48 protein-coding genes (1 of these 48 cut by a window edge) are annotated in these 56,980 nt (G+C 72.5%); 28 read left to right on the forward strand and 20 right to left on the reverse strand.

What is annotated here, in order from left to right; all coding sequences use genetic code 11:
* Positions 1-440: 440 nt before the first annotated feature.
* From AB0G32_RS30705 to AB0G32_RS30740, 8 genes are all read left to right on the forward strand, one after another.
* Complete coding sequence (locus AB0G32_RS30705) at positions 441-1,607, forward strand: mandelate racemase/muconate lactonizing enzyme family protein (protein ID WP_361170530.1); 1,167 nt, start codon at positions 441-443, stop codon at positions 1,605-1,607.
* Positions 1,604-2,608: an alcohol dehydrogenase catalytic domain-containing protein gene (locus AB0G32_RS30710; RefSeq protein ID WP_361170533.1), complete on the forward strand. Its 1,005-nt coding sequence runs from the start codon at positions 1,604-1,606 to the stop codon at positions 2,606-2,608. The genes AB0G32_RS30705 and AB0G32_RS30710 overlap by 4 nt, the downstream gene beginning before the upstream one ends.
* A gap of 127 nt (positions 2,609-2,735) precedes the next feature.
* Positions 2,736-3,704: a hypothetical protein gene (locus AB0G32_RS30715; protein WP_361170536.1), complete on the forward strand. Its 969-nt coding sequence runs from the start codon at positions 2,736-2,738 to the stop codon at positions 3,702-3,704.
* A gap of 96 nt (positions 3,705-3,800) precedes the next feature.
* The gene (gene chvE, locus AB0G32_RS30720; protein ID WP_361170539.1) at positions 3,801-4,913 is read left to right on the forward strand and encodes a multiple monosaccharide ABC transporter substrate-binding protein; all 1,113 of its coding nucleotides are present in this window, start codon (positions 3,801-3,803) and stop codon (positions 4,911-4,913) included.
* Between the two features lie 32 nt (positions 4,914-4,945).
* Positions 4,946-6,496 (forward strand): multiple monosaccharide ABC transporter ATP-binding protein, encoded by a 1,551-nt coding sequence (gene mmsA / locus AB0G32_RS30725; protein WP_361170542.1) that lies wholly within the window; start codon positions 4,946-4,948, stop codon positions 6,494-6,496.
* Complete coding sequence (gene mmsB, locus AB0G32_RS30730) at positions 6,493-7,737, forward strand: multiple monosaccharide ABC transporter permease (RefSeq protein WP_361170545.1); 1,245 nt, start codon at positions 6,493-6,495, stop codon at positions 7,735-7,737. Before mmsA ends, mmsB begins: the two co-directional genes overlap by 4 nt.
* Positions 7,738-7,799: 62 nt before the next feature.
* Entirely contained in the window at positions 7,800-8,951 is a 1,152-nt protein-coding gene (locus AB0G32_RS30735) for an aldose epimerase family protein (protein ID WP_361170548.1), read from the forward strand.
* Between the two features lie 124 nt (positions 8,952-9,075).
* Positions 9,076-10,644 carry a histidinol-phosphate transaminase gene (locus AB0G32_RS30740; RefSeq protein ID WP_361170551.1) on the forward strand — a complete coding sequence of 523 codons (1,569 nt, stop codon included), beginning with the start codon at positions 9,076-9,078 and terminating at the stop codon, positions 10,642-10,644.
* Here AB0G32_RS30740 and AB0G32_RS30745 read toward each other — a convergent pair.
* The 4 genes from AB0G32_RS30745 to AB0G32_RS30760 form a co-directional block, all read right to left on the reverse strand.
* A complete protein-coding gene (locus AB0G32_RS30745) occupies positions 10,641-12,077 on the reverse strand; it encodes a family 43 glycosylhydrolase (RefSeq protein WP_361170554.1) in 1,437 nt (478 codons plus the stop codon). The two genes, AB0G32_RS30740 and AB0G32_RS30745, sit on opposite strands and share 4 nt — an antisense overlap.
* Positions 12,059-13,027, reverse strand: coding sequence for an arabinan endo-1,5-alpha-L-arabinosidase (locus AB0G32_RS30750; RefSeq protein ID WP_361170557.1), 969 nt, complete (start codon positions 13,025-13,027; stop codon positions 12,059-12,061). Before AB0G32_RS30750 ends, AB0G32_RS30745 begins: the two co-directional genes overlap by 19 nt.
* 132 nt (positions 13,028-13,159) lie before the next feature.
* Positions 13,160-14,590 (reverse strand): DUF3500 domain-containing protein, encoded by a 1,431-nt coding sequence (locus AB0G32_RS30755; protein ID WP_361170559.1) that lies wholly within the window; start codon positions 14,588-14,590, stop codon positions 13,160-13,162.
* 84 nt (positions 14,591-14,674) lie between these two features.
* Positions 14,675-15,073 carry a GNAT family N-acetyltransferase gene (locus AB0G32_RS30760; protein WP_361170562.1) on the reverse strand — a complete coding sequence of 133 codons (399 nt, stop codon included), beginning with the start codon at positions 15,071-15,073 and terminating at the stop codon, positions 14,675-14,677.
* A gap of 41 nt (positions 15,074-15,114) precedes the next feature.
* Here AB0G32_RS30760 and AB0G32_RS30765 point away from each other — a divergent pair, with 41 nt between their 5' ends.
* Complete coding sequence (locus AB0G32_RS30765; RefSeq protein WP_361170565.1) at positions 15,115-15,933, forward strand: DUF1963 domain-containing protein; 819 nt, start codon at positions 15,115-15,117, stop codon at positions 15,931-15,933.
* Here the strand turns inward: AB0G32_RS30765 and AB0G32_RS30770 are convergent.
* Entirely contained in the window at positions 15,899-16,531 is a 633-nt protein-coding gene (locus AB0G32_RS30770; RefSeq protein ID WP_361170568.1) for a TetR/AcrR family transcriptional regulator, read from the reverse strand. The genes AB0G32_RS30765 and AB0G32_RS30770 overlap by 35 nt on opposite strands.
* Before the next feature lie 115 nt (positions 16,532-16,646).
* Here AB0G32_RS30770 and AB0G32_RS30775 point away from each other — a divergent pair, with 115 nt between their 5' ends.
* Positions 16,647-17,396 (forward strand): SDR family oxidoreductase, encoded by a 750-nt coding sequence (locus tag AB0G32_RS30775; protein ID WP_361170571.1) that lies wholly within the window; start codon positions 16,647-16,649, stop codon positions 17,394-17,396.
* Here the strand turns inward: AB0G32_RS30775 and AB0G32_RS30780 are convergent.
* Entirely contained in the window at positions 17,393-17,830 is a 438-nt protein-coding gene (locus tag AB0G32_RS30780) for an ATP-binding protein (protein ID WP_361170574.1), read from the reverse strand. The two genes, AB0G32_RS30775 and AB0G32_RS30780, sit on opposite strands and share 4 nt — an antisense overlap.
* A 120-nt stretch (positions 17,831-17,950) precedes the next feature.
* Between AB0G32_RS30780 and AB0G32_RS30785 the strand changes: the two genes are divergently transcribed.
* Both AB0G32_RS30785 and AB0G32_RS30790 read left to right on the forward strand, forming a co-directional pair.
* Complete coding sequence (locus AB0G32_RS30785) at positions 17,951-18,769, forward strand: helix-turn-helix transcriptional regulator (RefSeq protein ID WP_361170577.1); 819 nt, start codon at positions 17,951-17,953, stop codon at positions 18,767-18,769.
* Entirely contained in the window at positions 18,766-19,008 is a 243-nt protein-coding gene (locus tag AB0G32_RS30790; RefSeq protein ID WP_361170580.1) for a DUF397 domain-containing protein, read from the forward strand. Before AB0G32_RS30785 ends, AB0G32_RS30790 begins: the two co-directional genes overlap by 4 nt.
* On the opposite strand, the gene AB0G32_RS30795 is transcribed toward AB0G32_RS30790, so the two are convergent.
* Positions 18,989-20,083: a hypothetical protein gene (locus tag AB0G32_RS30795; protein WP_361170583.1), complete on the reverse strand. Its 1,095-nt coding sequence runs from the start codon at positions 20,081-20,083 to the stop codon at positions 18,989-18,991. The genes AB0G32_RS30790 and AB0G32_RS30795 overlap by 20 nt on opposite strands.
* Positions 20,084-20,237: 154 nt before the next feature.
* Here AB0G32_RS30795 and AB0G32_RS30800 point away from each other — a divergent pair, with 154 nt between their 5' ends.
* On the forward strand, positions 20,238-21,020 hold the full coding sequence (locus tag AB0G32_RS30800) for an intradiol ring-cleavage dioxygenase (protein ID WP_361170586.1): 783 nt from the start codon (positions 20,238-20,240) through the stop codon (positions 21,018-21,020).
* On the opposite strand, the gene AB0G32_RS30805 is transcribed toward AB0G32_RS30800, so the two are convergent.
* Positions 21,011-21,589 (reverse strand): helix-turn-helix domain-containing protein, encoded by a 579-nt coding sequence (locus tag AB0G32_RS30805; RefSeq protein WP_361170589.1) that lies wholly within the window; start codon positions 21,587-21,589, stop codon positions 21,011-21,013. The two genes, AB0G32_RS30800 and AB0G32_RS30805, sit on opposite strands and share 10 nt — an antisense overlap.
* A gap of 124 nt (positions 21,590-21,713) precedes the next feature.
* On the opposite strand from AB0G32_RS30805, the gene AB0G32_RS30810 reads away from it, so the two are divergent.
* Complete coding sequence (locus tag AB0G32_RS30810) at positions 21,714-22,610, forward strand: SDR family oxidoreductase (RefSeq protein WP_361170592.1); 897 nt, start codon at positions 21,714-21,716, stop codon at positions 22,608-22,610.
* Positions 22,611-22,710: 100 nt separating this feature from the next.
* The gene (map, locus tag AB0G32_RS30815; RefSeq protein WP_361170595.1) at positions 22,711-23,496 is read left to right on the forward strand and encodes a type I methionyl aminopeptidase; all 786 of its coding nucleotides are present in this window, start codon (positions 22,711-22,713) and stop codon (positions 23,494-23,496) included.
* A 25-nt stretch (positions 23,497-23,521) separates the two neighbouring features.
* Here the strand turns inward: map and AB0G32_RS30820 are convergent, their stop codons facing one another.
* A complete protein-coding gene (locus AB0G32_RS30820) occupies positions 23,522-26,143 on the reverse strand; it encodes a DUF6185 family protein (protein WP_361170598.1) in 2,622 nt (873 codons plus the stop codon).
* Positions 26,144-26,363: 220 nt separating this feature from the next.
* Complete coding sequence (locus tag AB0G32_RS30825) at positions 26,364-27,287, reverse strand: AraC family transcriptional regulator (protein ID WP_361170601.1); 924 nt, start codon at positions 27,285-27,287, stop codon at positions 26,364-26,366.
* A gap of 72 nt (positions 27,288-27,359) precedes the next feature.
* On the opposite strand from AB0G32_RS30825, the gene AB0G32_RS30830 reads away from it, so the two are divergent.
* Positions 27,360-28,202, forward strand: coding sequence for an SDR family oxidoreductase (locus tag AB0G32_RS30830; protein WP_361170604.1), 843 nt, complete (start codon positions 27,360-27,362; stop codon positions 28,200-28,202).
* Between the two features lie 25 nt (positions 28,203-28,227).
* Here the strand turns inward: AB0G32_RS30830 and AB0G32_RS30835 are convergent, their stop codons facing one another.
* Entirely contained in the window at positions 28,228-29,157 is a 930-nt protein-coding gene (locus AB0G32_RS30835; RefSeq protein WP_361170607.1) for a sulfite exporter TauE/SafE family protein, read from the reverse strand.
* 224 nt (positions 29,158-29,381) lie between these two features.
* On the opposite strand from AB0G32_RS30835, the gene AB0G32_RS30840 reads away from it, so the two are divergent.
* Positions 29,382-32,072, forward strand: a complete 2,691-nt coding sequence (locus AB0G32_RS30840; protein ID WP_361170610.1) for a beta-galactosidase — start codon at positions 29,382-29,384, stop codon at positions 32,070-32,072.
* Between the two features lie 22 nt (positions 32,073-32,094).
* Here AB0G32_RS30840 and AB0G32_RS30845 read toward each other — a convergent pair whose 3' ends face one another.
* The 4 genes from AB0G32_RS30845 to AB0G32_RS30860 all read right to left on the reverse strand — a co-directional run bounded on the left by AB0G32_RS30845 (position 32,095) and on the right by AB0G32_RS30860 (position 36,829).
* Positions 32,095-33,600: an alpha-N-arabinofuranosidase gene (locus tag AB0G32_RS30845; protein WP_361170613.1), complete on the reverse strand. Its 1,506-nt coding sequence runs from the start codon at positions 33,598-33,600 to the stop codon at positions 32,095-32,097.
* A gap of 81 nt (positions 33,601-33,681) precedes the next feature.
* Positions 33,682-34,536: a carbohydrate ABC transporter permease gene (locus tag AB0G32_RS30850; RefSeq protein WP_361170616.1), complete on the reverse strand. Its 855-nt coding sequence runs from the start codon at positions 34,534-34,536 to the stop codon at positions 33,682-33,684.
* On the reverse strand, positions 34,533-35,474 hold the full coding sequence (locus AB0G32_RS30855) for a sugar ABC transporter permease (RefSeq protein ID WP_361170619.1): 942 nt from the start codon (positions 35,472-35,474) through the stop codon (positions 34,533-34,535). Before AB0G32_RS30855 ends, AB0G32_RS30850 begins: the two co-directional genes overlap by 4 nt.
* Positions 35,471-36,829 carry an extracellular solute-binding protein gene (locus AB0G32_RS30860; protein ID WP_361170622.1) on the reverse strand — a complete coding sequence of 453 codons (1,359 nt, stop codon included), beginning with the start codon at positions 36,827-36,829 and terminating at the stop codon, positions 35,471-35,473. The genes AB0G32_RS30855 and AB0G32_RS30860 overlap by 4 nt, the downstream gene beginning before the upstream one ends.
* Before the next feature lie 230 nt (positions 36,830-37,059).
* On the opposite strand from AB0G32_RS30860, the gene AB0G32_RS30865 reads away from it, so the two are divergent.
* From AB0G32_RS30865 to AB0G32_RS30885, 5 genes are all read left to right on the forward strand, one after another.
* Positions 37,060-38,274, forward strand: coding sequence for an MAB_1171c family putative transporter (locus AB0G32_RS30865; protein WP_361170625.1), 1,215 nt, complete (start codon positions 37,060-37,062; stop codon positions 38,272-38,274).
* Between the two features lie 133 nt (positions 38,275-38,407).
* The gene (locus AB0G32_RS30870; protein WP_361170678.1) at positions 38,408-38,908 is read left to right on the forward strand and encodes a toxin; all 501 of its coding nucleotides are present in this window, start codon (positions 38,408-38,410) and stop codon (positions 38,906-38,908) included.
* Positions 38,905-40,074 carry an MAB_1171c family putative transporter gene (locus AB0G32_RS30875; RefSeq protein WP_361170628.1) on the forward strand — a complete coding sequence of 390 codons (1,170 nt, stop codon included), beginning with the start codon at positions 38,905-38,907 and terminating at the stop codon, positions 40,072-40,074. The genes AB0G32_RS30870 and AB0G32_RS30875 overlap by 4 nt, the downstream gene beginning before the upstream one ends.
* 31 nt (positions 40,075-40,105) lie before the next feature.
* Positions 40,106-41,245, forward strand: a complete 1,140-nt coding sequence (locus AB0G32_RS30880; protein ID WP_361170631.1) for an MAB_1171c family putative transporter — start codon at positions 40,106-40,108, stop codon at positions 41,243-41,245.
* A gap of 231 nt (positions 41,246-41,476) precedes the next feature.
* Positions 41,477-42,877: an FAD-dependent monooxygenase gene (locus tag AB0G32_RS30885; RefSeq protein WP_361170635.1), complete on the forward strand. Its 1,401-nt coding sequence runs from the start codon at positions 41,477-41,479 to the stop codon at positions 42,875-42,877.
* Positions 42,878-42,956: 79 nt separating this feature from the next.
* On the opposite strand, the gene AB0G32_RS30890 is transcribed toward AB0G32_RS30885, so the two are convergent.
* Both AB0G32_RS30890 and AB0G32_RS30895 read right to left on the reverse strand, forming a co-directional pair.
* Positions 42,957-43,817: an SMP-30/gluconolactonase/LRE family protein gene (locus AB0G32_RS30890; protein WP_361170638.1), complete on the reverse strand. Its 861-nt coding sequence runs from the start codon at positions 43,815-43,817 to the stop codon at positions 42,957-42,959.
* A complete protein-coding gene (locus AB0G32_RS30895) occupies positions 43,814-44,587 on the reverse strand; it encodes an IclR family transcriptional regulator (protein ID WP_361170641.1) in 774 nt (257 codons plus the stop codon). The genes AB0G32_RS30890 and AB0G32_RS30895 overlap by 4 nt, the downstream gene beginning before the upstream one ends.
* Before the next feature lie 137 nt (positions 44,588-44,724).
* Here AB0G32_RS30895 and AB0G32_RS30900 point away from each other — a divergent pair, with 137 nt between their 5' ends.
* Positions 44,725-45,294, forward strand: a complete 570-nt coding sequence (locus tag AB0G32_RS30900) for a hypothetical protein (protein ID WP_361170644.1) — start codon at positions 44,725-44,727, stop codon at positions 45,292-45,294.
* Here AB0G32_RS30900 and AB0G32_RS30905 read toward each other — a convergent pair.
* A complete protein-coding gene (locus tag AB0G32_RS30905; RefSeq protein ID WP_361170647.1) occupies positions 45,275-46,138 on the reverse strand; it encodes a hypothetical protein in 864 nt (287 codons plus the stop codon). The genes AB0G32_RS30900 and AB0G32_RS30905 overlap by 20 nt on opposite strands.
* Positions 46,139-46,179: 41 nt before the next feature.
* Positions 46,180-46,896, reverse strand: a complete 717-nt coding sequence (locus tag AB0G32_RS30910; protein WP_361170650.1) for a FadR/GntR family transcriptional regulator — start codon at positions 46,894-46,896, stop codon at positions 46,180-46,182.
* Positions 46,897-47,094: 198 nt separating this feature from the next.
* On the opposite strand from AB0G32_RS30910, the gene AB0G32_RS30915 reads away from it, so the two are divergent.
* From AB0G32_RS30915 to AB0G32_RS30925, 3 genes are read left to right on the forward strand one after another with little or no spacing between them, the layout of a single operon-like run.
* Positions 47,095-48,504 carry an SLC13 family permease gene (locus AB0G32_RS30915; protein WP_361170653.1) on the forward strand — a complete coding sequence of 470 codons (1,410 nt, stop codon included), beginning with the start codon at positions 47,095-47,097 and terminating at the stop codon, positions 48,502-48,504.
* 47 nt (positions 48,505-48,551) lie between these two features.
* Positions 48,552-49,997, forward strand: a complete 1,446-nt coding sequence (locus tag AB0G32_RS30920; protein ID WP_361170656.1) for an acyl-CoA synthetase — start codon at positions 48,552-48,554, stop codon at positions 49,995-49,997.
* Positions 49,990-51,348, forward strand: coding sequence for a carboxyl transferase domain-containing protein (locus tag AB0G32_RS30925; RefSeq protein WP_361170660.1), 1,359 nt, complete (start codon positions 49,990-49,992; stop codon positions 51,346-51,348). Before AB0G32_RS30920 ends, AB0G32_RS30925 begins: the two co-directional genes overlap by 8 nt.
* A gap of 256 nt (positions 51,349-51,604) precedes the next feature.
* Here the strand turns inward: AB0G32_RS30925 and AB0G32_RS30930 are convergent, their stop codons facing one another.
* Complete coding sequence (locus AB0G32_RS30930; protein ID WP_361170663.1) at positions 51,605-55,249, reverse strand: S8 family serine peptidase; 3,645 nt, start codon at positions 55,247-55,249, stop codon at positions 51,605-51,607.
* Positions 55,250-55,484: 235 nt separating this feature from the next.
* On the opposite strand from AB0G32_RS30930, the gene AB0G32_RS30935 reads away from it, so the two are divergent.
* Together AB0G32_RS30935 and AB0G32_RS30940 are read left to right on the forward strand one after the other, a co-directional pair.
* Positions 55,485-55,847, forward strand: a complete 363-nt coding sequence (locus AB0G32_RS30935; RefSeq protein WP_361170666.1) for a CU044_2847 family protein — start codon at positions 55,485-55,487, stop codon at positions 55,845-55,847.
* On the forward strand, positions 55,844-56,980 hold the 5' portion of the coding sequence (locus AB0G32_RS30940) for a trypsin-like peptidase domain-containing protein (RefSeq protein WP_361170669.1). 1,002 nt of this gene lie beyond the right edge of the window; only the first 1,137 of its 2,139 coding nucleotides appear in the window; it begins with the start codon at positions 55,844-55,846; its stop codon lies off the right edge, out of view. Before AB0G32_RS30935 ends, AB0G32_RS30940 begins: the two co-directional genes overlap by 4 nt.

The following is a 56,980-nucleotide window of genomic DNA, read 5'->3' on the forward strand; positions in this document are numbered from 1 at the left end:
GCGGGGGGGGGGCCGCCCCCGGCCGGCCCCCCCCCCCCGGCCGGGCCGGGCCGCCCCGGGGGGCGGGGGGCGCCGCGGCCCCGGGACTCCTCGGCCGGTGCCGCCGGGACCGGGACCGCGCCCTCGGCCGGGGCGCTTGGCGGGTCCGGGCGCTCCGCCGGCCGGCCGCAGCCCGGGCAGGTCAGGGCGCCGTTGAGGTGCCGTTGGCACGGGTCGCAGTAGTCCATGTCGGTGGAAGGTTAAGTTCCGCGCCGACCCGCTTCCTAGAGCCGCCTGTGAAGGTTGTGTGGGAACCGGCCACCGTGAAGCCCCACGAGGTTTCGAAACTCCCGAAACCGTTATGTGTCCGACCCATTGACACTCCCGCCACCCCGTCCTTACTGTCACGCCAGCATTTCGAACGAGTGACGAAATATCGAACGTAGCGAAGGGCGACTGTCGTGCGCATCACCGGAATCAGCACACACGTGGTCGGAACGCCGTGGCGCAACCTGACCTACGTCCAGGTGCACACCGACGAGGGCCTCACCGGAGTCGGCGAGACCCGGATGCTGGGGCACACCGACGCGCTGCTGGGGTACTTGAAGGAGGCCGAGGTCAATCACATTCTCGGCTCCGATCCGTTCGCTGTCGAGGACCTCGTCCGGCGCATGAAGTACGGCGACTACGGGCGGGCCGGCGAGATCGTGATGTCCGGGATCGCCGTGATCGAGATGGCCTGCTGGGACATCAAGGGCAAGGCCCTCGGGGTGCCGGTGTGGCAACTGCTCGGCGGCAAGGTCACCGACAAGGTGAAGGCTTACGCCAACGGGTGGTACACGACGGAGCGGACGCCGGAGGCGTATCACAAGGCCGCGCAGGGGGTCGTGGAGCGCGGGTACCGGGCGCTGAAGATCGACCCGTTCGGGACCGGGCACTTCGAACTGGACCACGCGCAGACGCTGTACGCCGTCTCGCTGATCGAGGCCGTGCGGGACGCCATCGGGCCCGAGGCCGAGCTGATGCTGGAGATGCACGGCCGGTTCTCGCCCGCCACGGCGGTACGGCTCGCGCGCGAGCTCGCGCCGTTCAAGCCGGCCTGGCTGGAGGAGCCGGTGCCGCCGGAGAACCTGCGGGCGCTGCGGAAGGTCGCGGAGAAGGTGGACATCCCGGTGGCCACCGGTGAGCGCATCCATGACCGGATCGAGTTCCGGGAGCTGTTCGAGGACCAGTCCGTCGACATCATCCAGCCGGACGTCGGCCACATCGGTGGTATCTGGGAGACCCGCAAGCTCGCCGCGACCGCCGAGACGCACTACACGCTGGTCGCACCGCACAACGTGGGCGGGTCCGTGCTGACCGCCGCCTCGTTGCAAGTCGGGTTCACCTCGCCCAACTTCAAGATCCTCGAACACTTCAACGACTTCGCGGACGCGGAGATCAAGAAGGTGGTGAAGGGGGCTCCACAGGTGGACCCGGCGGATGGGTGCTTCCACCTGTCCGACGCGCCGGGGCTCGGGGTCGAGCTGGACACCGACGCCGCCGCCGAGTTCCCGCAGCAGCAGGCCCGGTTCGACCTGTGGGCCGAGGGCTGGGAGCAGCGCAAGCCCAAGGGCGCGCAGCAGTGAGTACCGCCGTCGTCGTGCAGGCGCCCGGTGAGCACGGACTCGTCCCGCACGAGCCGCGCGACCCCGGCGCCGGTGAGGCACTGGTGCGCGTCCACGCGGCCGGGATCTGCGGCAGCGACCGCGAGGTGTACCAGGGGAACCGGCCGGAGGGGTACGTCCGCTATCCGCTGGTTCCCGGGCACGAGTGGTCGGGGACGGTGGAGGCCGTCGGAGCCGGGGTGCCCAGCTCGCTCGTCGGGCGGAAGGTGGTCGGCGAGGGATTTCGCAACTGCCAGGTCTGCGACCGGTGCCACGCGGGCGAGACAACGTTGTGCACCGCCGGATACGAGGAGACCGGGTTCACCCAGCCGGGGGCCATGGCGCCCACGCTGACTCTGCCGGCCCGGCTGCTGCATGTGCTGGCCGAGGACGCCGACCTGTCCGCCGCCGCGCTGCTGGAGCCCGCCGCCTGTGTCGCCGCCGCCGCGCTGAAGGCGAACGCCCGGCCGGGTGAGCGGGTGGCGGTGGTCGGGACCGGCACGCTCGGGATGTTCGCCGTGCAGTTCCTGGCCGCCGGCTCGCCCGGTGAGCTGCTGGTCGTCGGCACCCGGGACGACCGGGAGCCGCTGTCCCGGCGGTTCGGGGCGAGCGACTTCCGGACCAAGGACCAGGAACTCCCCGACGACTTCGACGTCGTGATCGAGACCGCCGGGTCCGCCGACGCGGCGCGGACGGCGGCGGCCCTGCTGCGGCGCGGCGGACGGCTGGTGCTGACCGGCATTCCGGCGGCCGGTGCGGACGGTCTTGACCCGACCGACCTGGTCGTGCGGCAACTGGAGGTGCACACCGTCTTCGGGGCGCCCCCCGAGGCGTGGGCGCACACCGTCCGGGTCTTCGGCGCCGGGCTGCTCGACCCGCTGCCACTGGTGACGCACGAGCTGCCGCTCGCCGAGTTCGGCCACGCCATCGAGCTGGTCGGATCGGGCGACCCGAAGGTCGGCAAGGTCCTGCTGCGTCCCTAGTCACCCACAGCCGTACGCCGGTACGGGGGCGACCTGACGGTCCCCGTACCGGCGTACACCCAGCCCCCAGCCTTTTCCACCCGTCGCCGCGCACCACGTCCGGCATACCGAACACGAAGGACACCCTGTGACCGACGCTTCCGCCACGGCAGCCCGCCGGCCCGGTGAGCAGGCGCTCACCGCCCTCGGCCTGGGCGCGCCCGCCCTCGACCCCGCCGACGCCTCGCCGCACACCTTCCCCGGGGGCGGTCGCTGGCGCACCGAGGTTCCCTCCTGCGAGGGGCCGGAGGCGCTGGCGGTGGTGCTGAAGGAGTCCTCGCGCCTGGACGTGCCGATCCACCGGATCAGCCAGGGCAGCGGCGTGTGGATGCTCTCCGACGCCGAGATCACCGAGATGGTCGAGGCCACCGCCGAACGCGACATCGAGCTGTGCCTGTTCACCGGCCCGCGCGGCACCTGGGACATCGGCGGCTCCACCCGGACCGACAGCGGCGGCGGGGGGCTCAGGGCCCGGGGACATGACGCCGTCGCCGGATGTGTCGAAGATGCCGTACGGGCCACCGAGTTGGGGGTGAAGTGCCTGCTGGTCGCCGACGAGGGGGTGCTGTGGACCCTGCACCGGGCGCGGGCCGCCGGGATCGTCCCCGCCGACACCACGCTGAAGGTCTCGGCGCTCGTGGGCCCCGTCAACCCGGCCTCGTTCGCCGTCTACGAGCGGCTCGGCGCCGACTCCGTCAACGTGCCCAGCGATCTGACGCTGGATCACCTCACGGAGATCCGCCGGGTGTCGGCGGCGCCGCTGGACATGTACATCGAGGCGCCCGACGACCTGGGCGGATATGTGCGGATGTACGAGGTGGCCGAGCTGATCCGGCGGGGCGCGCCGCTGTATCTGAAGTTCGGCCTGTCGAAGTCGCCGGGGATCTACCCCTACGGCCATCACCTGCGGGAACTGACTTTGGCCACCGCCAAGGAGCGGGTGCGGCGCGGGCGGCTGGCGCTGGATCTGCTGCAACGGCACGGCGCCGACGGGGAGATGGCCGCGCTCGGCACCCGGCTGCCCGGGTCGCTCAACCGGTTCGAGATCTCGTCATAACGTTCTGGAAACTCCCTTCTCAAAACAAGACACGACCGCGCACAATCCGACACACCTCGTCTCGGTTTCCCCTCGCACACATCAAGGATGATGATCATGCGTAACCGCAGAGCCGCACTCGCCGCGATGGCCTCGGCCGCCTCCCTCGCCCTGACCCTGTCCGCCTGCGGCCAGAGCAGCGAGGGCGGCAGCGAGGAGGACAAGGGCGACACCAAGGGCGCCACCATCGGCATCGCGATGCCGACCAAGTCCTCCGAGCGCTGGATCGCCGATGGCGCGAACGTGGTCAAGGAGCTGGAGTCCAAGGGCTACAAGACCAAGCTGGTCTACGGCGAGGACGACCCCGACCAGCAGGTCTCCCAGATCGAGAACCTGATCACGCAGGGCGTGAAGGCGCTGATCATCGCGGCCATCGACAACAAGTCGATGAACAACGTGGTGCAGCAGGCCAAGGACGCCGACATCCCGGTGATCTCCTACGACCGGCTGATCCTGGGCACCGAGAACGTCGACTACTACGCCTCCTTCGACAACGAGAAGGTCGGTGAGCTCCAGGGCAACTACATCCTGGAGAAGCTCGGTCTGAAGGACGGCAGCGAGAAGGGCCCGTTCAACATCGAGCTGTTCGCCGGCTCGAACGACGACAACAACACCCGCTACTTCTTCAACGGCGCGATGAAGGTGCTCAAGCCCTACGTCGACAAGAAGCAGCTGGTCATCCGCTCGGGGCAGACCGCCCTGAACCAGGTCACCACCCTGCGCTGGGACGGCGGCACCGCCCAGAAGCGGATGGACGACATCCTGACGTCGGCGTACAAGAGCGAGCGGGTGGACGCGGTCCTGTCGCCCTACGACGGCATCTCCATCGGCATCCTGTCCGCCCTGAAGTCGGACGACTACGGCTCCAAGAGCAAGCCGCTGCCGGTCGTCACCGGCCAGGACGCCGAGCTGGCCTCGGTGAAGTCGATCATCGCCGGCGAGCAGTCGATGACCGTGTACAAGGACCTGCGCCAGCTGGCGAAGGTGTCCGCGAACATGGTCGACGGTCTGCTCAACGACAAGAAGCCCGAAGTCAACGACACCAAGACGTATGACAACGGTGCCAAGGTCGTCCCGGCCTACCTGCTCGAGCCGGTCGCCGTCGACAAGGACAACTACCAGAAGGAGCTCGTCGACTCCGGCTACATCAAGGCGAGCGACCTCAAGTAACCGCCGGCCCCGAGTGATTGGAAGGCACGACCATGGCGGGACCCGTCCTGGAAATGCGCTCGATCGTCAAGACCTTTCCCGGCGTCAAGGCGCTGTCGGACGTCAATCTGACCGTCCGGCAGGGCGAGGTCCACGCCATCTGCGGGGAGAACGGCGCCGGCAAGTCGACGCTGATGAAGGTCCTCTCCGGCGTTCATCCGCACGGCACCTACGAGGGCGAGATCCTCTTCGAGGGACAGCCCTGCTCCTTCAAGGACATCCGGGCCAGTGAGCAGCACGGCATCGTGATCATCCACCAGGAGCTGGCCCTGGTGCCCTATCTCCCCATCGCGGAGAACATCTTCCTCGGCAACGAGCACGCCGCTCGCGGCTTCATCAACTGGAACGACACGCTGCGGCACGCCACCGAGCTGCTGCGCCGGGTCGGTCTGGCCGAGCACCCGGAGACCCGGGTGGCGGACATCGGCGTCGGCAAGCAGCAGCTCGTCGAGATCGCCAAGGCGCTGTCGAAGAAGGTGAAGCTGCTCATCCTCGACGAGCCGACCGCGGCGCTGAACGACGAGGACAGCGGCAAACTGCTCGACCTGATCCTGCAGTTGAAGGAACAGGGCATCACCTCGATCATCATCTCCCACAAGCTGAACGAGATCCGCCGGGTCGCCGACTCGGTGACCATCCTGCGGGACGGGCGGACCATCGAGACGCTGGATGTGAAGGCCGCGGAGACCACCGAGGACCGGATCATCTCCGGGATGGTGGGCCGCGACCTGGAGCACCGCTTCCCGGAGCGCTCGCCGCACCAGCCGGAGGCCGGCCAGGCACCGGCCCTGGAGATCCGCGGCTGGACCGTGCACCACCCCATCGACCAGCAGCGCAAGGTGGTCGACGACGTCTCGCTGACCGTGCGGCGCGGCGAGATCGTCGGCATCGCGGGCCTGATGGGCGCCGGGCGCACCGAACTGGCGATGAGCGTCTTCGGCCGCACCTACGGCCGGTACGCGGCCGGCACGGTGCTGAGGGACGGCACGGAGATCCGTACCAAGACCGTCCCGGAGGCGGTCAAGCACGGGATCGCGTACGTCACCGAGGACCGCAAGCACTACGGGCTCAACCTCATCGACACCATCGGGCGCAACATCTCGCTCAGTGCCCTGGGCAAGGTGGCCAAGCGCGGGGTGGTGGACGAGCACGGCGAGCGGCAGGTCGCCGAGGGCTTCCGCAAGTCGATGAACATCAAGGCGCCGACCGTGTTCGAGCCGGTGGGCAAGCTGTCCGGCGGCAACCAGCAGAAGGTCGTCCTCAGCAAGTGGATCTTCGCGGGTCCGGAGGTGCTGATCCTGGACGAGCCGACCCGCGGCATCGACGTCGGCGCGAAGTACGAGATCTACACGGTCATCGACCAACTGGCCGCCCAGGGCAAGGCGGTGGTCTTCATCTCCTCCGAGCTGCCGGAGCTGCTCGGCATGTGCGACCGCATCTACACCATGGCCGCGGGGCGGCTGACCGGTGAGTTCTCGCGGGCCGAGGCCTCGCAGGAATCGCTGATGCGGCAGATGACGAAGGACAAAGAGGTAACCCGATGAGCACGGATGTGACCGCCAAGTCGCCGGCCCCCGCGCCGGCCGGGAAGGGCGGGCCGGCCGGCGGCGACGGCCTGCTCCAGCTGATGCTGGACGGCATGCGCCGCAACATGCGGCAGTACGGCATGCTGTTCGCCCTCGGACTGATCGTGGTGCTGTTCGCGGTCTGGACCGGCGGCGACCTGCTGCTGCCGCGCAACGTCTCCAACCTGGTCCTCCAGAACAGCTACATCCTGATCCTCGCGATCGGCATGATGCTGGTGATCATCGCGGGCCACATCGACCTGTCGGTCGGCTCGCTGACGGCGTTCATCGGCTCGATGGCCGCCGTGTTCATGGTCAAACACGATCTGCCCTGGCCCCTCGCGCTGGTCCTGTGCCTCCTCATGGGCGCGATCGCGGGCGCGGTGCAGGGGTTCTTCATCGCGTACGGCGGCATACCGTCGTTCATCGTGACGCTGGCCGGGATGCTGATCTTCCGCGGTCTGACCGAGATCTTCCTGGAGGGGCAGACGCTCGGCCCGTTCCCGGAGGGCCTCCAGAAGGTCGCCAACGGCTTCATGCCCGAGGTCGGCCCGGACACCAACTACCACAACCTCACCCTGCTGCTGGGCATCGCGCTGATCGCGTTCGTGATCTTCCAGGAGCTGCGGGACCGCAAGCGGCAGCAGGAGTTCGACCTGGACGTGCTGCCGGCCAAGCTGTTCGGCCTGAAGCTGGTGGCGCTGGCCGCCGCGGTCCTGGTCGTCACCATGCTGCTCGCCAGTTACAAGGGCGCCCCGATCGTGCTGCTGATCCTGGGCGTGCTGCTGGTCGGCTTCGGCTATGTGATGCGCAACGCGATCATCGGCCGGCACATCTACGCCATCGGCGGCAACCTCCCGGCGGCCAAGCTGTCGGGTGTGCGGGACAAGAAGGTCACCTTCCTGGTCTTCGTGAACATGGGCATGCTCGCGGCCCTGGCGGGTCTGGTGTTCGCCGCCCGCTTCAACGCGGCCTCGCCCAAGGCGGGCCTCAACTTCGAGCTGGAGGCCATCGCCGCCTCGTTCATCGGCGGGGCGTCGATGAGCGGCGGCGTGGGCACGGTCCTCGGCGCGATCATCGGCGGTCTGGTCCTGGGCGTGCTGAACAACGGCATGAACCTCGTCGGCATCGGCACCGACTGGCAGCAGGTCATCAAGGGCCTGGTGCTGCTGGCGGCGGTCGGCTTCGACGTGTGGAACAAGCGCAAGGTCGGTTCGTAGGTCAGTTCGGGGCCCGGTCCGGCAGCGGACCGGGCCCCTTTTCCTTGTCAAGGGAGAGCCGCATGGAACTGAGCAGACGTACGGTCATCGCGGGCGCCGCGGCGGCGGGCGCCGCCGCCACGGCGGTCGGCGGCACGGCGCAGGCAGCGGGGAGAGGCAGGAAGCCGGTGAAGGAGCTCTTCGGCACGCTCGCCGACGGGACGAAGGTGTACCGCTGGTCGCTGGAGAACGGCGGCACGCGGATGCGGGTCCTCTCCTACGGCGGGGTGGTGCAGTCCCTGGAGATACCGGACCGGCGCGGCCGGTACGCGAACGTCTCCCTGGGCTTCGACAACCTCGACGACTACGTGGCCCGCTCCCCGCACTTCGGCGCGCTGATCGGCCGGTACGGCAACCGCATCGCCAAGGGCCGCTTCACCCTGGACGGCACCGCCTACCAGCTCTCCGTCAACGACGGCGAGAACTCGCTGCACGGCGGCGCGCTCGGCTTCGACTACCGGGTGTGGGACGTGGAGCCGTTCACGTCCGGCTCCGACGTCGGCCTGGTGCTGCACTACACCAGCGTCGACGGCGAGATGGGCTACCCGGGCACCCTGAAGTCCACCGTCACCTACACCCTCACCCGGGCCGGTGACTGGCGCATCGACTACGAGGCCACCACCGACAAGGCCACCGTCGTCAACCTCACCAGCCATGTCTACTGGAACCTGGCCGGCGAGGGCAGCGGCACCATCGAGGACCACGAGCTGTCGATCGCCGCGTCCCGGTTCACCCCCACCGACGCCGGTCTGATCCCCACCGGCGAACTGGCACCGACGTCCGGCACCCCCTTCGACTTCCGGCGCGCCAAGCCGATCGGCCGCGACATCCGCGCCGCGCACGAGCAGTTGGTCCTCGCCAAGGGCTTCGACCACAACTGGGTGCTGGACAAGGGCAGCACCGCTCGCCCCGAGCACATCGCCACCCTGCGCGACCCGTCCTCCGGCCGCTCCCTGAAGATCGCCACCGACCAGCCCGGCCTGCAGTTCTACTCGGGCAACTTCCTCGACGGCACCCTCACCGGCACCGGCGGCCGGCTCTACCGGCAGGGCGACGCGCTGTGCCTGGAGACCCAGCACTACCCGGACTCGCCGAACCAGCCGTCGTTCCCCTCGACGGTGCTGCGGCCCGGCGAGACCTACCGCACCTCGACGGTCCACTCGTTCGACTCCTGACGACGCCGGCCGGCCGGCTGTCGTCACCGTTTCTCCACATGCGGTGAACGGCGCCGCACGCCGGTCCGTACTCATGGGCGGCCCGCGCTCCCCCGCGCGGGCCGCCCCTGCTACGGAGGTTCCCTTGGCCGGCAACGTCACCTCGCTGTTCCGCTCCACGGCGGCGCACAGCCCGTCGATGGCGGCGCTGGCCCGGGAGAGCGACGGCGCGGGACCGGTGGACTTCTGCATCCCGTGCAACCCGTACTTCCCGACGCCGCAGATGTTCGAGGCGATGGCGAGCCGCCTGCGGGACATCATCACGTACTACCCGAGCGGCGCCGACACCATCACGGCCGAGCTGTGCGGGCTGCTGCGGCTGCCGCCGCAGTGCGTGGCGATGGGCAACGGCTCGACCGAACTGATCACCTGGATCGACCATCTGCTGGTCCGCGAGTCCCTCGCGGTGCCGGTGCCCACCTTCGGCCGCTGGACCGACCAGCCGATGGAGACCGGCAAGCGGGTCGACATGTTCCCGCTCCAGGAGTCCAGCGGCTTCGCCCTGGACCTCGCGCAGTACGCCGAGTTCATCCGGGCCCGCGGCACCCGGGTCGCCGTCATCTGCAACCCCAACAACCCCGACGGCGGCTTCCTGCACCGGCACGCGCTGGTGCAGTTCATGGACGCGATGGCCGACCTGGACCTGGTGGTGATCGACGAGTCGTTCCTGGAGTTCGCCGACGCGGAGGCGGAACCGTCCGTCGTGCAGGAGGCCATGCTCCGCCCCAACGTCATCGTGCTGCGCAGCCTCGGCAAGAACTTCGGGCTGCACGGCATCCGGTTCGGCTACCTGGTCGCCAACCCGGCGCTGGCCGGCAAGGTCCGCGCCATGCTCCCCAAGTGGAACCTCAACTCCTTCGCCGAGCACGTGGTTTTCATGCTGCGCGACCACGGCACGGAGTACGCGCAGAGCCTGCTGCAGGTCCGCCGGGACCGCCTGGAGATGGCCAGCCGGCTCTCCTCGCTGCCCGGCCTGACCGTCTACCCCTCCCAGGGCAACTTCCTCTTCGTGCGGCTGCCCGTCGGCGCCGAGGGCACCGTGGTCCGGGACCGGCTGCTCACCGAACACCGGGTGCTGGTCCGCGAGTGCGGCAACAAGATCGGTTCCTCCAGCCGCTTCCTGCGGCTCGTGGTGCGCCCCCAGACCGACGTACGCCGCCTGGTGTCCGGCCTGGAACAGGTGCTCTACGGGACCAGGAGGGGAGCCACCGGGCCCGAGCAGGCCACCGGGACCGGGTACAGCTCGGGCACGGCGGCGGTGGACCGGCTGGTGGGCGAGACGAACGGCGCGGGGACGGCGATGCCGATGCCGTCGATGCCGATGCCGATGCCGGCGGCACCGCAGCAGATACCGCAGCAGGTGCCCCAGTACATACCGCGGCAGCCCATGCCGCAGCCGATACCGCAGCAGCCCGCGCCGCAGCCCATAGCGCCCGCCGCGGCCCAGGCCGTACCGCAGCCCTTGCCGCAGCCGCCGCCGCAGCCGGCGGCGTTCCCGCCCGCCGCGGGCCCCACCCCGCCCGGCGTCCCCGCCCGCGGCGGCCTCACCGCCGCGCAGGTGCGCGGCACCAACGGCCTGGAAGCGGCCCCGGCCACCGGTTGGCCGGGGCCGCAGAACTGGCCGAACGCGGCGGGGATGGGGCAGACCGGTTAGACGGGGTTGAGCCGCCACTGCTGGCAGGTGTTGTTCAGCCAGGTCCACTGGCGGACGTCGGCCGAGTCCGCGGTGGAGCAGTCGGCCACGTCGGCGACCTTGCCGGTGGCCTGGTTGGTGACGCGGACGTAGCCGCTGTCGGTGGCGAGGAAGCGGAACCGCTGGCAGGTGTTGTCCAGCCAGCCCCACTGCCGCAGGTCGGCGCCGTCGGCCGCCGAGCAGTCGGCGGTGTCCAGTACTTTCCCGGTGGCGGCGTTGAGCAGCCGGTGGGTGTCGTCGCCGAGGTCCTGGAGCCGCCAGCGCTGGTGGGCGCCGCCGTTGCAGGTGTACTGCGCGACATTGGCCCCGTCCGCCGTGGCACCGCCGGTCACCTCCAGGCACTTGCCGCTGTTGCGGTTGGTGAGGGTGTAGGTGGCGGCGACGGCGGAGGGCTCCCCGGCGGGCCCGGTCAGGCTTGCCCCGAGGGCCGCCGGGGTTCCGAGGTTCGGAGTGCCGTCGGAGTTCCAGGTGAACTTCTGCGCCCTGGTGGTCCGCCCGTTGTCGCAGCCCTCGGAGGCCGAGTCGTTGGCGTGGTAGACGATCCAGCTCTCGGTGCCGTCCGGCGAGGTGAAGAAGCCGTTGTGGCCCGGCCCGTACACCCCGTTGCCGTCACTGCGCTGGAAGACGGGGGTCGACTTCTTCGTCCAGGACGACGCGGACGCGGGGTCCGTTCCGGTCAGCGCCAGCTGTCCCAGCTTGTAGTCCGGGGTCCAGCAGCCGCTGGCCGAGTAGACCAGGAAGGTCCGGCCGCCGCGCTGGAGGATCTCCGGCCCCTCGTTGACCGTGCCGCCGACCCGTTCCCAGTCGTACGTCGGGGTCGACACCGTCGTGAACGACGACGAGACCGTGTACGGATTGGACATCCGCGCGGCGACGATGTTCTGCGTCCCGCCGCCGCTCGCGCTCCCGAACAAGTACAGCTGCCCGTTGATGGTGGCGACCGTGGGATCCAGCATCCAGGAGGAGCCCAGTTGCCCCTTGTAGGTGTACGGGCCGAGCGGGTCGGACCCGGCGCTCTCCAGCACGTGGCTGCGCTGCGTCGGGTTGTAGTCGGACACGTTCTGCCCGGCGACGTAGTACAGGTACCAGCGCCCATTGAGATAGTGCAGCTCGGGCGCCCAGATGTTGCAGCAGCGGGAGGCGGCGTCGCCCTGCCACACCTGCACGCTGGGCGCGGTGGCCAGGCCGGCCAGGGTCGGGGACTTGCGGACGGTGATGACGTCGGTCCAGCTCGTCGTCACCAGGTAGTAGTTGCCGTCGTGGTACGAGATCCAGGGGTCGGCGCCCTTGACGGACTTGACCGGGTTGCTGAACGTGGCGGCGCTCGCGGCGGACTGCCCCAGGGACAGCGCCAGCAGCAGCGCCGCCAGCAGGGTCAGTAGGCGACGGGCCATCCGCTGCTCCAGTTCAGGAGGTTGATGCCGAGCTTCGGGGTGCCGTTGTCGTTGCCGTCGTAGTAGTGGTAGACGATCAGGTCGCCGTCGGAGTCGTTCATGATCGACTGGCCGCCGGGGCCGATGACGCTGCCGTGCGACTCCAGGACGGGCGTGCCGCCGTTGTTCATCATCGACACGCCGTTCTTGTCGTAGTACGGCCCGGTGACGGAGGTGGCCCGGCCGACCTTGACCTTGTACGTGGAGCTGGTGCCGGCGCAGCAGGTGTCGTACGAGGCGAAGAGGTAGTAGTACCCGTTCCGCTTGACGATGTACGGGGCCTCGACGGCCTTGGTCCCGGTGGGGCGGGAGGCCAGCGAGTAGCGGGTGGTGTTGGTGGAGAGCTGCTTGCCGGTGGACGGGTTGATCTGGATCATCTTGATCCCGGTCCACCAGCTGCCGAACGACAGCCACCACTTGCCGTCGTCGTCGACGAAGAGGTTGGGGTCGATGGCGTTGTAGTCGCTGGAGCCGCTCGACGTGTAGACGACGCCGTAGTCGGTCCAGCTGCCGGGCTGCCCGGTGGTGGAGCCGGCCAGTCCGATGGCGGAGGTGTTCACGCCGAACTTGGAGACGGAGTAGTACATCAGGTACTTGCCGCCGCGGTACGAGATGTCCGGCGCCCAGGACTCCGGGACCGAGCTGTACGTCGACCACCAGCTCGGCTTGGTGGCGAAGGCGTCGGCGCCCGCGCTGAAGGCGGTGCGGTCGGTGGAGGTCTTGCTGGCGATGCCGCCGCCGGTGGCGTAGAGCAGGTACTGGCCGGACGAGGTGCGGATCATCGTCGGGTCGTGGGTGACGACCGAGCCGGTGACGTAGCCGGGGTTCGGGTACGCCTGGGCGGTGCCCGGCAGCAGGGCGAGCAGGGCGGCGGCGGGGAGGGCGAGGAGAGCGGTGCGTTTGCGGCTCATGCGGGTCTCCTTGCGGATGGGGGTGCACGAAGACGGTCCCGTTCGAAATGACGGACACTAGTCGCCAGTTCGAACGGGACCGTAGAATCGAACCCCTTGCGCGTCAATGGTTCGCGCAACCGCCCGTGTGCCTCAGTGGTCGGTCTCCAGGTGGAGCTTGAGGAGGTCGACGCCGTAGTCGTTGCCGTTGGGGGTGCGGATGATGGTGTGGATGTGCTGCTGGGTGGGGGTGCCGCCCATGCCTCCCATGCCGCCGCCGGGGCCGCCGCTGGGCATCCCGCTGGGGGCGCCGCTCGGCATTCCGCTCGGCATTCCGCTCGGCATTCCGCTCGGCATTCCGCTCGGCATACCGCTGGGCTGACCGCTCGGCATGCCGCTGGGGGCGCCGCCGCCACCGCCCATCTGGGCGTCCTCGCCGTACGCCAGCGGGGACTGGGCGTCGTACTCGATGAGCACGACCGGGCTGTGCACCCGGTAGTAGAACGCGGAGGAGTCCTTGGTCTCGCCGATCCAGTAGAAGTAGGTCTCGTCGAGGTGGTCCGCCACCTCCTTCAGCTTCACCGCGGCGTGCCCGTCGTCCATGTAACCGACGTAGACGCCGACCAGGTCGAGCAGCTTCTGCCGCTGGGCGGCGGTGAACTCCTTGGCGACGAGGCCCTGGTAGGCCAGCTTCAAGTTGTCCTGGCCGGCCCCGGCCACCATGTTGGTGCCGCCCTTCTCGTCACTGGAGATCACCTTCTTGCGCTGCGCGGAGGTGAGCGACCGCAGCAGCGCCAGCCCGGCCTTGGTCTCCGGCTTGAAGAGGGTGATCTTCTCGCCGTTGTACGTCGCCGAGGTCGGCTCCGAGCCCATGAAGGTCGGCGTCATGACGACCTGGTCGCCGAGGACGAAGTAGTTGATGGCCACGTGGTGGCCCTCGTACTGGAATCCCCAGGGCTGGGTGGTGGACGGGGTGCCCATGAAGGTGAAGTAGTAGTGCCCCTCGGTCAGCGTCTCCTTGCCGCCGCCGTTGTAGTCGCCCAGGAAGGCGTTGAGCTTCATGATGTTGCGGGTCTGGGCGAGCCCGTCGGCGGAGAGCGCCTTGCCGAGCAGGGCGTAGCCGAGGCTGCGCTGCTTCTCGGTCAGGTCGCCCATGCGGGCACCTTCACGCTCGTAGCCGTCGACGTTGCTCCAGGCCAGCCACTCGTCGTCGTCGACCTCGAAGACGGACGCCTTGCGCTCCTTGGCCGTCAGCCCGTCCAGGAACGCCTGCGCGGCCTGTACCACCTGGTCGGTGGAGACGTCCGTGGAGTGGACGGAGAACAGGTCGTCGACGACCTCGCCGTCGGTGGTGACCCCGACGAAGTCGGCGTACTTCACCTCGGTGGCGCCGGGACCCATGCCGCCGGCGCCCCCGGGCATCCCGCTGGGCGCGGCGCTGGCGGCGGACGTCGTCTCCGAGGAGCCGGCCGAGCAGCCGGTCATCGTCGCCACGGCGGCGGCACCGCCGAGCAGCAGCGACCGGTTCATGAACCAGCGGCGGGTGCGCTCGGTCTCGGGGGTGCGTGGTCTGTGTGCGTGCATGGGCGACACAGTTCCCGATCAGCCTTATTTTTCCGTGAGTTGTTCCTGTGAGTCACCTATGAGGCGCGCCTTTCTGACACACCGTCACAGCGCGATGAGCCCGGCCGCCGTCTCCCGGAAGCCGCAGCCGTCGAGGTAGAACGGGCGCAGCCGTTCCTCGAAGTCGACGTGCAGCCACTCGCACCGCGCGGCGCGGGCCCCCTCGGCCGCCCTGGCGACGAGCGCGGCCCCGACACCGCTCCCCCGGTACCGCCGGCCGACCACCGTGTCCAGCACGAAGGCGTGCGCCCCGCCGTCCCAGGCGACGTTGACGAACCCCACCAGCGCCGCGCCGTCCCGGGCGCAGACCCACCCGAGGCTGTGCCGTTCCAGCCGCCCCCGCCAGTCGGTCGCGTCGGTGGCCGGGTGGCCGAACCCCTCGGCGTGCAGCGCGTCGAGGGACGCGTTGTCGAAGTCGCCGCGCCACTGGTACTCGATCGTCAAGGCCCGCTCCTCGTGTCAGTGCCCGGCGCTAAGTTCACCGCATGAAGCCCGAGATGGTCGACCGACTCGACCGGTTCCGTCAGCAGGCCCGCGCCCGCGGGGTGCCGGCCGCCGAGGTGGAGCGGTGGCTGACGGCCGCCCGGCCGTGCGCGACGCTCACGCCGCACGGGGACGGGCCGGTCGTGGGCCGTTTCGGCGGGCCCGCGCCGCTCCCCGCCGGACATCCCGCCCTTCCGCCGCGTACGTACCTCATCGCGTCCCTCGACCTCGCGGCGCTGCCGGGCGACGCGACGACGCTGCCGCTGCCGTCCGGCGGCCGGCTCCTGCTCTTCGCGCGCTCCTACGACGAGGGCATGGACGCCGGTGGCGAGGCGGTGTACGTCCCGGCCGGCACGCCCGTGGCGGAACGGGACCTGGAGCCCGGCCACTCGCCCGACGACCCGTGGGCGCTCCTGGACCGTCCGGGCCCGCCGGGGCACGAGGTCCTGCGCCTGACCCACGACGTCTCCCTCCCGGACAACGAGTCGCTCTACGACCGCGCCGAACACCCGCACGCCCGGCAACTGCGCGACGCCTGGCGGGACATACGGCGCGAGGACGCCCGCTCCGGCCCTCGTTTCCAGCTCGACGGGTACGCCCAGGACCCCTACGGCGAGACCGACATGGTCACCGGATCCGCCTGGATGGCGGCCGAGAAGAGCGGGGAGCCGCCCCGGGTCGAGGACTGGGCCCTGCTCGTCCAGTGGTACGGCGGTCACTACGTCGGCGGTGACGTCTACTGGACGGTCAACCGCCAGGACGCGGCCCGGCGGCGCTTCGGCGAGGTCATGGTCCTGGGCTTCTTCGAGGGTCCGGTGTGACGCCCCGCAGTCCGTCGATCGCGGTGTCGATCGCGGCCAGGGCCGCGGCCCGGTCGAGACCCGCCCGCGACACCAGCGACAGGCCCTGCACGACGTAGAGCAGCAGCTGCGCCTGCGCCTCGGGGCGGGCTCGGTCGGTGACCTCGCCGGTGGCCTGTCCCCGGCGGAGCGCGGCGGCGACGATCTCGGTGAACCGGCGGTAGGAGCGCGCGACGACTTCGGTCGCCTCGCTGTCGCCGGGCACCAGTTCGGCGGTCGTGTTGCCGACCAGACAGCCGTGCGGTGCGCCCAGGTCGAAGACGAGTTCGTCCAGCCGCGCCGGGTGGGTCAGCATCTCGCGCAGCGCCGGCAGCAGCGGCGCGGTGTCGAGCGCCGCGGTCAGACGCCGCTCGTAGACGTCCCAGTAGAGCCGCACCGCGTCCAGGTAGAAGCTGCGCTTGTCGCCGAACGCGCCGTAGAGGCTGCCGCGCTCCACGCCCAGCGCGTCGACCAGGTCCTGGACCGACGTCGCCGCGTACCCCCGGGACCAGAACAGCTCGAGCGCGCGCTCCAGCGTCCGGTCCTTGTCGAACTCACGGGGTCGTCCGGTACGTGCCATGCGGCCGACCCTACACTTCTTGACTGCCCGTTCAAGAAGTCGTAGCTTCGCCTCCACCACTTCTGGAACGGCCGCACAAAAGCCGGCCGGTCACCCCACCCACGGGAACGGATTCATGAAGCGCCTCGAAGGAAAGCACGCACTGATCACCGGGGGGACGAGCGGCATCGGTCTGGCGACCGCCCGCGAGTTCCTCGCCGAGGGAGCGTCCGTCGCGATCACCGGCCGGTCCCGGGAACGGCTGGACGAGGCGGCCCGGCAACTGGAGGGCCCGCTGCTGACCGTCGTCAGCGACGCCGGTGACGTGCCCGGCCAGACAGCACTGGCCGCACGGCTGCGCTCGGAGTGGCCGAAGCTGGACATCCTGATGAGCAACGCCGCCGACGTCACCCATCTCCCCATGGAGGACTGGACCGAGGAGGCGTTCGACCGCCTCCTCGCGACCAACCTCAAGGCACCGTTCTTCCTGATCAGAGACCTGCTGCCGCTCTTCTCGCCGTCGTCCTCGGTGATCCTCGTCGGTTCGGTCTCCGCCTTCGTCGGCCACGAGAACGCGACGGTCTACGGCGCGGCCAAAGCCGGTCTGCTCTCCTACACCCGCGGACTCAGCCACGAACTGCGGGACCGGGGCATCCGGGTCAACGGACTGAGCCCGGGGCCCACGGTCACCAACGTGTTCGCGGCGCTCGGCCCCGAGCGGCAGGCCGCCGTCTACGAGGAGATCCGGGGGACCGTACCCCTCCATCGCCTGGGCACCGCCACCGAACTGGCGAAGGCGGCGGTCTATCTCGCCTCGGACGAGTCCGCCTACACCGCCGGTACCGTGCTGCGCGTCGACGGCGGCATCGGGGCGCTCGCGTACTAGCCCACGGGGCCGAGGTCGGCCCGGACCGTCTTGGCGGGCGGCTCGCGGTCCACCACCTCCCAGCGGTCCGCCAGCGCGGCGACGAGAAACAGCCCCCGGCCGTGCTCGTCGAGCGGCCCGGCGGGACGTACGGCCGGCCGCGGCGGACCGCCGTGCGTGTCCGTCACCTCGATACGGAGGCCCTCCGGGCGGAGGGTCAGGGCCAGTTCGAAGTCCCGGCCGGGCACCCGGCCGTGGGTCACGGCGTTGGCGGCCAGCTCCGCGACGATCACGGCGGCGCGGTCGGAGACGTCCGACCCGTAGGGGATGCCCCACGCCTCCAACTGGCTCCCCGTGAGCCGCCGGGCGAGGCGGGCGCCGCGCGGGGTGGCACTGAGCCGCTGGGTGAACACACGTACGGTAACGGCCGCCGGACGGGCCGATGGTGCTGTCATGCGCCCAATCTGGCGCCCCGGGCACCCACTTCGCCAGGTCGTCACCGCGTACTGTCACGCGGAGTACGCGGTGACTGACTGGACAGTACTGGTCACGTGCCGTGACCATGGGGGCGGGAGGTGACCGTCGTGGTCGATGAGTCGTCGGACAGTCTGCGGACGTTCGGTGCGGTGGTCCAGGCGTTGCGGGAGCACGCGGGGCTCAGCAGGGTGGAGTTCGCCCGACGGGTGCGGTTCTCCAAACATACGGTGGCGTCCGTGGAGTTGGGCAGACGGATGCCGGATGTCTTCTTCGTGGAGCGGGGGGAGGAGGCAACCGGCAACACGGGTGCGTTGCGGAAGGCGTCGGCTCATCTGGTGCGGCAGCCGGGGTTGGCCTCCTGGTTCCGCCGGTGGGCGCAGTTGGAAGCGATGGCTATCGCGCTGTGCACGTATGAATGCCGGATGATTCCTGGCCTGTTGCAGACCGAAGCGTACGTGCGCGCTCTGTCCGCGGCAGCGGTGCCGCCGTTGAATGACGAACAGATCGAGGAACGGTGGGCCGCCCGGGCCGCGAGGCAGAAATTGCTGCGGGAGCGGCCGAACACCGCGTTCAGCTTCATCCTGGAAGAGCACGTGTTCCTGCGTCGCACGGGCGGCGCCGAGGTGATGCGCGGGCAGATCGACCACATCCTGGAGGTCGCCGAGCTCCGGAACGTCCAGATCCAGGTCATGCCCCTCGTGCAGGAGACTCACACCGGGCTGCAAGGGTCCATCCATCTGCTGGAGACACCCGAGAACGAGTGGCTCGCCTACAACGAGGGCCAGAAGTGCGGCCAGTTGATCACGGACCGGAAAGTAGTCAGCGTGTTGCAGAAGCGGTATGCCAGTATGCGTTCACAGGCTCTCACCGTCCCGGACTCCGTGAGCCTGCTGCGGCGGATGCGAGGGGATCTATGAGTACCGACCTGCTCACCTGGTTCAAGTCGAGCTACAGCAGCAGCAGTGACGGCGATTGCGTCGAAGTCGCCCTCACCTGGCACAAGTCCAGTTACAGCTCCAGTGCATCCGGCGACTGCCTGGAGATAGCCACCCTCCCCCACACCATCCACGTCCGCGACTCCAAGGACAAGAACGGCCCCCGCCTCACCCTCTCCCCCGCCGCCTGGGAAGACTTCGTCACCCCGCTGCGGGGGTGACGTCGGCCCGCAGTGCCCCCAGAACCACCGGCGCGTCGCGCCTCCGCGTGGCCACGAGGACCGTTTTCTCCCCGTCCCGGCACTCGATGGCCACGCCGGTCCACTTGTACGTCGTGAACCAGTCCTCGGGGTCCTGGCTCATCCGGAAACCCCGCACGCCTTCCACCGACAAGGTCTCCGGCAGTTCCTTGCGGGCGAAGCGGCCCGCCGGGTCGGCCGTGGCCGCCGGGCGGCCGTCGCCGACCACCAGGAAGGTGTAGCCGGCCACGGCGTACGGCACGTCCCCGCGTACGCTCGCCGCCACCACCTGCCGCCCGCCCGGCGCCACGGCGACGATGTCCCCGGTCTCGTCCGCCGCGCGCAGGCGCCGCGCCCCCAGCCATACGGACAGGCCGCTGACGGCCACCGCCCCGGGCGCCCCGTACGCCGCCGCCAGCAGCACACCCGGCACTCCGCTGCCGAGCGTGCTCGCGAAGAGGGCCCACACGGCCCACAGCACGGCGGCCCCCCACGCCCCCGCGACGACCCACATGTACCGGCTCGGCGGCGTGCCGCGACGCAGCCGGTACCGCGCCCACCAGCCCAGCCACAGCAGCATGACCGCGACCGGCAGCAGCGCCAGCGCGATGCCCAGCGGCATCCGCCAGCCGCCGCGCGGGGCGGCGTGGGTGGCTTCCCGGAGGTCACCGGCGCTCACCGCGCGGATCTCGCCGCGCCAGTAGGTGACCGTGACGCGGTCGCCGGGCTCGACGGACCGGTAGACGGGTCCGTCGGCGTGGTCCATGCGGACGCGGCGCGCGGTGTCCGAGCCGGACACGACGAGATGGAGCCAGTCCTTGTCGGCGCCCCGGGCGTCTTCGCGCTCCTTGCGCTCCACCGAGGCCGGTACGGACGTCGTGCAGTCGTCCGCGCGGGTGTCGCCGCCCCCGGCCGGGCAGGCGGTCGCGGCGGCGTACGCACGCTCCTCGGCCTGCCGGTCCGGCACGGTGCTGAAGAGCCACCCGGAGACCAGGAGCAGGAGCAGACCGAGGACGGCGGGCAGGGCCGCCTGCCAGGTACGGGACGGTCTCGGCACAGGTCCTCCAACAGCGTGTGCGGCCCGGAGCGACACGGCATCGCACCGGCGCGTGAAAGGCAACAACTCCCGTGTCCGGTCCGCCACTTGACACGCCGCCACTTTGCCCAACTCACAGCTCCCTGCCAGGCGGCCTCCCTAAGGTGCCGTGTTCATGACAGACAACACCAACCCCCACGACCCCACCCCCCACGACCCCCACGTCCGGCGCCGCACCGTCATCCTCGGCACCGGCGCCACCGCCGCCGCGCTCACCCTCGGCGCGGTGAACGCCAAGGACGCCGTGACGGCTCCGGACACCGCCCGCGCCGAACCCGTCGCCGCCGCGGCCGTCTGCACCCTCACCAAGGAGCTGACCGAGGGCCCGTACTACCTCGACGGCGCCCTGGTCCGCGCCGACCTCACCGAGGACAAGCCCGGCATCCCGCTGGAGCTGGTCCTCACCGTCGTCGACGACGCCACCTGCGCCCCGCTGAACGAGGCCCTCGTGGAACTGTGGCACTGCGACGCGCTCGGCGAGTACTCCGGCTTCGTCGGCAACAACGGCCACAACGAGCCCGACAACGGCACCTTCCTGCGCGGCGGCATCCTCACCGGCAGCGACGGCACAGCCCGGATCAGCACCATCTACCCCGGCTGGTACCGCGGCCGGTGCGTGCACATCCACGTCAAGGTGCACACGGACGTCACGCTCACCTCGGACGGCTCGTTCAGCGGCGGCGAGGAACTGCACACCGGGCAGTTGTTCATCGCCGAGTCGATCACCACGGCCGTCGCCGCCGTCTCGCCGTACTCGACCAACACCGTGCCGCGCACCACGCTCGCCCAGGACGGCATCTACGGGAACGGCGGCGCCGCGGCCGGTCTGATGACCGTGACCGGCTCCACCACCGCCGGCTACACCGGCAGCCTGACCCTGGGCGTCGATCAGAGCTGAGCCGCGTCCCCGGCCAGGGTCAGCAGTTCCCCGTACACCTCGGCCACGATGTCCTCGAAGGACCGCTGCTCGCCGTCACCCACCCAGCGCGTGAACGCGATGCCGAACACCGCGACGGCCGTCCGGGCCGCCACGGTGGCCGCGAGATCGGCCACGCCGCGCGCCCGGAGGGTGTCGGCGAGCGTCGCGCCGAGGTCGGCCATCTTGCGCAGTTCCCGCTCCTGGAGGGCGGGGTTCTCGTCGATCACGGCCTGGCGCGTACGGGCCTGGGGGCGGCGCTCCGCCGGGAAGTACGACGCCCCGGAGCGCAGCGCGCGGGCGACGGTGTCGAGGGCGGACGCGTCGGGCGGCGCCGCGCGCACCCCGTCCAGGAACGCCTGGGCCAGCAGGTGCTGCCCGTGGAAGAGAACCTCGCGCTTGTCGCTGAAGTGCCGGAAGAACGTCCGCTCGGTCAGCCCGACGGACTGCGCGATCTCCGTGGCGGTCGTGCGCTCGTAGCCGCGGGTCGCGAACAGTTCCAGCGCGGCCGCCTGAAGCCGCTCCGCGGTCCCGGGTTTCCATCTCGCCATGCGAGGAGTTTAGACACAGCGCGCGCAGTGATGACAGCGACTGACGTTGGGGCGTACAGTGATGTCTGTGACTGACGTCAGTCACAGACATCACCTGTCGACAGCACAGCACGAGGAGCACGTCATGCGCGTATTCGTCACCGGGGCCTCCGGCTGGATCGGCTCCGCCGTCGTGGACGAACTGCTCGCCACCGGCCACGAGGTCACCGGACTGGCCAGGTCGGACGCCTCCGCCGCGGCCCTGGCGGCGAAGGGCGCCGAGGTCCGCCGCGGCGACCTGGACGACCTGGCCGGCATCCGGCGCGGGGCGGAGGCCGCCGAGGCCGTCATCCACCTGGCCAACAAGCACGACTGGGCGGACCAGGCGGCGACCAACGCGGCCGAGCGGGGCGCCGTGCAGACCATCGGCGACGCGCTCGCCGGCAGCGGCCGGACCTTCATGCTCGCCTCCGGTGTCGCGGGGCTCACCCGGGGCCGGCCCGCCACCGAGGACGACCCGAGCCCGTTCCACGGCCCCGACGCGCCGCGCGGCGGCACGGAGAACCTGGCCCTGGAATTCGTCGAGCGCGGTGTGCACAGCGTGAGCCTGCGGTTCTCGCCGACCGTGCACGGCGCCGGCGACCACGGGTTCGTCTCGCTGCTCACCGCCGCGGCCAAGGAGAAGGGCGTCTCCGTCTACCCGGGTGAGGGGACCACCCGGTGGGCCGCGGTGCACCGGAGCGACGCCGCCCGGATGGTCGGGCTCGGCCTGGAGAAGGCCCCGGCGGGCTCCCGGCTGCACGCCGTCGCGGAGGAGGGCGTCACCAGCCGGGCCATCGCGGAGGCCATCGGCCGCGCCCACGGCCTGCCGGTCGCCGCCATCGACCCGGCCGAGGCGCCGGACCACTTCGGCTGGATCGGCACCTTCTTCAGCATGGATCTCGCCGCGACCAGCGACGTGACGCGGGAACTGCTGGGCTGGACGCCGGCCGGGCCGACGCTGCTGGAGGACATCGCGGCGGGGGCGTACGGCGCCGCGTGACGGCGTCGCCGGCGCGTGGCACGTGACGTGTGGCCAATTCCAATACCGGTATAGTATGGCCGGTATTGGAATTGGCCGCACGCCGAGAAGGACGACGCCCGTGATCGAGATCCTCAACCCCACCCTGCTGACCCGTGCCACGGACACGGGCGCCCTGGTCGCCGACATCCTGCACACCCTGAAGGGCCGCGCCACGGTCGGCACGAACCTGCTGGACATCGACCGGTGGGCCAAGGAGATGATCGTCGAGGCGGGGGCCACGTCCTGCTACGTCGACTACGCCCCCTCCTTCGGGCGCGGCCCGTTCGGCCACTACATCTGCACGGCCGTCAACGACGCCGTACTGCACGGGCTGCCGCACGACTACGCCCTGGCCGACGGCGACCTGCTCACCCTCGACCTCGCCGTACTGCGCGGCGGCGTCGCGGCGGACGCCGCCATCAGCTTCCTGGTGGGCGAGGCCCGGCCGCCGGCGAGCGTCGCGATGATCGAGGCGACCGAACGCGCGCTGGCGGCCGGGATCGCCGCCGCCCGGCCCGGGGCCCGGATCGGCGACCTCTCGCACGCCATCGGCACGGTGCTGAAGGAGGCGGGCTACCCGGTCAACACCGAGTTCGGCGGGCACGGCATCGGCTCGACGATGCACCAGGACCCGCACGTCCCGAACACCGGCCGGCCCGGCCGCGGCTACCCGCTGCGCCCCGGCCTGCTGCTGGCCCTGGAGCCGTGGGTCATGGCGGACACCGCCCGCCTCGTCACCGACCCGGACGGCTGGACCCTGCGCAGCGCGACCGGCTGCCGCACCGCCCACAGCGAGCACACCATCGCCATCACGGAGGACGGGGCGCGGATCCTCACGCTGCCGACGGGGACCGGCCAGGCGTAGCCCGGCCGGACCGCCCCCAGGGCACCTAGGGGGCGTCGCCCCCGGTGCCGCCCCCGCTCTCGCTGGGGCTCCGCTCGATCAGGATCATCGGCTCGCTGCCCTTCAGCTGCTGCCAGATGGTCACCAGCGCCACGAGCTGGCCGACCAGGAACGCCATCTGCACCGAGGCCGTGCGCCACTGGTACAGGGACAGCAGCAGGCCCGCCCTGGTCGGCCAGTAACGCCGCTCCCCGCGGAAGGTGTCGATGTCCATCGCGACCCCGGTCAGGGTGAGGACCAGCAGCATCAGACTGAGGTCGAGCGGCCAGGTGCCGAAGGACTGGTCGACGATCCAGTCGCCGGCCCACTGCGCGAACACCGGAGCCGCGTAGACGAGGGCCAGCCCGGAGGCGCGGGCCGGACCGCGCCGGCCGGGCAGCACCCGCCACAGGGCGCCCAGCGCGAACCCGGCGCCGACCCACATCAGTTCCATGGTCAGCGCGTACATCCCCGTCTCGACGAACCCGAAGCGCTGGAGGAACTTCTCGTCCCACTGCACGCCGCGGACATGATCGGCCCAGGTGAGTATCGCGACCGCGGGCACCGAGAGCAGCGCGGCGAAGCGCGCGGCCCGCAGCGCGTTGCCCCACGAGGTGGCCTGCGGCCCCCAGGCCAGGGCCAGTTCCACCGGGCCGACGGACGGCGGCAGCCGGATCCAGGTGTGCGGCAGGCCGGCCGGCGGGGCGGGGTGCGGCAGCCGGTGCAGCCGGTCCAGCTCGCGTTCCAGCGCGGAGCGGTCCTCGTCCTGCTGGCCCTGTTCCAGCCGGCGCAACTGGGCGTGCAGCTCCCGGTGCCGGCGCGCCGCCCGGAGTAGGTAGCGCCGGTCGGCTTCCCGCGCCACCTCGTGCAGCCGGCGGCCCGCGGGCAGCCGCTGGTACAGCACCGCGCGTCTGGTGCCGAGGGCGAGCAGGCCGGTCAGGACCAGCCAGAGCGCCAGCAGCGGCAGCAGCGGCAGCGGGACACCCGCGTACCAGCCGACCACCGGCGCGACGCAGACGACGACGAAGACCTTCAGGACGCGCAGGTCCGCCGGCGCCGGGAGGGCGGCCGGCGGGGCGGGGGCCGCCCGGGCGCGGGCCCGCAGCACGGCCAGGATGGCCAGCGAGGGGCCCCACCACCAGAGGTAGCCGCCGTGGAACCAGTCCAGCCAGTCGGCGGGGAACCAGCGCAGGTCGTTGAAGAGGGTCGCCACGTGCCACAGTCCGTAGACCTCGTCCGCGTTGCGTCTGCTGAGCCAGCTCTGGTGCTGCCACAGGTTCTCCGCGGTCCACACGCTCACCGCGGCGACCGCCGCCGACACCAGGACCAGTGCGGCCAGCAGGGCGGGCGGGAAGCGGCCCCACGGCCGGCCGGGCACCGGGGCGTCGACGGCGCGCCACAGCCGCAGCAGGGCCGCCGCGGCACCCACCAGCCAGATCAGGACCACGCAGGCGCAGGCCCCGGCGAACGCGGCCATGGCCCCCGTCTCCTGGAACCTGCGCACCTCGTCGGGGAAGTTCTCCCAGTCGAGCAGCAACTGGGTGGGCAGGGCCAGCCACCCGGGGCGGCACACCACCACGGTCACATAGCCGGTGGCGGCGACGACGAGAGCGGTGGCCAATCGGCCGGGCCGGCCGAAGACGCACAGCGCCAGACCGGTGAGGACGGTGAGCCCGAAGTGCACGGCGACGCGCTGCTCGTCCGTCCAGAACAGGGCCGTGCCCCGCCCGGCGAAGTGGCTCAGCAGCGGGCCGTCCAGGAGCTGGACGGCGGTGAGCGCGAAGGCCAGCCAGGCCACCGACAGCAGATTGCGGACGGTCCGGGTCTCCGCGTCGGCGCGCGGGGTGCCGGCGGGCGCGCGCCGCACGGTGCGGGCCATGACCAGGAGCAGGACCAGGAACACCACCTGCAACAGCAGCCAGGCCAGGGCGTCCAGGACGTACCAGGGGTGGTCGCTCCACCGGGCCGCCGACGCCTTGGCGGCCGGCGGTTGCAGGGCGAGCCGGATCCCGGGCGGCGCACCGCCCGCCCGCTCCCGGCTCCAGGTCAGCACGGTCGTGGCACCCGTGGTCGGCGCCGGGGAGACACTCCGGGCGGCCCGGCCGCCCAGGTCGACGGTGACCTCCTGCCACCAGGAGCCGTCCAGGGCGGGCGGCCGGATCAGTTCCAGTCGCCACAGCCGGGTGCCGACGGTGAGGTTCCAGGGCCCGAACTCCCGGGTGCCGAGCCCTACGACCCAGGTCATGACCCGCTGGTCGACCGTCACCCACTTCGTGCCGACGGTCACCTGGGGCGCCTCGGTGCGGCCCTCCGTGTCCCGGTACGGATAGGGGTCGTCGGGCCGGCGCAGCAGGCACCGCATCGCCGTCCGGTACCGCTCGGTGTCCCCGTTCAGCAGCAGATCCGGTGCCTGGCTCCAGGACTTGGGCACCTTGACCGTCAAGCGTCCCTCGGCCTTGCTGTAGTCCTCGTTCCGGTGCGTGAACCGGACCGACGCGGTGACCCGCGCCGACTTCAGCTGTCCGGTGTGGCAGGCGTCGTCCGCGGCCCGGGCGGACGCTCCGGGCAGCAGGCACAGCAGCGTCGCCGCGGCCCACAGGAAAAGAACATGCCGCAGCCCCCGCTTCACCAGGCCCCCCGCTGGTCCGCCACTGCTCAGAGACAGTCTTATACCCCGGTGGAGCGGGTCCCGACCCCGGAACGGGCGAAGGCGGCCTCGCTAGTTGCTGTCCATCGGCCGCGCCAGGTGTTCTGAGGGAGACGGCCGGGTCGCGTCGGCGTCGGGCCCGGGAGTCCGCTCGTTCAGCCACCGATCGAGTACCGAGGTGGCCCGCCGGTAGTCTGTCAGCTCACCGGTTTTGACGGGCGTACCGGCCGGGAGCGGTTCCGGTAACGCGGGAAAACGCGGTGCTGAAGGCAGTGGTCGAGCCGTAACCGATCGCACGGGCGATCTCGGCGATCGGCTGATCCCCCTGGCGCAGAGCGCGTTTGGCCATGGCCATCCGCCAGGACAGCAGGTACTCGATCGGCGTCAGGCCCACGCGCCGGACGAACCGCTCGGCCAGGACCGATCGTGAGACCCGTGCCTCGGCCGCCAGGGTCGCCACCGTCCAGGGCCGGGCGGTGTTCGCGTGGATCGCTTGCAGGGCAGCCGCCACCGGGGGGTCGCCCAAGCCGGCCAGAAGGTTGGCCGGCGGCTGCTCCAGCGTCGCGGGAGCGCTGCGCAGCGCCTCCACCAGCATCACCTCGACGAGCCGGGTCAGCACCAGCGACGCACCGGGCCGGGCCGAGCCGGCCTCGTCACCGATCAGCTCGAGCAGGCGCGCGATCCGCCCGGCGCCGTCAGTGTCCGCCCGCAGGTGGACCACGGTCGGCAGCAGGTCCAGCAGGAGACCGGCGTTCTCCGGCTCGATCGTGAAGTGCCCGGCGAGCAACCGCACCGCTGTCCCTCCTTCGCTGCCCAGTCTCAGGTAGTTGTCCTGGGTGCCGGCCAGTGCCCGTTCCCCGTCGACGACGTCCCCGCCGGTGTCCTCGCCGATGTCACTGCTGAAGGTGAAGGCGGGTGGGCCCGACAGAAGCAGGAAGTCTCCCTTCGCGAGCCGGACCGGGGCTCCCTCGCACCGCAGCCAGCAGTGGCCGACGGTAACCACACCGAAGTTGACGTCGGGGTTGGCCGCGAACGACAGCACCCACCGCCCAGAACCCTCGATCTGTTTCCAGAGGACGACGCGCGGGTGCAGCAGACCGATCACATCGGTCAGTGGATCGGCCATCCGGACTCTCGCTAACTAATGGAAGACTTTCAATGATAGACAGTCCGGGCCGATGGCGTCGAGACTCGATGCATGAGCACACAGACCCGCAAGACCGTCCTGATCACCGGCAGTTCGTCGGGGTTCGGCAAGGCCACGGCCGCGCTCTTCCTGGACCGGGGGTGGAACGTCGTCGCGACGGCCCGCCGCCCGGCGCCGGAGGGCCACCTCGGCCCGGACACCGATCACCTGCTGACCTGTGCGCTGGACATCACCGACCCGGACTCGATCCAGGCCGCCCTCCGGGACGCCCTGGTCCGCTTCGGCCGACTTGACTGCGTCGTCAACAACGCCGGCGCCGGGCTGTTCTCCGTCTTCGAGTCCACCCCGATGGCCACCGTCCGGGCGCTGTTCGAGACCAACGTGTTCGGGATGATGCAGGTGACGCAGGCCGCCCTGCCGATCCTCGCGGCACAGGGCAGCGGGTGCCTGATCGCGATCAGTTCCGGGGCCGCGATCGTCCCTGAGCCGCTGCTCTCGGTTTACAGCGCCACCAAGTTCGCCGTCGAAGGCTTCACTGAATCCCTGCGGTACGAGGCAGCCGCGCGCGGAGTCTCGGTCAAGCTCATCGAGCCCGGCCTGGTGCGGGGAACCAACTTTCTGGCCCGCACCGCCGAGAGCGCTCAGGCTGTCCCCGTCGCCGCCGGCTACGAAACGCTCGTGCAGCAGATGATGGGCACGTTCGAGCAGGAGTGGCCCTACCGGCTCGCGACCGCTCAGACGGTGGCCGAAGTCGTCGTCACTGCGGCCGGCGACGACAGCACGCGGCTTCGGTACCTGGTCGGCGAAGACGTCGAGACCTCCGCCCGGATGCGGCGCGAGACCTCCGAGGAGGACTACAACGACTGGGCCCTGGCCCGCGTCGGCGGTCAGTGAGGTCACCGCTCGCCCGCCCCTTCACCTAGTTGCTGCCCACCGGCTGCGGGGCCGGTTCCGCGGTGGCCGGCGCGGTCGCCTCCGCCGCCGCCTTCTCCCGCAGGTGCGCCCGGATCGAGTAGGCGAGGGCCGCCGCCCACAGCGCGTACAGGGCGACGTACAGGAGGACGGCGGGGGTGCCGGACAGCCCGGCCCAGTCGCTGTTGATCAGCGTGCGGACGTTGGTGACGATGATGACGCCGCCGACCGCCGAGCCGAGCACCCGGGGCGGGAAGATCCGCACCAGGAACGCGGCGATCGGCGCGGCGATCAAGCCGCCGAGGAGGAAGGCGAGGACCCAGGTCCACTCGATGCCCTGGGAGCCGAGGGAGAACAGGAAGCCGAGGCTCGCGGCGACGGCGACCAGGAACTCGCTGGTGTCGATGGAGCCGATGACCTTGCGCGGCTCCATCCGGCCGCTGGCCAGCAGAGCGGGTGTGCCGACCGGGCCCCAGCCGCCTCCGCCGGTGGCGTCGAGGAAGCCGGCGACCAGGCCGAGCGGGGTCAGGAAACGGCGGCGCAGCGGCTTGCCGAGGCGGTCCTTGGGCAGGCCGCGCAGGGTGAAGCGGGACATCACGTACACGCCGAGGCCGAGCAGGATCAGGGACATCACCGGCTCGGCGACCTCGGTGGACAGCTTCGACAGGACGGTGGCGCCGAGGAAGGAGCCCACCGCGCCGGGGATGCCGATCTTCGCGACGACCTTCCAGTCGACGTTGCCGAAGCGCCAGTGCGAGGCGCCGGACATCAGGGTGGTGCCGATCTCGGCCAGGTGCACGGTGGCCGAGGCGGCGGCCGGGTTGGTGCCCATCGCCAGCAGCAGCGTGGTGGACGTGACGCCGTAGGCCATGCCGAGGCTGCCGTCGACCAGTTGGGCGCCGAGGCCCGCGAGGGCGAGCAATATCAGCGTGCGCATGGTGGTCCCGCCGTCCTCTCGATTTCCCTTGCTTTCCCATCGGAGTGGTAGGAAAGCACCGCCGGTGATGGTAAAGCACCAATCTGAGCGGGAACTGAGAGGCCGGGACACCCCCTCCCAACTGGTCATATGACCATTGGGGGGTCTCCTGTACAGAATGGGGCCGCACATGAACAGCGCATGAACCCGCGCCGACGGCGGCGCTCGATGGGAGGCGCTCCCCTTTGGAGCTGACCAGACGTACCTTCAGCGCCCTCGCCGGCACCACGGTCCTCGGACTCGTGCTCGGCGGCGGGAGCAGCGGCGCGGCGCCCGACCTGGCCGGCCGGACGGTGCCGACCGGTCCGCCGCCGCCCCGGCCCCGGGCCGACGGGATCCGGCACCAGGTCGGCCGGGACCGGTACTCGCTGCTGGTCGACGGCCGGCGGCTGGTGCTGTGGCCCGGCGAGTTCCATCCGTTCCGGCTGCCCAGCCCGTCCCTGTGGCGGGACGTGCTGGAGAAGATGCGGGCGCACGGCTACAACGCGGTCGAGGTCCCGGTGGCCTGGAACGTCCACTCCCCCGCCCCGGACCGCTACGACTTCACCGGCGTCCGCGACCTGGACCTGTTCCTGCGCACGGCGGCCGGCACCGGTCTGTACGTGGTGCTGCGCCCCGGTCCGTACATCGGCGCCGACCTGGACGGCGGCGGGCTGCCGGGGTGGCTGGCGGGCACCGGCGCCCGGCCGCGCACCACCGACGCCGGGTATCTGCGGCACGCCGACGCCTGGCTGACCCGGGTGAACGCGACGGCCCGGCGGCATCTGTACACCCGGGGCAAGGGAACGGTGCTGCTCTACCGCACGGAAGCGGCGGGCGACTCCGCCGACGCCCGGGCGCTGGCGCGGCACGTGCGCGACAAGGTGCGGGCCGACGGGATCGACGTACCCCTGGTGTCCGGGGACACCGCGGTGCGGCGGACCGCCGGGCCCGAGGAGGAGCGGCGGCTGCGGCTGGCGGGGATCGGCGCCGGGACCGCCGTACCGGCCGGGTCGCTGGCCTTCGGCGGGATCAACCTGGGCTGGCTGGGCGCGCCGACGCTGCCCACCCGGTACGACGAGGGGGCCGCCATCGACGGCGGCCGCAAGGCGACGTCCCGGCTGGCGCCGGTGCACCAGCTCGGCCAACTGACGCGGACCGTGCCGGACTTCGCCCGGCTGCGGGAGGCGGCGCGGGTGCGGGCGGGCGACCGCCGGGTGAGGGTGCGGCACCTGGCCAACCCGAACACCGGCACGCAGGTGTACGTGCTGCGCAACGACTCCGACACCGAGATCACCACCACCCTGCCGGGCACCCCCGTCGCCGCGCCGGTCAAGGTCGCCGCGCGGGACGCCAAGCTGCTCGCCACCGGACTGCCGATGGGCGGGGAGCGGCGGCTGGTGTACTCGACCGTGCAGCCGATGATGTTCCTGAGCGACGTGGGCGGTCAGGACATCGCGGTGTTCACCGGGCGGCACGGCGAGAGCGCGCAGGTGGTGCTGGAGTGCCCGAGCGAGCCGGAGACGATGCGGCTGGACGCGGAGGCGGCCTGGGCGTACGACCACGGCCGGCTCAACCTGAGCGTGCCGCTGGGCATCGGCGGGCTGACCCGGGTGTCGGTGGCGGGCGGCGGCTCGGACCGGACGCTGATCCTGGTCTTCGCCGACGACGCGGCCGCGCTGCGGATGTGGCCGTACGAGACCGGCTCGGGCAGCTTCCTCGTGTACGGCCCGGCGCTGCTGCGCGACGTGACGACGGAGGGTGCCACCGCGCATCTCACCGGGGACGTCCGGGGCGCGACCGGGCTGGAGGTGTGGGGGCCGAAGGGGCTGGCGTCGGTCACCTGGAACGGCACCGCGCGGCGGGTGAACGTCAGCCGGGCGGGCAGCCTGACGATCGAGGGCATGCTGCCGGCCGCGTCCCAGGTCGCGCCGCCCGCGCTGGACGGCTGGCGGCGGCGGACCGGGAACCCGGAGTCCGCCCCGGACTTCGACGACACGGACTGGACCCGCGCCGACCGCACCGAGTCGCACGGCCCGACGCCGGTGCCGCCGTCCGGTCCGGTGCTCTTCGCCGACGACTACGGCTGCTACTACGGCGACGTCTGGTACCGGGCGCGGCTGACCGGCGCCGCCGGTCTCACCTCGGTGACCCTGTCCCACCGCACCGGGCCGGACGGCATGGTGCTGGCCTGGCTGGACGGGGAGCCGCTGGGCGGCGGGCGCGGGACGGCGGGCGAGCAGGAGACGGTCCTCGAACTGCCCGGCAGGCTGCGGGAGCGGTTCACGGACCGGGCGGCGGGCGCGGTGCTGGCCGTGCTGGTCCGGCCGGGGCCGCACGACGACCGCAAGACGGCGCGCGGGCTGACGGCGGCCGGCTTCGCCGGGGCCGCACCGCGGGCGGCGTGGCGGATACGGGGCGCGGCGGCGCCCGACCCGGTGCGCGGGCCGTTCAACAACGGCGGGCTGTACGGGGAGCGGGAGGGCTGGCACCTGCCGGGCCTCGACGACCGGGACTGGGCGGCGGCGGAGTCGACGCGCGCCGGGCGGCGGCAGGGCGAGACCTGGTTCCGGACCGGTTTCCGGCCCGAGGTGCCGGCGGGCGTCGACGCCTCGTTCGGGCTGGTGCTGGAGGACGGCGACGAGGACCGCGCCTACCGGGCGCAGATCTTCCTCAACGGCTGGAACGTCGGCCAGTACGCCAACGACGTGGCCGGCGCCCAGCACACCTTCGTCCTGCCGAACGGCATCCTGCGCCCCCGCGCCGCCAACACCCTCGCCCTCGCGGTGCTGTCGCAGGGCACGGCGGAGGCCGGGCCGCGGACGGTACGGCTGACCGTGCTGGGGGCGGCGGCCGGAGGGGTGCCGCTGGACGCGGTGTCCTCCCCCGGCCGCTGAGCCCGGCCGCTGAGCCGGGCCGTCAGGCCAGCCGGATCACGTTCCAGGACAGCGGCTCCAGGGCGGCGGTCAGCCGGCCGTCCCGGAGCGCCGTGCCGGCCACCGGGTGCGGGGCGACCCGCTCCGGCTCGGCGAGCGTGTTGCGGGCCCCGGGGTCGGCGTCCGCCAGCGCGCTGTGCTCGACGACCTCGCTCAGGTCCAGGCCGTTCAGCGCGACGTCCAGGGGCAGCGCGTCGGTGCGCGACCGGTTGACGGCGAAGACGGTGACCGTGCCGTCCGCGGCGCGCACGGCGGTGGCGTGCAGCAGGTCGGTCTCGCCGTACTTCTTCGTCTCGTACGTCGGTGAGTCCACCCGGACGTCGAGGACCTCGCCGCGGCCGTACGCGGACGCCTGGGCGAAGGGGAAGAAGGTGGTCTGGCGCCAGGCCGGGCCGCCCGGTTCGGTCATGATCGGGGCGATGACGTTGACCAGCTGGGCGAGGCAGGCGACGGTGACGCGGTCGGCGTGCCGCAGCAGCGCGATGAGCAGCGAGCCGAAGACCACGGCGTCCAGGACGCTGTAGTTGTCCTCCAGCAGGCGCGGCGCCTCGGGCCAGTCCAGGGCGGCGACCTCGGCCTGCGACCGCTCCATGTACCAGACGTTCCACTCGTCGAAGGAGAGGTTGATCCGCTTCTTGGACTTCAGGCGGGCGCCGATGTGGTCGCAGGTGGCGACGACGTTCTCGATGAACGACTCCATGTCCACGGCGGAGGCCAGGAAGGAGTCGACGTCGCCGTCGTGCGGCTCGTAGTAGGCGTGCAGGGAGATGTGGTCGACCAGGTCGTAGGTCTCCTTGAGGACGGTCGCCTCCCACTCGGCGAAGGTCTCCATCGACTGGCCGGAGCTGCCGCAGGCGACCAGTTCCAGGTCCGGGTCGATCTGGCGCATCGCGCGGGCGGTCTCGGCGGCCAGGCGGCCGTACTCCTCGGCGGTCTTGTGGCCGGTCTGCCAGGGGCCGTCCATCTCGTTGCCCAGGCACCACAGCCGGATGCCGAAGGGGTCCTTGTCGCCGTGTCCGACACGGCGGTCGGACAGGGCGGTGCCGGCCGGGTGGTTGGCGTACTCCTGGAGTTCCAGGGCCTCGGCGACGCCGCGGGTGCCGAGGTTGACGGCCATCATCGGTTCGGCCTGCGGGCCGATCTTCTTCAGGAACGCGATGTACTCGGAGAGGCCGAAGCGGTTGGTCTCCGTGGACCGCCAGGCCAGGTCGAGGCGGCGGGGGCGGTCCTCGGCGGGGCCGACCGAGTCCTCCCACTTGTAGCCGGAGACGAAGTTGCCGCCGGGGTAGCGGACGGCGGTGACGCCGAGTTCCCTGACCAGGTCGAGGACGTCCTGGCGCAGGCCCGCCTCGTCGGCGGTGGGGTGGCCGGGTTCGTATATGCCGGTGTAGACGCAGCGGCCGAGGTGTTCGACGAAGCTGCCGAAGAGACGGGGGTTCACTTCGGCGACGGTGAAGGCGGGGTCGAGGGTGAAGCGGGCGGTACGCATTTTTTCCTTTCGAGGGTTGTTCTCTGTCCGCGGGTGCGTTGTGGCTGGTCGCGCAGTTCCCCGCGCCCCTGGAGGGGCGCTTCACTGACCGGCGAGGCCCGTGTGGGCCACGCCCGCCACGATCTGGCGCTGGAAGAAGACGAAGACGATGATCAGCGGGAGGCCCGCCATCAGGCCGCCGGCCATCAGCTGGGCCCACTGGATGCCGTAGGAGTTCATGACGGTCGCGATGCCGTTGGGCATCGTCATCAGGTCGGGGTTGTTGGTCACCATGTACGGCCACAGGAAGTTGTTCCAGGAGCTGATGAAGGTGAAGATGCCGACCGCCGCGAGGGAGGGGCGGGACAGCGGCAGGATGATGGTGAAGAAGACCCGCCAGCGGCCCGCGCCGTCGATGAACGCGGCCTCCTCCAGTTCGCGCGGGACACCCTGGAAGAACTTGTAGAGGATGTAGACCATCGCGGCGGGCGCGCACTGCGGCAGGATCATGCCCCAGTAGGTGTCGACCATCCCCATCTGCTGGACCGTGGTGAACAGCGGGACGCCGAGCACGGCCGGGGAGACCATCAGCCCCGCCATCACCACGCCCATCAGCAGACCCTTGCCGCGGAACTCGGTGCGGGCGAAGCCGTAGCCGGCCAGCGCGGCGACCAGCACCACGACCGCGGTCACGCAGACCGACACCACCAGGGAGTTCACGAACCAGTTGGTGATGTTGCCGGTCTCGAAGATGGCCGACCACGCCTGGCCGGTCCAGTCCTTCGGCAGCCAGTGGGTGGGCACCTCGACGGACTCGGTCTCCGACTTGAGCGAGGTGAACAGGGCCCACAGGAGGGGGGAGAGCATGACCGCGGAGACGGCCACTCCGAGGAGGGTGAGGACGATCTGGCTCGGGGTCCAGGACCGCTTGCGGGTGTGTACGGCGGTGGTCGTCATCGGCCGCCCTCCTCACGGTTGCGCAGCAGCCACATCCGCCCGAGCGCGACGGCCGCGATGAGCACGAAGAAGATGATGGAGATCGCGGAGGCGTAGCCCACGCGGTAGCTGGTGAAGCCCTGTTCCAGGGTGTACTGCACGAAGGTGCGGGTGGAGTCCTCGGGACCGGTGCCGAAGTCCATCATCACCACCGCCTGGTCGAAGACCTGGAGCGAGGCGAGGATCTGGAGCGCGATGACCAGACCGGTGATGTTGCGCAGCAGCGGCAGGGTGATGTGCACCATGCGGTGCCAGGCGTTGGCGCCGTCCAGCCGGGCCGCCTCGTAGAGGTGGGCGGGGATGCCCTGGAGGGCGGCGAGGTAGAGCAGGAAGCTGAAGCCGACCGTCCACCACAGGGTGCAGATGACGACGGCGAACATGGCGTAGGACTTGTCCGTCAGCCAGGGCGTCTCCAGCCCGAAGACGTGGTTGATCATGCCGTTGCCGGGGTTGAACAGCCACTGCCACAGGTTGCCGGCGACGGTGGACGGCAGCAGGAACGGCAGGAAGAAGCAGAGCCGCCACAGCCACTTGCCGCGCTCGATGTGGTGGGCCAGCATCGCGAGCAGGAAGGCCAGGACGGTGATGCAGGGCACCACCAGGAGGGTGAAGAAGGCGCTGTGGCCGAGCGCGTCCCACATCAGCGGGTCGTCCAGCGCCTCGCGGTAGTTGTCGAGGCCGACGAAGTGCGCGGCGTCGCCGGAGATGTTGGCGTCGGTGAAGCTGAGCCACAGGCCGCGCAGCAGCGGCCAGATCACGAAGAGGGCGAACAGCAGCAGGAACGGGGCGACGAACCAGCCGCCGTGCTGGAAGCCCTGCTTGCGGCGGACGGTGGCGCCGGCCGCGGCGGTCCTCGCGCGGGCCGGGCGGATGACGGTCTCGGCGCTGGTCGTCGTCATGCGAGCGCACCTCCCTCGGCGGCGGTCCTGCCGTCCATCGGGTTCTTCATGGCGAGCAGCGTGGCCAGGGTGCTCTTCATCCGGCCGGCGACGGCGTCCGGCTTCGCGGAGCCGGTGGTCGAGGAGACGACGATCGGGCCGACCCGCTGGGCGAGGATGCCGGTGGATCCGGCGAACCACACCTTGGGCTCGGTGGCCTGGTGGTCCATCGCCGTTACGTACTCGTTCTGCGGCTGGAGTTCCTGGTACGCGGCCGTGGTCAGGGTCGGGGTGTAGGCCGGGATGTGGCCGCCGGCCGCCCACTGCTTGGCGTGTTTGACGACGTAGGCGGCGAGGCGGTGGGCGCCCTCGTTGGTGGCGCCGCCGCGGCCCGCCTGGTGCGGCAGCACGAAGGAGTGCGATTCGGCGTGGGTGGCCTGCTTGCCGAAGACCGGCGGCAGCGGCACCGCCCCGTAGTCGACTTTCGCGCTGTCGAAGACCGGCACCGACCAGTTGCCCTCCCAGCAGAACGGGGCGCCGTTGACGAACTGCTCGGCGCCCGCGGTGCCGCCGTAGCCCGCGTTGGCGTACCCGTCGGTGAGATGCCGGCGCAGGAACTCCAGTACCTGGGTGGCCTTGTCGGTGTCGAAGGTGACCTCGGTCTGGTCGGCGCTGAACCAGGTGCCGCCGAGCTGCGTGTAGAAGGCGACGAAGAACCACCACTGGAAGTTCTGGTCGCTGTGCCACAGGCCGATGGTCTGCAGGCCCTTCTTGGTGGCCGCCTTGGCCTCCTTCAGTACGCCGAACCAGTCGTCGACGGAGGTGACTGGCACCATGCGGCCGTCGGCGCCGAGCAGGCCCGCCTTCTTCAGCACGTCCTTGCGGTAGAAGCAGAGCTGGACGTGGATGTCGAGCGGCAGGGCGTAGAGCTTGCCGTCGATGACGGCGCGCTTCCACAGCTCCGGGTTGAAGTCCTGCTCCCGGACGCCGTACTTGGCGAGCAGGTCCATGTCCCAGGGGTCGAGCAGGCGGCCCGGCGAGAAGCCGGTGACCCGGCCCAGGTGCATCACCCCGAGGTCGGGCGCGCGGTTGCCCGCGGCGGCCATGGCGAGCTTGGTGTAGAAGGGGCTGCCCCACTGGAGGGTGGAGTCCTTCACCTCGATGCTCGGGTTCTCCGCCCGGAAGGAGTCCAGCATCGCGATCATGTTGTAGCCGTCGCCGCCGCTGAAGAGGTTCCAGTAGCGCACGCGGGTGTCCGCACCGGAGGCGAGCGCGTCGGCCCCGGTTCCGAGCGCCGCGAAGCCGAAGCTTCCGGCGACCGTCAGCCCGCCGAGTCCGGCGAGCAGTTGCCTGCGATTCAGGCCAGGTCGTCCCATGCCCTGCCCCATCCATCGTTTCGATGTTTCCGTCGCTCGACATTTCTGCCGTTCGACATTTCTGTCGCTTCGATATCTCTGTCGTTCGATATTTCGGATACCGCTCGTAACTTCGAACGGACGGTAAAGTCGAACGCCTCGCGCGTCAATGGGTTGGACACGATGACGCGCACATCCACAGGCGCGTACGCTCTGAACCCCGCTGGACGCAGACGGCTGAGGGGGTGCGGATGGACTTCGCGGTCCTCAGCGAGTTCTACACGGACTTCTGGTGGATCCCGGCGACCGTCCTGGCCGCCGCCCTGGCCCTCAAACTGCCCGTGATCATCCGCTTCCGGGCCGACCCCACGCTGCGCGCCGTCGGCGGTCTGCTGCTGCTGGCCTGCGCGGTGTTCGTGTTCGTCGCGCCGTCCACCATCGCCCGGGTCAACCGGCTCACCGGCGTGCCCAACATCTCCGCGCCCTGGGTGTACTCGCTGCTCACCGCGTTCTGCGGGTCCTGTCTGCTGCTGCTCATCGCGTGGCGGGGCGGGCTGTCCGACCGGTCGGCGGCGACCCGCCGGGCCGCCCGGTGGGTGGTGGCCGGCTACTCGGGGGTGATCGTCGCGCTGTGGGTGCTGTTCGCGCTCGCGGACGCGCCCGTGGAGCGGCTGCGGGACCTGGACACGTACTACGCGACCACGCCGTTCATGCGCGAGATGATCCTGCTGTACCTGCTGGCGCACACCACGGCCGCGCTGATCACCTCCGGGCTGATCCGGAACTGGGTCCGCACCGACGGACTGGACGCCTGGCTGCGCTGGGGACTGAAGTTCCTCGGCGCCGGCTACGCGATGAACCTGCTCTTCGACGCCGCCAAACTGACCGCCGTCGTGGCCCGCTGGAGTGGCCACGACCTGGACCGGCTCAACACCGACGTGGCCCCGGCGGCGGCCTGCGGCTCCGCCGTGCTGATCGCGGTCGGCTTCATCCTGCCGCACGCCGGGCAGTACCTGCACGACCGGTGGCGGGTCCGGCTCGCCCACCGCGAACTGCGCCCGCTGTACGTGCTGATGCGCACGGCGGTCGGCGACCGCGCCGGCTTCGTCTGGCGGGCCAGCCCCGAACTGCGCCTGACCCGCCGCGAGACGTTCATCCGCGACGCGCTGCTGCCGCTGGCCCGCGCGCTCGACGAGGACCTGCGCCGCCGGGCCTACGACGCCGCCGTCGCCCTCGGCCACCCGCCGGGCCGGGCCCGGGCGCTGGCCGCCGCGGTGGCCGTCCTGGACACGGTGCGGGCCGGGCGGCCCGCGCGGGACGGCGACGGCGGCGCCGGGGACGGCTCCACCGCCGAACTGCTGCGGGAGATCGGCGCCGTCTCCCGGGCCCTCGGCCACCGCGACGACCTGCGGGCGGTACGCGCCCGCGCGCTGCCGCCCCGCGATCCGGTGCGGGCGGCGGAGTGAGTGTGGAGATCGCAGTGTGGAGATCGCGGAGAACTGGCCGAAGGGCCGGCCGGCTTGGCATATTGCGGGGGTGACCGTGCGACGTCCGGACGGTCGGGGCGCGAGGGGAGAAGGGTTGCGCAAGAGCAGGCAGATGCGTCGCCTCGCCGACGCGCTGATCGACCCGATCCGGGTGCCGCTGCCCGCCGATCCCGAGGTGCTGTTCGAGGCGCTGGTGGAGTCGGTCGCCGCGTGGCGCGGCCGGGAACTCGTCGTGCGCCGCGAGACGTTCCCGCCGCACACCGCCAGCGGGCTGTGGCTGGAGGGGACGGACCAGGACGTGGTGGTGGTCGACCGGCGGGCCGCCGTGTGGCACCAGATCGTCATCCTGTGCCACGAGGTCTGGCACATGAGCCGCCGGGACGCGGACGCCCCGCCGGTCCCCGGCGGCGCGCCCCGGCCCGCCGCCGCCCGCACCGACTTCGGCCTCGCCGAGGAACAGGACGCCGACCGCTTCGGCATGCTGATGGGCCGCCGGCTGCGGACCTGGCTGGAGACACCCGAGGAGAGCGGGTACCCGGACCCGGACCCCGGCACCGCGGGGCTGGCCGGCCGGATCGGGGCCGCGCTCAACTACCGGGGGCCGGGCGGATGAGTACGGCGGTCAACTACCTGAGCTGTGCCGTCCTGTGGATCGGCCTCGCGGTCAAGGCGCCGGACCTGGTCCGCCACCGGCACGACCCCTACCTGCGGGCGATCTGCGCGGTGCTGGGCCTGGCCGGGCTCTGCTTCTTCCTGGGCGCCCCGCCGACGGTCGGCGCCGTCAACCGGCTGGGCGGGGTGCCCAACCTGGCCGCGCCGCTGACCTACGCGTCGATCACCGCGTACGGCGCCGCCTCCCAGGTGCTGATCGTGTACTGGCGCGGCGGCCCGGCGGTGCACCGGGTGGCCCGGCGCTGGATCCTGGCGTACACGGGTGTCGTGGTCGGCATCGCGGTGACGTTCGCGCTGGGCGAGGCGCCGGTGGAACGCCGTACCGACCTGGACACCTACTACGCCGGCACGCCGTACCTGCGGGAGATGATCCTGCTCTACCTGGCCGGGCACCTCGCCGCCGTCGGGGTCACCGCGCGCTCCGCGCTGCGCTGGGCCCGGCAGGTCGCCGCCGGACCGCTGCGCACCGGACTGACCGTGCTGGGCGCCGGCAGTCTGTGCGCCGCCGGGTACAGCGTCGCCAAGCTGGTCGCGGTGACCGCCCGCTGGACCGGCCGGGACTGGTCGGTGCTGGTCACCGGCGTCTCGCCGGCCGCCGCCGGGCTGGGCGCGCTGCTCACCGTCACCGGCGTGCTGATCCCGCTGGCCGTGCCGCGGGTGGCCGAGTGGCGGCGGGCCAGCCGGGCCTACGTACGCCTCGCCCCGCTGGAACGGACCCTGGAGGAGGTCATCGACCGGCGTGCGCTGCGCCTGCCGCGGCCGCGCTTCGCGTCCCCCGCGACCCGGCTGATGTGGCGCCAGACCAGCATCCACAACGCGCTCAGCCACCTCGACGCGCACCTCGACGGCGCCCTGTACGACCGCACCCGGCGCGCGGTGCTGAGCGAGACCCGCGACCCGGACCGGGCCGAGGCGCTGGCCTGGGCGGTGATCATCACCGGCGCGGTGGAACAGGACGCGGCACAGCCGACCGCCGCCCGGCCGGCCGGCGCCCTCCGGGTCCCCGGGCCGGCGGCCCTGGTCCGGGTCGCCGACGTACTGTCCGGGCCGCTGCCCCGCGCGGTCGCCGCCCGGGCCCGCGCCGCCGCCGTGACGGGCAGCGCGTGACCGCGGCGGTACCGGGCGGACGGAGACCGCGGTGAGCGCCGTCGTGTACGCGGCGGCCCTGGTGTTCGGCCTGTCCTGCGTCGTGCTGCTGCGCCGGCCCGCCACCGCCGTGCGCAACCCCCCGGTGCTGTCCACCTGCGTCGCCATCCTGCTCGGCGCCCTCGTCCTGGCCTGCTCGGCGCCGCTGACCCTGGCCACCGTCAACGACCTCACCGGCGTCCCCAACTTCGGCGCGCCGCTGACCTACGGCATGCTCTCGGCGTACAGCTGCTCGCTGGTGGTGCTGGTGATCGTGTGGCGGGGCGGGCCCGCGGACCGGGTGCGCCGCCTGGTGCTGGGCACCGTCGCCGGGTACGCCCTGCTGGTGGCCGCGCTGGTGGTGCTGTTCGTGCTGGCCGACGCGGACACCGAGCGCCTCGCCGACCTGGACACCTACTACGCCAACACGCCGTACCTGCGGGAGATGATCCTGCTCTACCTGGCCGGGCACACCGCGGCGATGGTGGCGATGTGCGTGATGTGCCTCAAGTGGGGCCGCGAGGTCACCGGCCTGCTGCGCACCGGGCTGCGGCTGATCCTGGCCGGCGCGCTGCTCGACACGATCGGCTTCCAGGCCGCCAAGTACACCGCCGTCGCCGCCCGGCTCACCGGGCACGACCTGGACTTCCTGTCCACCTACGTGGCTCCGCCGATGGCCTCGCTGGGCGCGCTGACCTGCTCGGCCGGCTTCGTGCTGCCGCGCCTGCTGCCGAGTGCCGTCGCGCACTGGCGGGGCCTGGGCGACTACCGCCGGCTGGCCCCGCTGGCGGCGCTGCTGCGCTTCGTGCCGACCGCGCCCAAGCCCGCCGCCTCCTGGTGGCGCTCCCCGCGCGAGCGTCTGCAGTGGCGGGAGGTGTCCATCCACGACGCGCTGCTGGCACTCGCCCCGTACTTCGACGACCGGGTGCGGGTCCGGGCCCGGGACGCCGCGCTGCGCGCGGGCCGCACCGCGCACCAGGCCCGGCTGGTCGCGGAGGCCGCGATGCTGACCGACGCGGCCCGCCGCGCCGCCGCCCGCGAGGACCCCCTGGACGCCCCGAGCACCTACCGGCTGCGCGCCACCGAGGTCTCCGGCCCTGGCGGCCTGGTCGAACTGGCGGAGGCGATGACCCGGCGGCCCACCGTGCGGTGAGCGCGGGGGGGGCGGGCTGCGACGGGGGCGCGGGCAAGGGGAGTTGACACCGCCGGACCCGCCCCGGACCCGCCCCGGACCCGTCCCGGAGCCACCGTGGACTCCCCGCGGCGGCCCGGCCGCCGAGCTGACGGACCCGACGTTCCGACCAGCCGTCGGCGCGCTGCCCGAGGGTACGGTGAGGGCCGCCCACGGCTGCCACGGGGGCGGGGACCGGACCCGAGGAGACCCATGTCGCGTAGAGCTGTCGTCATCGGTGCCGGACTGGCCGGTCTGCTGGCCGCGGCGGCCCTGTCCACCGCCGTGGACGAGGTGATCGTGCTGGAGCGCGACGACCTGCCGGACGGCCCGGCGCACCGCCGGGGCCTGCCGCAGGGACGCCACGCGCATCTGCTGATGGCCGGCGGGCTGGCCGCGATGGACGGCCTGGCGCCCGGCCTGGACCTGCGCGAGCGGCTGCTGGCGGCCGGCGCGCGGGAGATATCGCTGGCCTCGGGCATGCTGGCGCTCAGCCCCGAGGGCTGGCTGCGCCGCTGGCGCCGCGCGGGACCGCACCTGGTCACGTGCAGCCGCGCCCTGCTGGACTGGGTGGTACGGCGGGCCGTCCTCGACCGCGCCACCGGCGTCACCGTCCGGCACGCCGACGTGCGGGGCCTCGCGGGCGACGCGCGGCGGGTGACCGGGGTGCGGATCGCGGCCGGGACGGGGGCGGCGGACCTCGACGCCGACCTGGTGGTGGACGCGAGCGGACGCGGCTCCCGGCTGCCGCACTGGCTGCGCGAACTGGGCGGGCCCGAGCTGCGGGAGCGGACCGTGGACGCCGGGCTGGTCAACGCCACCCGGGTGTACCGGACGCCGCCGGGCGCGGAGCGCTTCCCGCTGACCATCGTGCAGGCCGACCCGTACGCCGGCCGGCCCGGCCGCAGCGGCATGGTGCTGCCGATCGAGGACGGCCGCTGGATGGTCAGCCTGGCCGGCACCCGGGGCGGCGAGCCGCCCGCCGACCCGGACGGCTTCCTCCGGTACACCCTGGACCTGCCCGACCCGATCGTCGGCCGGCTGATCTCCGGCGCCGAACCCCTCACCGACGTCCACGTCAGCCGCTCCACCAGCAACGTACGGCGCTACGCGGAGCGGGCCCGGCGGTGGCCCGAGCGGTTCGTGGTGCTCGGCGACGCGCTGGCCACCTTCAACCCGGCCTACGGACAGGGCATGTCGGTGGCCGCGCTCGGCGCCCGGGTGCTCGGCCGCGAGCTGCGACGCGGCGGCGTGGACGTACCGGGGCTGGCCCGGCGGGTGCAGCGCGGCGCGGCCCGGCCGGTCGACGCGGCCTGGGCGCTGGCGGTCAGCCAGGACGTGCGGTACCCCGAGGCGCGCGGCGGGCGGCCGAACGCCGCCGACCACCTCGTCGCCGCGTACACCCGCCGGCTGACGAAGACGGCGACCGGCTCCTACCCGGCCGCCGCCGCCCTGTGGGACGTGACCAGCCTGCGCACCGGGCCGGGCCGGCTGCTGCGCCCGGACACCCTGCTGGCCACGCTCGGCGGCCCCGCGCTGCCGCCCGCCGCCGAGCCGCCGCTGACGGCCGGCGAGCGGGAGGTGCTGCGCGGGCTGGACCGGGTCGGCGCCTGACGGGCCGTCGCCCCGAAGCCGGACTGACGTACCGTCAGCCCGGACCCGGCAGGCGCGCGCTCGCTGCCCGGACGGCCGGTCAGCCCCCGTAGGCGGGCTGCGCGAGCCCCTTGCCCGCGTCCGGCACCACCAGTACCGACCCGGCCAGCGGGTGCGGGGCGGTGAGGCCGGTGCGGGCCGTGGTGACGTACAGGTCGGTGAGGCCGGTGCCGCCGAACGCGCACGCCGTGCCGCGCGGCACCGGCAGTTCGACCACCCGGTCCAGCCGCCCGTCCGGCGTGTACCGGCGGACCGCGCCGCCGTCCCACAGCGCCACCCACACACAGCCGTCGGCGTCCACGGTGAGCCCGTCCGGGAAACCGGCCCCGTCCTCGACCTCGGCCAGGGTCCGCCGCCCGGAGATCCGGCCGCTGCCGGGGTCGTGGTCGAAGACGTCGATGCGACGGGTCGGGGAGTCGACGTAGTACATCAGCCGTCCCTCCGGGCTCCAGCCGGTGCCGTTGCTGACCGCCACGTCGGCCAGCACGGTGGTGTACGTCCCGTCGGCGGTGAGGCGGGCGAGGGTGCCGCCGCCCGGCGCCTCGTCGTAGCGCATGGTGCCGGCCCACAGGCTGCCGTCCGGGGCGACGGCGGCGTCGTTGGCGCGGCGGCCCGGGACGGCCTCGCGGTGCGCCATGCGCAGCGAACCGTCCGGGTCGACCAGCCCGATGCCGTCCTGGAGGTTGAGCACCAGGCCGCCGCCCGCGCGCGGCTTGGCGGCGCCGACGTGCTGCTCGGTGGTGCGGACCGTACGGCGTCCGGTGGCCGGGTCGTAGGTGTGCACCCGGCGGCCCAGGATGTCCACCCAGATCAGCCGCGCCGCCGCCGTGTCCCAGGTGGGCCCCTCCCCCAGCTCCGCCTGGGCCCGTACCGCCACTTCCACTGCCGCTGGGTGGGTCATGCCGCGCTCCGGTGTCCGAGGTGTTCCGACAGGTCCGCCGCGCCCTTGGCGGCGAGTTGCTCCAGCTCCGCGCGGCGCTCGTCGCTCCAGCGGATCATGGGGACCGAGATGGACAGCGCCGCCACCACCCGGCCGGTGCGGTCGCGGACCGGGGCGGCGACACAGCTGACGTCCGGGTTGGACTCCCGGCTCTCCACCGCGATGCCCCGCGCCCGGATCTCGGCGAGGGCCGCCCGCAGGTCGGCCGGGTCGGTGATGCTGTTCGCCGTCATCGCGGCCAGTTCGGCGCCGTCCGGGAACCGGGCCGTCAGCTCGTGCTCGGGCAGCGAGGCCAGCAGCATCTTGCCGACCGAGGTGCAGTGGGCGGGCAGTCGCCGGCCGGCCGCCGACACCATCCGCACCGCGTGCGTGGAGTCCACCTTGGCGATGTAGATGACGTCGGTGTCCTCCAGGATCGCCACGTGCACCGTCTCGTCGCAGGTCTCGGCGACGGTCCGGGCCACCTGCTGTCCCTCGGCGGCGAGGTCGAGGTGCTCGGCGTAGCGCGCCCCGAGCTGGTAGGGACGCACCCCGAGCCGATACCGTCCGGGCTGTCCGGACACCGGAACGATGTACTTCCGGGCGGCCAGCGTGGTGACCAGCTCGTGCACGGTGGTGCGCGGCAGTTGGAGCCGGCGCACGATGTCGGGGGCGGAGAGTGTGCCGTCCCCGTCGAGGAACAGCTCAAGGATGTCGAGAGCCCTGGTCACAGCTGGTACGAGACGTCCCATGTACGGCTCCCCCTCTCTCTGTGTACGCCACATTTGCGTTCGAGATTTCAACAAACGATCGGCATGACGAACAAAGGCTAACCGGAGGGATTCCGTGCGGGCAACGGCCCGGCGCCCCGGTGCGCGACCATGACCGTATGACGCCCGCCGACTTCCAACTGGTGCTGCTGCGCCGCATGGCCGACCACAACCCGGACCTGGTGGACGACGCCCGCCGCACGCTCGGCGCCTCGCTCACCGACATGCGAGACGCCAACAAGCGCTGGCAGGCGATGCTCCGCTCGCCCCGGGCCCGCTCCGCCGCGAGCCGCTACCGTTCCGTCCTGGGCGAGCCCGAGTCGACGACCGCCCGCCGCGTCGGCGACCTGACCTGCGAGGCCCGGCGCTGGCCGGTGCCGCTCTGGCCGGACCTGCGCTTCGAGGTGCTGGTGGCGGCGAACGGCGCGGTGTGGAACGAGTGGCTGGTCCGCGCCCCCGGCGCCCCCGCCCCCGCCCTGCGCACCCTCGCCGACCTCACCCCGTGGTCCTGCACGGTCGACGAGGCGGCCCGCGCCTTCGCCCCGGCCCGCCCGATCCAGGGCTCGGCCCCGACCCGGGCGGGCCTGTCCTTCTCCGCGCCGGACCCGGACGGCGCCCCGCACGAGGTGGTCGCCGAGTTCACCTGGGGCCTGCTGCAACGCACGGCCGTCAGCGAACGGCGGCCTTGAGCACCGCCTCGGCCACCCGCTGGACCGACCCCGGGTGCAGCCACAGGAACAGATTCGGCTCGACCAGCTCCAGCTCCATCACCCGGGACTGCCCGTCCTCCCCGGTGACCAGGTCCACCCGCGCGTACAGCAGACGGTCCCCGCCCGGTACGGCGGCCAGGGCCCGGCGGGCCACGGCGGCCTCCTCCAGGGTCGGCCGCCACGGCTCCAGCCCCGGATGGGACACCTTCCGCTCGTCGAAGGCCGTACCGGGCGCCAGCACGGCTCCCTTGCGGCTCGCGTGCAGCAGCTCACCCCCGAAGTACAGCAGCGCCCGCTCCCCGCTGGAGTCGACGGCCCGCACATACGGCTGCACCATCGCGGTCAGCCCCTCGGCGTGCAGCCGCTCCAGATGCCGTACGGCGGTGGCGTGTTCGCCAGGTGTGTAGCGGGCGGCGTACCGGGCGCCGGCGCCGGAGGCCGGTTTGATCACGTACTCCTGGTCGTCGGGGAGGTCGGGGGCCGCGCCGGGGGCGAGGTACCGGGTGGGGACCACCGGCACACCGGCCGCCGCCAGGTCCCCGAGATACCGCTTGTCGCTGTTCCACCGCACGATGTCGGCGGGATTGGCCAGCCGCGGCACGCGCCGCGTCCAGGCGACGAACTCCGCCGCCCGCCAGCTGTAGTCCCAGGTCGACCGTATGAGCACCAGGTCGAACGCGGTCCAGTCCACCGCCGGGTCGTCCCACACCGCGACGGACACCTCGGCACCGGCGGCGCGCAACGCGTCCGCCAGCACCGGCAGATCACGATCGACACCGACCTGGGGACCGGGCCGGCAGGTGACAAGGGCTGTGCGGGGCATGGGAACTCCAACCTCCTACGACGGTCCGGCCGCTTGGCAGGCTAACAAGTGGGGCCCTCGTCCCCGGGGTCCCAGTCCAGCAACCGCACCTTCGCCACCGTGCGGACATGGCGGCGCATCGCGGTGGCCGCGCGGCGCGGGTCGGCGGCGGCGACGGCGTCCAGGATGGCGCGGTGCTGGGCGAGCGAGCGGGCCGGGCGGGCCGGCTGGCGCAGCGACTCGGTGCGGCTCTCGGCGATCTGGGGGGCGATGGAGCGCATGAACTCCGCGAGCAGCGAGCTGTGTGCCGCCGCCGTCACCGCCGCGTGGAACAGCCGGTCGCCCTCGGTGCCGTGCCCGCCCGCGTCGATCTCGGCGGACATCACGTCGAGCGCGGTACGCATCGCCGTGAGGTCGGCGTCGGTACGGCGCTCGGCGGCCAGTTCGGCGAGTTTGGTCTCCAGGGCCTCGCGGGCCTCCAGGACGTCCGGCAGCCGCCGGCGGCGTTCGACCATCTCCTGGACCGGTTCCACGTCGAGGCTGTCGCGGACCAGGTAGGTGCCGCCGCCGTGCCGGGCCTCCACCAGGCCCTGGACCTCCAGGACCACGATGGCCTGCTTCACCGAGGCCCGGCTGACACCGAGGCGCCCGGCCAGGTCCCGTTCGGGCGGCAGCCGGTCGCCGGCCCGCAGGCCGCCCTCGGTGACGTACTGCCGCAGCCGCTGGAGCACCTGCTCGTACAGGCGCTGGCGGGGCATCGGGCGCAGGGCGTCGGTCACGGTTCCCCCTCTCCGGGCGAGGTTAACACCGGGCGGTGAAGTGGCCGAGTGGTTCAGCCACTTCACGCGCGACCCCTTGACGGGGAGCGCCGCCGGTACCACGCTGACCGGGCCGGCCGCCCACCCGAAGTGGCTCAGCCACTGAACCAGTCTGCCCAGCCCGCCAGCCCGCCAGCCAGGTCATCGTCGGGAGTCCGCATGTCCCCCGAACTCGTCTCGATCCTCGTCCTCGTCGTGGTGTTCGTCATCGCCACCACCCGTTCCGTCAACATGGGCGCCCTCGCCTTCGCCGCCGCCTTCGGGGTCGGCACACTGGTCGCGGACCTCGACGCGGACGGCATCTTCGCCGGGTTCCCCGGTGATCTGTTCGTCGTCCTGGTCGGCGTGACGTACCTGTTCGCCATCGCGCGGGCCAACGGGACCACCGACTGGCTGGTGCACGCCGCCGTGCGGCTGGTGCGCGGGCGGGTGGCGCTGATCCCGTGGGTGATGTTCGCCCTCACCGGGGCGCTCACCGCGATCGGCGCGGTCAGTCCGGCGGCCGTCGCGATCGTCGCGCCGGTCGCGCTCAGCTTCGCCACCCGGTACGGGATCAGCCCGCTGCTGATGGGCACGATGGTCGTGCACGGCGCCCAGGCGGGCGGGTTCTCGCCGATCAGCATCTACGGGTCGATCGTCAACGGCATCGTGGAGCGGGAGAAGCTGCCGGGGAGCGAGATCGGGCTGTTCCTCGCGTCGCTGGTCGCCAACCTGGTCATCGCCGGTGTGGTGTTCGTGCTGTTCGGGGGGCGGAAGCTGTGGGCCCGGGGGGCCGTGGAGACGACGGGCGGGGACGGCGGCACGGCGGGCGGGCGCGAGGGACCGGCGGGCGCCAGCGAAGGACCGGCCGGCAGGGGCGAGGGCCCGGCGGGCGGCGCCGCCCCCGCCCCCATGCCCGCCTCCGCCCCCGCTTCCGCCCCGGTCGCCGTCGCCGTACGGACCGAGGAGGACGCCGCCGGCGCGCCCGGCCGACTCACCCCGGCCCGGATCGCCACCCTCGTCGCGCTCGTCGCGCTGGTCGTCGCCGTCCTCGGCTTCGATCTGGACGCCGGTCTGACCGCCGTCACGCTGGCCGTGCTGCTCAGTACCGCCTGGCCCGAGGACAGCCGGCGGGCGGTGACCGAGATCGCCTGGTCCACCGTGCTGCTGATCTGCGGAATGCTCACCTACGTCGGGGTCCTCCAGGAGATGGGCACCATCACCTGGGCCGGCGAGGGCGTCGGCTCCATCGGCGTACCGCTGCTGGCCGCCGTGCTGCTGTGCTACATCGGCGCGCTGGTGTCGGCGTTCGCCTCCTCGGTCGGGATCATGGGGGCGCTGATCCCGCTGGCCGTGCCGTTCCTCGCGCAGGGCGAGATCGGCGCGGTCGGCATGGTCGCCGCACTCGCGGTGTCGGCGACGGTGGTGGACGTAAGCCCGTTCTCGACCAACGGCGCGCTGGTGCTGGCGGCGGCACCGGACGTCGACCGCGATCGTTTCTTCCGGCAGCTGATGGTGTACGGAGGAGTGGTGGTGGCGGTGGTGCCGGCCCTGGTGTGGCTGGTGCTGGTGGTGCCCGGCTTCGGCTGATCCACCCCCCTGGCAGGCAAGCAAGCGAGCAACAAGGAGTACGTCCCGTGTCCTCACTCTTCCCGGCGTTGACCAAGTCCCCGGCCGACCGCCCCGCCCTCCGGTTCGGCGAGCGCTCCCTGACCTACCCGGAGCTGGCCGGCGCGGCCGGCGCGGCCGCCGGTGGCCTCGCCGGGGCCGGCCGGGTGGCCGTCTGGGCGACACCGGCGCTGGAGACGGCCGTCGCGGTGGTCGCCGCGCTGCTGGCCGGCGTACCCGCCGTACCGCTGAACCCGAAGTCCGGCGAGAAGGAGCTGCGGCACATCCTGGCCGACAGCGCGCCCGCGCTCGTGCTGGCCGCGCCCGGCGACGAACTGCCCGCCCCGCTCGCCGGGCTGCCCCGCGCCGACGTGGACGTGACCGCCCGGGGGACGGTCCCGGAGCGGACCGCCGAGGACGGCGACCCCGCCCTGGTCGTCTACACCTCCGGCACCACCGGCCCGCCCAAGGGCGCGGTGCTGCCCCGCCGGGCCGTCGCCACCACCCTGGACGCGCTGGCCGACGCGTGGCGGTGGACCGGCGCCGACGTCCTGGTGCACGGACTGCCGCTGTTCCACGTGCACGGACTGGTGCTCGGCACCCTCGGCCCGCTGCGGCGCGGCGGATCGGTGCGGCACCTGGGCCGGTTCAGCACCGAGGGCGTGGCGCGGGAACTGAACGACGGCGCCACCATGCTGTTCGGCGTGCCGACCATGTACCACCGGATCGCCGAGGCGCTGCCCGCCGAACCCGAGCTGGTCAAGGCGCTGACCGGGGCCCGGCTGCTGGTCTCCGGGTCGGCCGCGCTGCCCGTGCACGACCACGAGCGGATCGCCGCCGCCACCGGACGCCGGGTGATCGAGCGGTACGGGATGACGGAGACGCTGATGAACACCAGCGTCCGGGCCGACGGCGAGGCCCGGGCGGGCACGGTGGGCGTGCCGCTGCCGGGGGTGGCGCTGCGGCTGGTGGAGGAGGACGGGTCGGAGGTCACCGCCCGCGACGGGGAGAGCGTCGGCGAGATCCAGGTGCGCGGCCCGAACCTGTTCACCGAGTACCTCAACCGCCCCGACGCGACCGCCGCCGCCTTCACCGCCGACGGTTTCTTCCGCACCGGCGACATGGCGGTCCGCGACCCCGACGGCTATGTCCGCATCGTCGGCCGCAAGGCCACCGACCTGATCAAGAGCGGCGGCTACAAGATCGGCGCCGGGGAGATCGAGAACGCGCTCCTGGAACACCCGGCGGTCAAGGAGGCGGCCGTCACCGGGGAGCCGGACGACGACCTCGGTGAGCGGATCGTGGCCTGGGTGGTGCCCGCCGACCCGCAGTCCCCGCCCGAGCTGCGGGAGCTGGCCGACCATGTCGCGTCCCGGCTCGCCCCGCACAAGCGGCCCCGGGTGCTGCGCCGGCTCGACGCGCTGCCCCGCAACGACATGGGGAAGATCATGAAGCGGTCCCTGCGCCATGACTGACCGGCTCTCCGCCCGCCGCTTCCTCGCCCTGGTCACCGACGACTTCACCGAACTGCCGTACCCAGAGCGGGAGTTCGTCCCCGACGGCCCGATCGGCTGGCCCGGCTACGACACCGCGCGGGCCCGCGCGGCCGAGCGCACCGGCGAGTCGGAGTCCGTCGTCTGCGGCACCGGACGCGTCGAGGGCACCCCGGCCGTGCTGATCGCCTTCGAGTTCGGCTTCCTCGGCGGCTCGCTGGGGCAGCGCACCGGGGACCGGCTGGAGGCGGCGTACGCCCACGCCCGCGCCCACCGGCTGCCGGTCGTCCCGCTGGTCGCCACCGGGGGCTCCCGGATGCAGGAGGGCATGCTGGCGTTGACCCAGCTCCAGCGGGTGGCCCGGCAGTCGGCGCTGACCCGGGCGGCCGGGCTCGCGCAGCTCGCCGTACTGCGCGACCCGACCACCGGGGGCGGCTGGGCGACCCTCGGCGCGGGTGCCGACGTGACGCTGGCGCTGCCCGGCGCCCAGGTCGGTTTCGCCGGGTCCCGGGTCCGGCCGCCGGCCGCCGACCCGGCCGCGTACACGGCCGAGGCGCAGGTCGCGGCGGGCTCGGCGGACGCCGTCGTACCGCCCGGCGAACTGCGCCGCACGCTCGGCCACTGGCTGCGGCTGCTCACCGGCCCGGCCACCGGACCGGCCCCGGTCCCCGCGCCGCTCGGCGCGACCGACCCGCCGGACAGCGGCCGGGAGGCGGTCCGCCGGGCGCGCGCGCCGGAGCGGCCGCGGGCCCGCGCCTACCTCGACGCCTACTTCACCGACCGCGTGGAGATCAGCGGCGACCGCTGCGGCGGCACCGACCCGGACGGCATGCGGTGCGGCTTCGGCAGTCACGACGGCGGCACGATCGGCTACGCCGCCCAGACCGGCGCCCCGACCCGGCCGGCCGGCTACCGCACCGCCGCCCGGCTGATCCGGCTGGCCGGCCGGCTCGGCATCCCGGTGCTGACGCTGGTGGACACCCCGGGTGCCGCCAACGACGCCGAGGCCGAGCGGCAGGGCGCGGGACCGGCGATCGCCGAGCTGTTCGGCGCGGTGGCCGCCGCCCGCACCCCCGTCACCACCCTGGTGATCGGCGAGGGCGGCTCGGGCGGCGCGCTGGCGCTCGCGGCACCGGGCCGGACCTGGGCCACCCCGGACAGCTACTTCTCCGTCATCGGCCCGGAGGCGGCCACCGCCATCCTGAAGCGCCCGCCGGAACAGACGGACGAGACCGCCGGCCAACTGCGCCTGCGGCCCCAGGACTTGACCGAGCTTGGCGTGATCCGAACAAGCGAGCAGATGTTCCCTGGAACAGGTGATCGTCGCTCATGAGCACGCATGCGGCCGGTGAGATCAACGAGACTGACGGTACGCGAGCAACGGGCTGCAGACCGTAGTTGGCGCAGGTCCCACATCGCGTGCTTCACGCAAGGAACGCAAGGAGCAGTACTCACATGAACGTTCTCACCGACATCCTCGCCGGTCTCGTCCACTTCGTCGGCTGGCTGGTCTGAGGTACGTCCGGCGGCACGTTTGAGAAGGCCGGCGCCGTCTCCCCGTCCCAGGGAGGCGGCGCCGTCCGCGTGGGTCAGCGCACGCTCACCGCCCGGACCAGTTCCTGCGCCACCGAGCCGCCCCGGTCGTCCTTCGCCGAGGCGCGCAGCGAGACGGAAGCCGCGTCCCGGGGCACGCTCAGCGTCCCCCGCCAGGACGCGTCCGGGCCGCCGCCGCCGAGCCGGACCGGCTGCCAGCTCTGCCCGTCGTCGTAGGAGACGTCCAGCTTTCCGGCGCCGAGCGTGCCGGTGTCCGGCGCCCCCGCCACGTACTCCGCGCCGAGCCCGACGCCCACCTTGTGGCCGCCGCGCACCCGGCCACCGAGGTCGGTGTCGACGTCGAACGAGAGGTTGATCAGCGGGAGGTAGGTCCAGCGGTCCTCGGGGGTGGCCGAGGAGCGGAAGGTCCACTCGGAGTGGCCGGTGCCGCCCAGCGGCCAGCGGCCGGCGGCCAGCGCGGTGTCGGTGACGAGCCGGTAGGTGTGCTCGTCGGCGGGCGCGTCCCAGACGTAGGCGGTGGAGCTGGCCATCCGGTCGACGAGTTCGCCGTCCTGGTAGACCGCCGTGGTCTGGGTCATGCCGCTGTCCGCGCTGTACACGTCCCCGAACCCGGTGTGGTCCGGGCCCGAGTCGCCCCAGCCCGGCGCGTTGAACTGCATGCGGTTGCCCACCCGCTGCTGTCCCCAGCCCAGGCCGGTGCCGAGGTACGGGTGCCAGACCGGCTTGAACCAGTTCAGCTCCGGGCTGCTGCCGCCCCGGTAGGCGACCTCGCCGCCGCGCTGCTCCAGCGCGCCGCCGGCCGAGTCGACCGACTCGTGCCAGCGCTGGCCGGGGCCGGTCGAGACGTACTCGGTGCGCTCGGCCGGGAAGCCGATCCGCTCCTTGAAGCCGAGGCCGAGCGTGAAGGTGTCGGTGAGCGAGTAGCGGAACTCGCCGCCGGTCGACGGCTCGGCGCCGTGGTACTTGGCGCGGACGGTCGCCAGCTCGCCGTCGCCGGGGCGGTAGGTGAGGTCCCGGTCGGGGATCGCGCCGGGGTGCCCCGCGGAGAGGTCGTAGGTGTACGGCGTGCTGGGCGTGCCGGTCATGTCGACGCGCCCCGCCCGGCGCAGCTCGGCCGCGTCGGCGGTGTTCAGGGTCGCGATGGTCAGCGGCCGGTCGGTGTTGTCGTCCGTGCCCCACCAGCTCAGCAGCCGGCCGGGGGTGCGGTCGGTGACGAACAGTGCCTCGGCGCCCGCGTCCTGGGCGGCCTGGGCGAGGGCGGCCGGGTCGGCGCCGTCGGTCAGCTCGGCGAGCACCGCCTTGCCCTTCGCCCCGGTGATCGGCCCGGCGCCGGCGTCGACCAGCGGCAGCCGGGTGCGGCCCTCGGTGAGTGTGCCGCCGGACTGCACGGTGGCCTCCCCGACGCCCTTGACCGCGAGCAGCGGCTTGCCGAGCCGCCACACGGTCCGGTACTCGAAGCTGCCCTCGGTGACCTTCCGGCCGGTGGGCGCGGCGAAGACGCTGTCGTACGTCAGCGGCACCTGGAGGGCGCCGAACAGGGCGGAACCGTTCGCGCTGCGGTCGTACTCCATGAGCAGTTGCCGGGTCTCGGTGCGCCGGTCCACGTCGGCGCCGATCTCGCGCAGTTCCCGGCCGTCGAGGGTGATCTCGCGGTTCCGGTCGAGGGTGATCTCGGGGGCGGCGAGGAAGCCGAGGCCGAGGGAGTCGGCGCCGTGGCCGCCACGCACGTCGAGGAAACTGGACAGGCTGTACGTGCCCGGCGTCAGGCGCAGTTCGAGGGTGCCGGAGTCACCGACGTACGCCGGGACCGGGTCGGCCCCGGCCGCGAGCCGCTGCACGGTCAGGTCGGCGGCGGTGGCCGCGCCCGACCGGTCCTTGACATGGACGGTGAGCGTGTACCGCTCCTCCTCCTTGACCAGTCCGAACGCGGTGTGCGCGACGGTCTTCCCGGCGGCGTCGGTGGCCACCACCTGCCCGCTGGTGTTGCCGACCGGGGCGTCGGTGCCGTCGCCGGTCACCGTGGTGGACGCCGTGCCGTGCGCGGGGACGGTCAGGACGCTGTCGGCGAGGGTGACGACGCCCTCGGGGGCGCCCCGCGCGGCCAGGCGCAGCGTCACGTCCGTGTCGGCGGAGTTGGTGTAGGTGACGGTCTTGGTGACCGGCTTGTTCTCCTCGTACGGCCAGGAATGGAAGCCGAGGTCGGCGCTGCCGGTGGCGGTCACGCCGGCCCCGATCGCGTCCGGCACGCTGACCCGGCCCGCGCCCAACCGGTAGGCGGAGGCGTCGAGTTCCTTGGACGTGGACATCAGGGCGTCCTTCAGCCGGGCGCCGGTCCAGTCCGGGTGTTCCTCGGCGAGCAGCGCGGCCACCCCGGCGACGTGCGGCGTCGCCATCGACGTACCGTCCATGGAGGTGTAGGCGCCCTCGCCCGCGGTGAGCGTGGAGCGGGCGGCGAGGATGCCGACGCCCGGGGCGGACAGGTCGGGCTTGAGCGCGTTGTCGCCGTGGCGGGGTCCGGCGCTGGTGAACCAGGCCGCCGCGTCGGCCGAGTCCACGGCGCCCACGGTCAGCGCGGCGTCGGCGGCACCGGGCGAGCCGATGGACGAAGGGCTGCCGGTGTTGCCGGCGGCGATCACGAAGAGCGCGCCGGTCTCGGCGGAGAGCGTGTTGACGGCCTGCGCCATCGGGTCGGTGCCGTCGCTGGCCTCGGTGGAGCCCAGGGACATCGAGATGACGTCGGCCCGCACGTCCCGGGCGGCCCACTCCATGCCGGCGATGATCTCCGACTCGCTGCCCGAGCCCTGGTCGCTGAGCACCTTGCCGACCGCGAGCGTCGCGCCCGGCGCCACCCCCTTCTCCTTGCCGTCGGAGGCGGCACCGCTGCCGCCGACCGTGGAGGTGACATGGGTGCCGTGGCCGTGCCGGTCGGCGACCGTCTCGCCCTCGATGAAACTGCGGGAGGTGGCTATCCGCCCGGTCAGGTCGGGGTGGTCGGCGTCCACCCCGCTGTCCAGGACGGCGACGGTGACACCCTTGCCGGTCAGTCCGGCCGCCCACGCCTCGGGGGTGCCGATCTGGGCGTTGCTTTCGGCCATCTCCGCGCTGACCCGGCCATCCAGCCAGACACCCGCGACGCTCCCGCTCCGGGTGAAGTCCTGCCAGAAGGCCCGGCCCCTGGCCGCCTCGACGGCCGCGCCGCGCACACTGGGCAGCGACCGGGTCCGCTCGGCGCTCCTCGGCGTGACCACCGGCGCGCCCCGCTCGTACGTCACGATCAGCGGCAGCTCACCGGAGTCGGCATCCCCGAGCCCCTGCCGCAGCAACTCCGTGACGTCGAAGAGCCGCTCGTCGAGCGTCCCGGCCCGCAGATACGGCAGCGCCTCGTCCGGTACGACGGTGACGGTGCCGTTTGCGTTCTGGGTGCGTACGGCGCCGGTGGCGCCCCTCGGCCGCTCGACGGCGACCGTCCGCTTCCCGTTCCCGAGCTCGGTGACGGTCACCCGGTCGCCGGTGACCAGGGTGACGGTACGGGCCACGCCCGCGGGGGCCGGGCCCGCGGGGAGTTCACGGGCCGCCGCGGTGGCCGCCGGGCCGGCCGGCAGCAGCGCGCACACCAGTCCCGCGGCCAGCAGGACCGCTCCGGAACCGGCCGATCTGGAACCTCTGCGTCTCGGACTCATCCACGCCTCTCTCCGTAGAGTCTCCGTACAGTTGTCGCGCACGAGTCTCATGTGCCTTGCGTTTCAGGCGAGTTGACCGGACCTGGCGGATTGGCGCAGTGGCGGGTTTCCGCCAGCGCCCCGGTGCGCGGCCGGGGCAACACGCGACACCGTCAGGCACGGTCCGTCACAATGGGGTCCGTTCGCGTGAGGACGACGCGTGGACGTACGGCACGAACGGGGAGCGAGCGGCGCCATGGACGGACTGGTTGAGTTCAAGACCGAGGACGGTGCCCGGGTGGTGGTGGAGGCCGTCGACGAGGAGACCGGCGCCCGCCTGGTCGCCCGCGGCGACGGCCCGGCGCAGGCGGCGGGCACCTTCGAGAGCGCGCTGGAGGGCGTCCGGGCGGCGGCCACCTCCGCACTGCGGGTCTTCCGGGACGGCACGCTCAGACCCGACTCCGTGGAGCTGGAGTTCGGGGTGCGGCTGAGCGCCGAGGCCGGCGCGGTCATCGCCAAGGGCACCGCGGAAGGCCATCTGGTGGTGAAGCTGCACTGGTCACCGGGGACGTCGGCCCCCGCGGCACCGGCGGGCGGGGAGGCCGCCGGCCGGTCATGACGGGCGGTACCGCCTGGCACGCCCGGATCCGGTGCGGCCGGAAGACCGGCGCGGGGTTCCTGGTCACCGAACGGCTGCTGCTCACCTGCGCCCACGTCGTCGTGCGGCACGAGACCGAGCCGGTCACCGTGTCCTTCCCGGGCCGCCGGGACCTGCGCGGGCTGACCGCGCGGGTTGCCTTCCACGGGCCCTGGCGGGAGCACGGCGACAACGACCGCGGCGACCTGGTCGTCCTCGAACTGGACCGGACGGTCCCCGTGCGCCCCGCCGTGTTCGCCCCGCCCGGCGCGGCCCCGCGCGCGGCCGAACTGTTCGCCTACGGGTTCCCGCCCCGGCTCGACGACGGGGTGCTCGCCGTCTACCGGGCCGTGCCCGGCCCGCTCATCGCGGACGAGTGGACGCAGTTGGACGCGCTCACGGCGCACGGGCAGCCGCTGGTCGGCGGGTTCAGCGGGGCGGCGGTCACGCTGCACGACCACACGGTCGTCGGCATGGTCACCTCCACCACGAGCAGCCACGTCGGCAGGATGCTGCCGGTCGAGGTGATGGCGCGGTACTGGGCTGGGCTCGGCGACCTGGTGCCGCCGGCCCGCCTCGGACCGGACGCGGGCCGACTGGAGACCCTGCTGCGCCGGGCCGAGCAACTCCGCCCGGACTGCGACCCGAACCGGCTGTACGCGTCCGCCGTGGACCTCTTCGCCCCGCAGCCGGAGCGGTTGTTCACGACCCTGCGGGAAGCGGCGGACTACATCCGCACCGAGGTCCCCGACCTCACCGCCGAGGACCGCTTCGCCGACGGCCTCCAGCGCGTCCTGGACGAGTGGCCGGCACGGGTTCGCCCCCTCGGGCCCGGCCCCGAACCCGACCCCGACCGACGGGACCCGCACGCCTGGCCGCCGGGCCGGGAGGATGCCTGGGATCGGCGGGAGGGGCCGAGCGTGACGGACGCGGGCCGCGTGTCCGTGCCGGGGGCCGGGTCCGGGGCCGAGGGGGCGAACCTGTCCGTCGCCGCGAACCAGTACGGACCGGACCGGCTCGCGGACGACCGATCCGCGGATGACCGATCGGCGGATGACTGGTCCGCGTACGCCCGGTCCGCAGACGACTGGCCCGCCCACGCCCGCCCCACGGAC

It is taken from the genome of Streptomyces sp. NPDC023723, from assembly GCF_040639815.1.
Lineage (GTDB): Bacteria > Actinomycetota > Actinomycetes > Streptomycetales > Streptomycetaceae > Streptomyces.

Bases quoted from the DNA above. Each gene is read 5' to 3' on its own strand.
- chvE (WP_361170539.1), top strand. From the start codon at position 3,801: ATGCGTAACCGCAGAGCCGCACTCGCCGCGATGGCCTCGGCCGCCTCC.
- mmsA (WP_361170542.1), top strand. From the start codon at position 4,946: ATGGCGGGACCCGTCCTGGAAATGCGCTCGATCGTCAAGACCTTTCCC.
- mmsB (WP_361170545.1), top strand. From the start codon at position 6,493: ATGAGCACGGATGTGACCGCCAAGTCGCCGGCCCCCGCGCCGGCCGGG.
- AB0G32_RS30735 (WP_361170548.1), top strand. From the start codon at position 7,800: ATGGAACTGAGCAGACGTACGGTCATCGCGGGCGCCGCGGCGGCGGGC.
- AB0G32_RS30745 (WP_361170554.1), bottom strand. From the start codon at position 12,077: ATGGCCCGTCGCCTACTGACCCTGCTGGCGGCGCTGCTGCTGGCGCTG.
- AB0G32_RS30750 (WP_361170557.1), bottom strand. From the start codon at position 13,027: ATGAGCCGCAAACGCACCGCTCTCCTCGCCCTCCCCGCCGCCGCCCTG.
- AB0G32_RS30755 (WP_361170559.1), bottom strand. From the start codon at position 14,590: ATGCACGCACACAGACCACGCACCCCCGAGACCGAGCGCACCCGCCGC.
- AB0G32_RS30765 (WP_361170565.1), top strand. From the start codon at position 15,115: ATGAAGCCCGAGATGGTCGACCGACTCGACCGGTTCCGTCAGCAGGCC.
- AB0G32_RS30770 (WP_361170568.1), bottom strand. From the start codon at position 16,531: ATGGCACGTACCGGACGACCCCGTGAGTTCGACAAGGACCGGACGCTG.
- AB0G32_RS30775 (WP_361170571.1), top strand. From the start codon at position 16,647: ATGAAGCGCCTCGAAGGAAAGCACGCACTGATCACCGGGGGGACGAGC.
- AB0G32_RS30780 (WP_361170574.1), bottom strand. From the start codon at position 17,830: ATGACAGCACCATCGGCCCGTCCGGCGGCCGTTACCGTACGTGTGTTC.
- AB0G32_RS30790 (WP_361170580.1), top strand. From the start codon at position 18,766: ATGAGTACCGACCTGCTCACCTGGTTCAAGTCGAGCTACAGCAGCAGC.
- AB0G32_RS30800 (WP_361170586.1), top strand. From the start codon at position 20,238: ATGACAGACAACACCAACCCCCACGACCCCACCCCCCACGACCCCCAC.
- AB0G32_RS30805 (WP_361170589.1), bottom strand. From the start codon at position 21,589: ATGGCGAGATGGAAACCCGGGACCGCGGAGCGGCTTCAGGCGGCCGCG.
- AB0G32_RS30810 (WP_361170592.1), top strand. From the start codon at position 21,714: ATGCGCGTATTCGTCACCGGGGCCTCCGGCTGGATCGGCTCCGCCGTC.
- AB0G32_RS30825 (WP_361170601.1), bottom strand. From the start codon at position 27,287: ATGGCCGATCCACTGACCGATGTGATCGGTCTGCTGCACCCGCGCGTC.
- AB0G32_RS30830 (WP_361170604.1), top strand. From the start codon at position 27,360: ATGAGCACACAGACCCGCAAGACCGTCCTGATCACCGGCAGTTCGTCG.
- AB0G32_RS30835 (WP_361170607.1), bottom strand. From the start codon at position 29,157: ATGCGCACGCTGATATTGCTCGCCCTCGCGGGCCTCGGCGCCCAACTG.
- AB0G32_RS30845 (WP_361170613.1), bottom strand. From the start codon at position 33,600: ATGCGTACCGCCCGCTTCACCCTCGACCCCGCCTTCACCGTCGCCGAA.
- AB0G32_RS30850 (WP_361170616.1), bottom strand. From the start codon at position 34,536: ATGACGACCACCGCCGTACACACCCGCAAGCGGTCCTGGACCCCGAGC.
- AB0G32_RS30855 (WP_361170619.1), bottom strand. From the start codon at position 35,474: ATGACGACGACCAGCGCCGAGACCGTCATCCGCCCGGCCCGCGCGAGG.
- AB0G32_RS30860 (WP_361170622.1), bottom strand. From the start codon at position 36,829: ATGGGACGACCTGGCCTGAATCGCAGGCAACTGCTCGCCGGACTCGGC.
- AB0G32_RS30865 (WP_361170625.1), top strand. From the start codon at position 37,060: ATGGACTTCGCGGTCCTCAGCGAGTTCTACACGGACTTCTGGTGGATC.
- AB0G32_RS30870 (WP_361170678.1), top strand. From the start codon at position 38,408: ATGCGTCGCCTCGCCGACGCGCTGATCGACCCGATCCGGGTGCCGCTG.
- AB0G32_RS30875 (WP_361170628.1), top strand. From the start codon at position 38,905: ATGAGTACGGCGGTCAACTACCTGAGCTGTGCCGTCCTGTGGATCGGC.
- AB0G32_RS30885 (WP_361170635.1), top strand. From the start codon at position 41,477: ATGTCGCGTAGAGCTGTCGTCATCGGTGCCGGACTGGCCGGTCTGCTG.
- AB0G32_RS30890 (WP_361170638.1), bottom strand. From the start codon at position 43,817: ATGACCCACCCAGCGGCAGTGGAAGTGGCGGTACGGGCCCAGGCGGAG.
- AB0G32_RS30895 (WP_361170641.1), bottom strand. From the start codon at position 44,587: ATGGGACGTCTCGTACCAGCTGTGACCAGGGCTCTCGACATCCTTGAG.
- AB0G32_RS30900 (WP_361170644.1), top strand. From the start codon at position 44,725: ATGACGCCCGCCGACTTCCAACTGGTGCTGCTGCGCCGCATGGCCGAC.
- AB0G32_RS30905 (WP_361170647.1), bottom strand. From the start codon at position 46,138: ATGCCCCGCACAGCCCTTGTCACCTGCCGGCCCGGTCCCCAGGTCGGT.
- AB0G32_RS30915 (WP_361170653.1), top strand. From the start codon at position 47,095: ATGTCCCCCGAACTCGTCTCGATCCTCGTCCTCGTCGTGGTGTTCGTC.
- AB0G32_RS30925 (WP_361170660.1), top strand. From the start codon at position 49,990: ATGACTGACCGGCTCTCCGCCCGCCGCTTCCTCGCCCTGGTCACCGAC.
- AB0G32_RS30930 (WP_361170663.1), bottom strand. From the start codon at position 55,249: ATGAGTCCGAGACGCAGAGGTTCCAGATCGGCCGGTTCCGGAGCGGTC.
- AB0G32_RS30935 (WP_361170666.1), top strand. From the start codon at position 55,485: ATGGACGGACTGGTTGAGTTCAAGACCGAGGACGGTGCCCGGGTGGTG.